This window comes from Anaerococcus tetradius (assembly GCF_947087635.1).
Taxonomy (GTDB): Bacteria; Bacillota; Clostridia; order Tissierellales; family Peptoniphilaceae; genus Anaerococcus; species Anaerococcus tetradius.
The window spans coordinates 57,672-115,220 of sequence record NZ_CAMUDP010000002.1 but is presented as its reverse complement, the minus strand read 5'-3'; the positions used below and the strand labels follow the sequence as shown (position 1 = coordinate 115,220).

The 57,549-nt window shown below is 31.6% G+C and carries 68 protein-coding genes and 1 other RNA gene (2 of these 69 running past the window's edge); 67 read left to right on the top strand and 2 right to left on the bottom strand.

Going from position 1 to position 57,549, the window contains the following annotated elements; genetic code table 11:
- From P6936_RS01300 to P6936_RS01285, 4 genes are all read left to right on the top strand, one after another.
- Positions 1-1,535, top strand: the 3' portion of a protein-coding gene (locus P6936_RS01300; RefSeq protein ID WP_276880611.1) for a phospho-sugar mutase. 160 nt of this gene lie to the left of the window's left edge; the window shows 1,535 of its 1,695 coding nt (coding positions 161-1,695); the start codon falls outside the window, past its left edge; its stop codon occupies positions 1,533-1,535.
- Between the two features lie 112 nt (positions 1,536-1,647).
- Complete coding sequence (locus tag P6936_RS01295) at positions 1,648-2,151, top strand: FHA domain-containing protein (protein WP_004836049.1); 504 nt, start codon at positions 1,648-1,650, stop codon at positions 2,149-2,151.
- Positions 2,144-3,403, top strand: coding sequence for an FtsW/RodA/SpoVE family cell cycle protein (locus tag P6936_RS01290; RefSeq protein WP_276880610.1), 1,260 nt, complete (start codon positions 2,144-2,146; stop codon positions 3,401-3,403). The genes P6936_RS01295 and P6936_RS01290 overlap by 8 nt, the downstream gene beginning before the upstream one ends.
- Positions 3,396-4,919 carry a peptidoglycan D,D-transpeptidase FtsI family protein gene (locus P6936_RS01285; RefSeq protein ID WP_276880609.1) on the top strand — a complete coding sequence of 508 codons (1,524 nt, stop codon included), beginning with the start codon at positions 3,396-3,398 and terminating at the stop codon, positions 4,917-4,919. Before P6936_RS01290 ends, P6936_RS01285 begins: the two co-directional genes overlap by 8 nt.
- Here P6936_RS01285 and P6936_RS01280 read toward each other — a convergent pair whose 3' ends face one another.
- Positions 4,920-5,705, bottom strand: a complete 786-nt coding sequence (locus P6936_RS01280) for an NAD(+)/NADH kinase (RefSeq protein ID WP_060929604.1) — start codon at positions 5,703-5,705, stop codon at positions 4,920-4,922.
- 49 nt (positions 5,706-5,754) lie between these two features.
- On the opposite strand from P6936_RS01280, the gene P6936_RS01275 reads away from it, so the two are divergent.
- From P6936_RS01275 to P6936_RS01055, 45 genes are all read left to right on the top strand, one after another.
- The gene (locus P6936_RS01275) at positions 5,755-6,597 is read left to right on the top strand and encodes an RluA family pseudouridine synthase (RefSeq protein ID WP_060929603.1); all 843 of its coding nucleotides are present in this window, start codon (positions 5,755-5,757) and stop codon (positions 6,595-6,597) included.
- Positions 6,598-6,641: 44 nt separating this feature from the next.
- A non-coding RNA gene (ssrS, locus tag P6936_RS01270) (6S RNA) lies at positions 6,642-6,809 on the top strand.
- A 65-nt stretch (positions 6,810-6,874) separates the two neighbouring features.
- Positions 6,875-7,456 carry a YtxH domain-containing protein gene (locus tag P6936_RS01265; protein WP_276880608.1) on the top strand — a complete coding sequence of 194 codons (582 nt, stop codon included), beginning with the start codon at positions 6,875-6,877 and terminating at the stop codon, positions 7,454-7,456.
- A gap of 10 nt (positions 7,457-7,466) precedes the next feature.
- Positions 7,467-7,910, top strand: coding sequence for a hypothetical protein (locus tag P6936_RS01260; RefSeq protein ID WP_060929602.1), 444 nt, complete (start codon positions 7,467-7,469; stop codon positions 7,908-7,910).
- Positions 7,911-7,962: 52 nt separating this feature from the next.
- A complete protein-coding gene (locus P6936_RS01255; RefSeq protein ID WP_004836042.1) occupies positions 7,963-8,973 on the top strand; it encodes a LacI family DNA-binding transcriptional regulator in 1,011 nt (336 codons plus the stop codon).
- 77 nt (positions 8,974-9,050) lie between these two features.
- The gene (locus P6936_RS01250; RefSeq protein WP_004836041.1) at positions 9,051-9,311 is read left to right on the top strand and encodes an HPr family phosphocarrier protein; all 261 of its coding nucleotides are present in this window, start codon (positions 9,051-9,053) and stop codon (positions 9,309-9,311) included.
- Positions 9,312-9,371: 60 nt separating this feature from the next.
- Positions 9,372-11,075: a phosphoenolpyruvate--protein phosphotransferase gene (gene ptsP, locus P6936_RS01245; RefSeq protein ID WP_004836040.1), complete on the top strand. Its 1,704-nt coding sequence runs from the start codon at positions 9,372-9,374 to the stop codon at positions 11,073-11,075.
- Between the two features lie 3 nt (positions 11,076-11,078).
- Positions 11,079-11,972, top strand: a complete 894-nt coding sequence (locus P6936_RS01240) for a kanamycin kinase (RefSeq protein ID WP_276880607.1) — start codon at positions 11,079-11,081, stop codon at positions 11,970-11,972.
- A 119-nt stretch (positions 11,973-12,091) separates the two neighbouring features.
- The gene (locus P6936_RS01235) at positions 12,092-12,925 is read left to right on the top strand and encodes a YitT family protein (RefSeq protein ID WP_060929600.1); all 834 of its coding nucleotides are present in this window, start codon (positions 12,092-12,094) and stop codon (positions 12,923-12,925) included.
- A 17-nt stretch (positions 12,926-12,942) separates the two neighbouring features.
- Positions 12,943-13,770 (top strand): S1-like domain-containing RNA-binding protein, encoded by an 828-nt coding sequence (locus P6936_RS01230; RefSeq protein ID WP_331711375.1) that lies wholly within the window; start codon positions 12,943-12,945, stop codon positions 13,768-13,770.
- The gene (locus tag P6936_RS01225; RefSeq protein WP_004836036.1) at positions 13,754-14,503 is read left to right on the top strand and encodes a peptidylprolyl isomerase; all 750 of its coding nucleotides are present in this window, start codon (positions 13,754-13,756) and stop codon (positions 14,501-14,503) included. Before P6936_RS01230 ends, P6936_RS01225 begins: the two co-directional genes overlap by 17 nt.
- 9 nt (positions 14,504-14,512) lie before the next feature.
- Positions 14,513-15,880 (top strand): hypothetical protein, encoded by a 1,368-nt coding sequence (locus P6936_RS01220; protein ID WP_276862203.1) that lies wholly within the window; start codon positions 14,513-14,515, stop codon positions 15,878-15,880.
- 18 nt (positions 15,881-15,898) lie between these two features.
- Entirely contained in the window at positions 15,899-16,255 is a 357-nt protein-coding gene (locus tag P6936_RS01215) for a DUF1292 domain-containing protein (protein WP_276862205.1), read from the top strand.
- The gene (locus P6936_RS01210) at positions 16,248-17,219 is read left to right on the top strand and encodes a TIGR01212 family radical SAM protein (RefSeq protein ID WP_276880606.1); all 972 of its coding nucleotides are present in this window, start codon (positions 16,248-16,250) and stop codon (positions 17,217-17,219) included. The genes P6936_RS01215 and P6936_RS01210 overlap by 8 nt, the downstream gene beginning before the upstream one ends.
- On the top strand, positions 17,197-17,625 hold the full coding sequence (locus P6936_RS01205; RefSeq protein ID WP_004836032.1) for a hypothetical protein: 429 nt from the start codon (positions 17,197-17,199) through the stop codon (positions 17,623-17,625). The genes P6936_RS01210 and P6936_RS01205 overlap by 23 nt, the downstream gene beginning before the upstream one ends.
- Positions 17,626-17,658: 33 nt before the next feature.
- Positions 17,659-18,204, top strand: a complete 546-nt coding sequence (locus P6936_RS01200) for a DUF6648 family protein (protein ID WP_004836031.1) — start codon at positions 17,659-17,661, stop codon at positions 18,202-18,204.
- A 1-nt stretch (position 18,205) separates the two neighbouring features.
- Entirely contained in the window at positions 18,206-19,162 is a 957-nt protein-coding gene (locus P6936_RS01195) for an RluA family pseudouridine synthase (protein WP_276862209.1), read from the top strand.
- Positions 19,162-20,064 carry an ROK family protein gene (locus tag P6936_RS01190; RefSeq protein WP_276880605.1) on the top strand — a complete coding sequence of 301 codons (903 nt, stop codon included), beginning with the start codon at positions 19,162-19,164 and terminating at the stop codon, positions 20,062-20,064. The genes P6936_RS01195 and P6936_RS01190 overlap by 1 nt, the downstream gene beginning before the upstream one ends.
- Positions 20,054-20,752: a response regulator transcription factor gene (locus P6936_RS01185; protein ID WP_040349217.1), complete on the top strand. Its 699-nt coding sequence runs from the start codon at positions 20,054-20,056 to the stop codon at positions 20,750-20,752. Before P6936_RS01190 ends, P6936_RS01185 begins: the two co-directional genes overlap by 11 nt.
- Positions 20,743-22,218, top strand: coding sequence for a sensor histidine kinase (locus P6936_RS01180; protein ID WP_060929595.1), 1,476 nt, complete (start codon positions 20,743-20,745; stop codon positions 22,216-22,218). Before P6936_RS01185 ends, P6936_RS01180 begins: the two co-directional genes overlap by 10 nt.
- On the top strand, positions 22,199-23,698 hold the full coding sequence (locus P6936_RS01175; protein ID WP_276880604.1) for a hypothetical protein: 1,500 nt from the start codon (positions 22,199-22,201) through the stop codon (positions 23,696-23,698). Before P6936_RS01180 ends, P6936_RS01175 begins: the two co-directional genes overlap by 20 nt.
- A gap of 50 nt (positions 23,699-23,748) precedes the next feature.
- A complete protein-coding gene (gene rdgB / locus P6936_RS01170; RefSeq protein WP_060929594.1) occupies positions 23,749-24,324 on the top strand; it encodes an RdgB/HAM1 family non-canonical purine NTP pyrophosphatase in 576 nt (191 codons plus the stop codon).
- Entirely contained in the window at positions 24,321-24,794 is a 474-nt protein-coding gene (locus P6936_RS01165) for a metallophosphoesterase (protein WP_276880603.1), read from the top strand. The genes rdgB and P6936_RS01165 overlap by 4 nt, the downstream gene beginning before the upstream one ends.
- Positions 24,795-24,804: 10 nt before the next feature.
- Positions 24,805-25,212: a hypothetical protein gene (locus P6936_RS01160; protein WP_004836023.1), complete on the top strand. Its 408-nt coding sequence runs from the start codon at positions 24,805-24,807 to the stop codon at positions 25,210-25,212.
- A 1-nt stretch (position 25,213) separates the two neighbouring features.
- A complete protein-coding gene (locus tag P6936_RS01155; protein ID WP_040349216.1) occupies positions 25,214-25,957 on the top strand; it encodes an HAD family hydrolase in 744 nt (247 codons plus the stop codon).
- A gap of 182 nt (positions 25,958-26,139) precedes the next feature.
- Positions 26,140-26,853 carry a hypothetical protein gene (locus tag P6936_RS01150; protein WP_004836021.1) on the top strand — a complete coding sequence of 238 codons (714 nt, stop codon included), beginning with the start codon at positions 26,140-26,142 and terminating at the stop codon, positions 26,851-26,853.
- A 29-nt stretch (positions 26,854-26,882) separates the two neighbouring features.
- The gene (gene ruvC / locus P6936_RS01145; protein WP_004836020.1) at positions 26,883-27,377 is read left to right on the top strand and encodes a crossover junction endodeoxyribonuclease RuvC; all 495 of its coding nucleotides are present in this window, start codon (positions 26,883-26,885) and stop codon (positions 27,375-27,377) included.
- Complete coding sequence (ruvA, locus tag P6936_RS01140) at positions 27,377-27,964, top strand: Holliday junction branch migration protein RuvA (RefSeq protein ID WP_004836019.1); 588 nt, start codon at positions 27,377-27,379, stop codon at positions 27,962-27,964. The genes ruvC and ruvA overlap by 1 nt, the downstream gene beginning before the upstream one ends.
- A gap of 8 nt (positions 27,965-27,972) precedes the next feature.
- Positions 27,973-28,980 carry a Holliday junction branch migration DNA helicase RuvB gene (ruvB, locus tag P6936_RS01135; RefSeq protein ID WP_004836018.1) on the top strand — a complete coding sequence of 336 codons (1,008 nt, stop codon included), beginning with the start codon at positions 27,973-27,975 and terminating at the stop codon, positions 28,978-28,980.
- Between the two features lies 1 nt (position 28,981).
- Positions 28,982-30,004, top strand: a complete 1,023-nt coding sequence (gene queA / locus P6936_RS01130; protein WP_004836017.1) for a tRNA preQ1(34) S-adenosylmethionine ribosyltransferase-isomerase QueA — start codon at positions 28,982-28,984, stop codon at positions 30,002-30,004.
- A gap of 8 nt (positions 30,005-30,012) precedes the next feature.
- Positions 30,013-31,131, top strand: a complete 1,119-nt coding sequence (gene tgt, locus P6936_RS01125; protein WP_004836016.1) for a tRNA guanosine(34) transglycosylase Tgt — start codon at positions 30,013-30,015, stop codon at positions 31,129-31,131.
- Positions 31,131-31,394, top strand: a complete 264-nt coding sequence (locus P6936_RS01120) for a preprotein translocase subunit YajC (protein WP_004836015.1) — start codon at positions 31,131-31,133, stop codon at positions 31,392-31,394. Before tgt ends, P6936_RS01120 begins: the two co-directional genes overlap by 1 nt.
- Positions 31,395-31,469: 75 nt before the next feature.
- Positions 31,470-33,200: a single-stranded-DNA-specific exonuclease RecJ gene (gene recJ / locus P6936_RS01115; RefSeq protein ID WP_276880602.1), complete on the top strand. Its 1,731-nt coding sequence runs from the start codon at positions 31,470-31,472 to the stop codon at positions 33,198-33,200.
- A gap of 4 nt (positions 33,201-33,204) precedes the next feature.
- Positions 33,205-35,385 (top strand): RelA/SpoT family protein, encoded by a 2,181-nt coding sequence (locus tag P6936_RS01110; RefSeq protein WP_004836013.1) that lies wholly within the window; start codon positions 33,205-33,207, stop codon positions 35,383-35,385.
- Positions 35,385-35,834: a D-aminoacyl-tRNA deacylase gene (gene dtd / locus P6936_RS01105; RefSeq protein ID WP_004836012.1), complete on the top strand. Its 450-nt coding sequence runs from the start codon at positions 35,385-35,387 to the stop codon at positions 35,832-35,834. The genes P6936_RS01110 and dtd overlap by 1 nt, the downstream gene beginning before the upstream one ends.
- A complete protein-coding gene (locus P6936_RS01100) occupies positions 35,834-36,436 on the top strand; it encodes an MBL fold metallo-hydrolase (RefSeq protein ID WP_004836011.1) in 603 nt (200 codons plus the stop codon). Before dtd ends, P6936_RS01100 begins: the two co-directional genes overlap by 1 nt.
- A gap of 8 nt (positions 36,437-36,444) precedes the next feature.
- Positions 36,445-38,193 (top strand): aspartate--tRNA ligase, encoded by a 1,749-nt coding sequence (gene aspS / locus P6936_RS01095; RefSeq protein ID WP_060929590.1) that lies wholly within the window; start codon positions 36,445-36,447, stop codon positions 38,191-38,193.
- Positions 38,194-38,198: 5 nt separating this feature from the next.
- Positions 38,199-38,615 (top strand): SoxR reducing system RseC family protein, encoded by a 417-nt coding sequence (locus tag P6936_RS01090; RefSeq protein ID WP_276880601.1) that lies wholly within the window; start codon positions 38,199-38,201, stop codon positions 38,613-38,615.
- Positions 38,616-38,760: 145 nt separating this feature from the next.
- On the top strand, positions 38,761-40,074 hold the full coding sequence (gene der, locus P6936_RS01085; RefSeq protein WP_004836008.1) for a ribosome biogenesis GTPase Der: 1,314 nt from the start codon (positions 38,761-38,763) through the stop codon (positions 40,072-40,074).
- Position 40,075: 1 nt separating this feature from the next.
- Positions 40,076-40,651 carry a glycerol-3-phosphate 1-O-acyltransferase PlsY gene (plsY, locus tag P6936_RS01080; protein ID WP_040349214.1) on the top strand — a complete coding sequence of 192 codons (576 nt, stop codon included), beginning with the start codon at positions 40,076-40,078 and terminating at the stop codon, positions 40,649-40,651.
- A 7-nt stretch (positions 40,652-40,658) separates the two neighbouring features.
- Positions 40,659-41,642, top strand: a complete 984-nt coding sequence (locus tag P6936_RS01075; RefSeq protein ID WP_276880600.1) for an NAD(P)H-dependent glycerol-3-phosphate dehydrogenase — start codon at positions 40,659-40,661, stop codon at positions 41,640-41,642.
- A gap of 68 nt (positions 41,643-41,710) precedes the next feature.
- Positions 41,711-42,310, top strand: coding sequence for a cell division protein SepF (locus P6936_RS01070; protein WP_004836005.1), 600 nt, complete (start codon positions 41,711-41,713; stop codon positions 42,308-42,310).
- Positions 42,311-42,340: 30 nt separating this feature from the next.
- Positions 42,341-43,108 carry a YlmH/Sll1252 family protein gene (locus P6936_RS01065; RefSeq protein ID WP_276880599.1) on the top strand — a complete coding sequence of 256 codons (768 nt, stop codon included), beginning with the start codon at positions 42,341-42,343 and terminating at the stop codon, positions 43,106-43,108.
- Positions 43,105-43,563 (top strand): signal peptidase II, encoded by a 459-nt coding sequence (gene lspA, locus P6936_RS01060; protein ID WP_004836003.1) that lies wholly within the window; start codon positions 43,105-43,107, stop codon positions 43,561-43,563. Before P6936_RS01065 ends, lspA begins: the two co-directional genes overlap by 4 nt.
- Positions 43,544-44,224 (top strand): uracil-DNA glycosylase, encoded by a 681-nt coding sequence (locus tag P6936_RS01055; protein WP_276880598.1) that lies wholly within the window; start codon positions 43,544-43,546, stop codon positions 44,222-44,224. Before lspA ends, P6936_RS01055 begins: the two co-directional genes overlap by 20 nt.
- Here P6936_RS01055 and P6936_RS01050 read toward each other — a convergent pair.
- Positions 44,215-45,069 carry a ribonuclease H-like domain-containing protein gene (locus tag P6936_RS01050; RefSeq protein WP_276880597.1) on the bottom strand — a complete coding sequence of 285 codons (855 nt, stop codon included), beginning with the start codon at positions 45,067-45,069 and terminating at the stop codon, positions 44,215-44,217. The genes P6936_RS01055 and P6936_RS01050 overlap by 10 nt on opposite strands.
- A 119-nt stretch (positions 45,070-45,188) precedes the next feature.
- Here P6936_RS01050 and P6936_RS01045 point away from each other — a divergent pair, with 119 nt between their 5' ends.
- The 18 genes from P6936_RS01045 to P6936_RS00960 all read left to right on the top strand — a co-directional run.
- On the top strand, positions 45,189-46,307 hold the full coding sequence (locus P6936_RS01045; protein ID WP_276880596.1) for a cysteine desulfurase family protein: 1,119 nt from the start codon (positions 45,189-45,191) through the stop codon (positions 46,305-46,307).
- Positions 46,307-47,470 carry a tRNA uracil 4-sulfurtransferase ThiI gene (gene thiI / locus P6936_RS01040; RefSeq protein ID WP_060929582.1) on the top strand — a complete coding sequence of 388 codons (1,164 nt, stop codon included), beginning with the start codon at positions 46,307-46,309 and terminating at the stop codon, positions 47,468-47,470. The genes P6936_RS01045 and thiI overlap by 1 nt, the downstream gene beginning before the upstream one ends.
- A gap of 96 nt (positions 47,471-47,566) precedes the next feature.
- Positions 47,567-47,875 carry a 50S ribosomal protein L21 gene (gene rplU, locus P6936_RS01035; protein WP_004835998.1) on the top strand — a complete coding sequence of 103 codons (309 nt, stop codon included), beginning with the start codon at positions 47,567-47,569 and terminating at the stop codon, positions 47,873-47,875.
- Positions 47,875-48,186: a ribosomal-processing cysteine protease Prp gene (locus tag P6936_RS01030; RefSeq protein ID WP_276880595.1), complete on the top strand. Its 312-nt coding sequence runs from the start codon at positions 47,875-47,877 to the stop codon at positions 48,184-48,186. The genes rplU and P6936_RS01030 overlap by 1 nt, the downstream gene beginning before the upstream one ends.
- Before the next feature lies 1 nt (position 48,187).
- Positions 48,188-48,481: a 50S ribosomal protein L27 gene (rpmA, locus tag P6936_RS01025; protein ID WP_004835996.1), complete on the top strand. Its 294-nt coding sequence runs from the start codon at positions 48,188-48,190 to the stop codon at positions 48,479-48,481.
- A gap of 50 nt (positions 48,482-48,531) precedes the next feature.
- Entirely contained in the window at positions 48,532-49,812 is a 1,281-nt protein-coding gene (obgE, locus tag P6936_RS01020) for a GTPase ObgE (RefSeq protein ID WP_004835995.1), read from the top strand.
- 8 nt (positions 49,813-49,820) lie between these two features.
- Positions 49,821-50,105: a ribosome assembly RNA-binding protein YhbY gene (yhbY, locus tag P6936_RS01015; protein ID WP_276880594.1), complete on the top strand. Its 285-nt coding sequence runs from the start codon at positions 49,821-49,823 to the stop codon at positions 50,103-50,105.
- Positions 50,105-50,701: a nicotinate (nicotinamide) nucleotide adenylyltransferase gene (nadD, locus tag P6936_RS01010; RefSeq protein ID WP_276880593.1), complete on the top strand. Its 597-nt coding sequence runs from the start codon at positions 50,105-50,107 to the stop codon at positions 50,699-50,701. The genes yhbY and nadD overlap by 1 nt, the downstream gene beginning before the upstream one ends.
- On the top strand, positions 50,694-51,260 hold the full coding sequence (yqeK, locus tag P6936_RS01005; RefSeq protein WP_276880592.1) for a bis(5'-nucleosyl)-tetraphosphatase (symmetrical) YqeK: 567 nt from the start codon (positions 50,694-50,696) through the stop codon (positions 51,258-51,260). The genes nadD and yqeK overlap by 8 nt, the downstream gene beginning before the upstream one ends.
- Positions 51,253-51,561, top strand: coding sequence for a ribosome silencing factor (gene rsfS, locus P6936_RS01000; RefSeq protein WP_060929578.1), 309 nt, complete (start codon positions 51,253-51,255; stop codon positions 51,559-51,561). Before yqeK ends, rsfS begins: the two co-directional genes overlap by 8 nt.
- 27 nt (positions 51,562-51,588) lie before the next feature.
- Positions 51,589-52,233, top strand: coding sequence for a DUF655 domain-containing protein (locus P6936_RS00995; RefSeq protein WP_276880591.1), 645 nt, complete (start codon positions 51,589-51,591; stop codon positions 52,231-52,233).
- Between the two features lie 10 nt (positions 52,234-52,243).
- A complete protein-coding gene (locus tag P6936_RS00990) occupies positions 52,244-52,645 on the top strand; it encodes an RrF2 family transcriptional regulator (RefSeq protein ID WP_004835989.1) in 402 nt (133 codons plus the stop codon).
- Positions 52,646-52,654: 9 nt separating this feature from the next.
- Positions 52,655-55,267, top strand: coding sequence for an alanine--tRNA ligase (alaS, locus tag P6936_RS00985; protein ID WP_276880590.1), 2,613 nt, complete (start codon positions 52,655-52,657; stop codon positions 55,265-55,267).
- Positions 55,268-55,277: 10 nt separating this feature from the next.
- Entirely contained in the window at positions 55,278-55,538 is a 261-nt protein-coding gene (locus tag P6936_RS00980) for an IreB family regulatory phosphoprotein (RefSeq protein WP_004835987.1), read from the top strand.
- Entirely contained in the window at positions 55,531-55,950 is a 420-nt protein-coding gene (gene ruvX / locus P6936_RS00975; RefSeq protein WP_004835986.1) for a Holliday junction resolvase RuvX, read from the top strand. The genes P6936_RS00980 and ruvX overlap by 8 nt, the downstream gene beginning before the upstream one ends.
- Positions 55,943-56,185 (top strand): DUF1292 domain-containing protein, encoded by a 243-nt coding sequence (locus P6936_RS00970; RefSeq protein WP_060929576.1) that lies wholly within the window; start codon positions 55,943-55,945, stop codon positions 56,183-56,185. The genes ruvX and P6936_RS00970 overlap by 8 nt, the downstream gene beginning before the upstream one ends.
- Entirely contained in the window at positions 56,175-56,612 is a 438-nt protein-coding gene (locus tag P6936_RS00965; protein WP_060929575.1) for a Fur family transcriptional regulator, read from the top strand. The genes P6936_RS00970 and P6936_RS00965 overlap by 11 nt, the downstream gene beginning before the upstream one ends.
- 2 nt (positions 56,613-56,614) lie before the next feature.
- Positions 56,615-57,549, top strand: the 5' portion of a protein-coding gene (locus tag P6936_RS00960; protein ID WP_060929574.1) for a ribonuclease J. Its footprint extends 748 nt past the window's final position; only the first 935 of its 1,683 coding nucleotides appear in the window; its start codon is at positions 56,615-56,617; the stop codon falls past the right edge of the window.

The following is a 57,549-nucleotide window of genomic DNA, read 5'->3' as shown; positions in this document are numbered from 1 at the left end:
GTGCTGGTACAAACAGGATGAATGTTTATAATGTTGCTCAAGCTACTCAAGGCTTTGCTGATACCATAGCCGAAGCTGGCGATGAAGCTAAGAAAAAGGGCGTGGCAATTGCCTATGATGTGAGACATAAATCTGAAGAATTCGCAAAAGTTACCGCCGAAGTTTTCGCTGCAAATGGCATCAAGGTATATATCCACAAGGAAATTCAACCTACACCAGTTTGTTCATATACAATTAGGAAATTAGGAAATGTTGCTGGAGTTATGGTAACAGCCAGCCACAATCCAAGGGAATACAACGGCTATAAGGCTTATAACCATGAAGGTAGTCAAATTCTTGATGAAACTGCTGATAAAATTTTAGGTCATATAGCTGAACATCCAGACTTTTTCGAGATTCCAAGAATGGATTTTGATAAAGCCTTAGAGGAAGGCATAGTTGAATATGTTGATGACCAATTAATCGAAGATTACATCAAGGAAGTAAAGGCATGCACAATTAATGATGAAGCTATAGATAAAAATATCAATGTAGTATATACACCTCTTAACGGATGTGGAAACAAATTGGTAAGAAGGATTCTTGATGAAAGAAGATTTAAGAATGTCCATATTGTTAAAGAACAAGAAAATCCAGATCCTGACTTTACTACAGTAGGCTATCCAAATCCAGAAGACCCAAAAGCTTTCAAATATTCAGAAACTTTAGGAAAAGAAGTTGGGGCTGACTTACTATTAGCAACTGATCCTGATTCAGATAGATGTGCTGTTGAAATTAGGGATAAAGATGGCGAATATAAATTCCTAACTGGTAACTTAATCGGTTCTTTGTTGGCAAATTATATTCTAGAAGCCCTAGCAGCCAAGGGTCAACTACCAGAAAATGGTGCAGTTGTAAAATCACTAGTATCAACTGATCTAGTTAAGCCAATAGCTAACAAATATGGCGTAAGGGTATATGACGTTCTAACAGGCTTTAAAAATATTTATGCCGTTGCAAATGAATTGGATGAAAATGAAAGTGGTAAATTCATCTTTGGCTTTGAAGAAAGTATTGGTTACAACTATAAGGACTTTGTAAGGGATAAGGATGCAGTAAATTCAGCAATGATGATAACAGAGATGGCTGCATATTACAAAGAAAGAAATAAGAGCTTACTTGATGTAATAGAAGATTTGTTTAAAGAATTTGGATATTATTCTAATGATGTTATATCTATAGTTCTTGAAGGTCTTGACGGTCAAGAGAGAATATCTAGAATTATGAGCAAAGTTAGGAATAATCCAATAAAAGAACTTTGCGGACTTAAAGTTAAAACAATAATCGACTATCAAAAGGATGAAACAGGTCTACCAAAATCTAATGTTTTGAAATATTATCTAGAAGATAATTCATGGTTTGCCCTAAGACCTTCTGGAACAGAGCCTAAAATCAAGCTATACATTAATGCAATAGGAGAAAGTTCAAGTAAATCTCAAGAAAAATTAAAGGGAATTAATGACTTCATGCAAGAGGTAATTAATTCAATCGAATAAGTTAAAGTAGCTACCCTTAGCTAGGTCTAACTAGCTTAGGGTTGCTTTTTATTTTACAAAATACTTGAACTTTCCGTCAAACTGAAATATTATATATCAAAAGGAGATAAAAATGGAAAGTTTTTTTAATGTAATAGATAAAATATTTTCAGTAAATGTTTTTGGAAGTTTAACATTATACCAATTAATATCAACTATATTGAAATACATTTTTGTATTTATAGTTTTTTATTTTATATATTCTATTATCAGGATTATATATTACGATGTAAGGACCACCCTAAAAAAGGAATCAAAATCAGATACATATTTAAAACTTTTAAACTTAAATGAAAAATTTTCTTTTACAGTTCAAGAATTTTATTTTCTGGCATCTGATAATACTATAGGTCGAGATGATAGAAATAGTATTTGTATAAAGGATAAGTTTCTATCAAAGTTTCATGCTAGGATTGTTGAGGACGATGGAATTTACTTTATAGAAGACCTAAAATCAGCTAATGGAACTTATCTAAATAGCGAGAAAATCACGGATGCTATTGAATTAAAGTCCAATGATTTGATTAATATTGGTAAATTACAATTTTTGTTTGTCCAAGGTGATGGAAATGAATAGAATTAAAAATCTCACCCTCAATAAAGAAAGGGCTCAGAGGAAGGCAGTATTCTTGCTTATGGTTTTTGAGTTCTTATCTTTATCAATGTCATTAATTTATAATATTGAGCACATCAAAAACGTGGATTTTATAACATACCTAGCCATTCTTTTGGCGACTTTTTTATCTACGTTTTTGATAAATAAAGTCATTAAATCGGACGGCATACTTCTTATGATAGTAAACATGCTTTTTTCTATAGGTGTAGCAGTTATATACAGGCTAGACCCATCACTTGGAAGAAAGCAGTTACAATATTATCTAGTCGGTTTGTTTATGTTCTTTGTAACATATAGAATCATGAAATCTTATAACGCTTGGCACAATTTGTCGAAATTTTATGTAGCTATATCAATAGTCCTATTTATTTTCACTTTGATTTTCGGCTCTAATATTAGCGGAGCTAAAAACTGGATATATTTAGGACCAATAACTATACAACCTTCAGAATTTATCAAGGTACCATTGGCATTTTTTATAGCAAGTTTTTATACTCATTATAATGAGATATGCAAGAAGCCTTTTGGAAAGTATTATATGAACTTGATAATATTTGTCTTTATAGGATTTTTATTTTTACAAAAAGACCTAGGAACAGCACTAATATTCTTTTCAACGATGATTCTTAGTCAATTTGTATATGATAGAGACAGAAAGCTAATTATCGCTAATCTATTAGCTATGATTTTAGGCTCAATAGTTGCCTATCATTTGTTTAGTCACGTACAAATAAGAGTTGCCACATGGAAAGATCCTTGGTCTGATATTGATGCTACAGGCTACCAAATTACCCAGGCCCTATTTGCTATGGCAAGTGGAGGATTATTTGGAAGCGGTATTGGCTTAGGAAGACCTGACTTCATACCGGTTGCAGAGTCAGATTTTATTTTTTCTGCTATCTGCGAAGAAATGGGTATTTTCATGGGCATAGCTGTAGTATTATTGTTTATGATTCTTGTATATAGGGCTATAAAGATTTCTTTGATACAAAAAGATAAGTTTTATTCTATATTAGCCTTCTGTATAGGGGCACTTTTTGCCTTCCAGACTTTTATTATACTAGGTGGAGTTTTAAAGCTTATACCCCTAACAGGTGTAACACTTCCCTTCATCAGTCAGGGAGGTTCTTCCATGATTGCTGGCTTCATTTTGTTAGCCTGCCTTCAATATTGCGGAGAAGAAATTAAATATGGTGATGAAATAAATGAATAAGGATAATTATTTAGATAAAAAAAGGAATAATTTTCAATCTTTGATAGATAAAATTCTAAAGTTTGAAGAAGAAAAAAGATTAGAAGATAATGAGAAGCTAAATATTTTATCAAAAACAACTTTGAATAAGAGGCTTGTTTATGTAATGATATTTTTTATAGCCTTGTTTTTGACTCTAGCTTTATATTTGGTCTATTTTCAACTTTTTAAGAGAAGCGAAATTGAAAACAACTCTCATAATAGAAGACTATGGGTAAATGAAGATAACATAAAAAGAGGCGATATTTATGATCGCAATGGAAATGTCCTAGCCCATAGCGAAGAAAATAGCGATGGTAGTCAATATAGGGTTTACAATTACGGAGCAAGTGCATCTTCAATAACTGGATACTCATCAAAAACTTATGGCAAATCTGGTATTGAAAAAACATACAACAAAGAACTTTTAGCCATAAGTGATGAAAATCTATCTAATTTTAGAAAGATGGTTATAAAAAACGAAGTAGGTAATGATGTTCATTTAACAATGGATCAGAATATTCAAAATATAGTTTATGAGAATATGAAGGGGATTGTAGGAGCTTGTGTTGTCATGAATCCTACTACTGGAGAAATTTTAGCCCTAGTATCAAATCCTACTTATGATCCTAATAATGTAGATGATAATTGGGATGAATTAATCCAAAACACCTATGGACCTTTTGTAAATAGGGCAACTTCTGGATTATACAGACCAGGATCAACCTTTAAGATTGTAACTGCTACGGGTATTTTAGATTATAACATAGATACAAGTTACTTTGATGATGGGGTAGAGAAAGTTCAAGGATATGACATCAAAAACTTATCTGACCAAATCTTTGGTCAACTTAATTTAAGGTCTGCCTTCGTAAATTCAGTTAATACTTATTTTGCAGCAAAAACTAATTTGATTGGTCATGAAAAATATGAAAAATTAGCCGGAAAATTTATGATAAATAAGGATTATGATTTTGATTTGGAAAAAAATAAATCTATAATACCTTTTAAAAATTTAAATGATGTCGACTTAGCTATGACTGGTTTTGGTTATGGTAAGAGTCAAATTACTCCCCTACACATGGCTATGATAACCTCAGCCATTGCTAATAATGGAAAGATGATGCAACCAAGGCTTGTAAAGAAGATTGTCGATAAGGATGGAAAGGTTGTTTCTGAAAGAAAAGCAAAAGTCCTATCTGAAGTGACAAGTCCTGATACTGCAAATATTATAAGAGATATGATGGTGGCAGTTGTAAACTATGGAACAGGAACTAGTGCTTATCTAGATTCTGTTCAAATTGCAGGAAAAACTGGAACAGCTGATAAAGAAAATGGATTACTTGATGCTTGGTTTGTTGGTTTTGCTCCAGCCTATGATCCTAATTTGGCAATTGCCCTAGTAGTCGAAGACAGCGAGGATACTGGAGGAGTAGCCGCTGCTCCTATAGCGAGGGACATTATAAGAGAAATCTATCAAAATGTAAATATTAACTAATCACATTAACTTATTCTTGATATTATTCCAGTAATGGTTTCTATTGAGAATAAGTTTTTTTATTTTAGTATCAGAAACATTGATTCTAATTTTATAATCCTTAGCAGAATATTCTCTGCCATCAAAAATGAAGACTGTATGAAAATTGTCTCTTTTAGAAATAGAAATATCAATTGTGGCATCATTCGGAAGCACGACAGGAGACCTTAAGGCCTTATTCATGTTAGAATAAATTGGTGCGATGGGTGTTAATTGAAAACCATTTAAAGATTGATGAAGAATGGAACCTCCTGCAGATAAGTTGTAAGCAGTAGATCCATGAGGTGTAGAAATAATAAGGCCATCTCCTGAATAATACTCAATAAAATTACCGTCGATAAAAACTTTTAATCTAACAATTTGATTTCGATTACTTTTTATTACTACTTCATTTATAGAATTAATCTTTTTTCCTGCAAGGTGTGACTCTAGGACTGATAAATTTTCTACCCTATAATCTTTTTGGTCGAAGGATCTTATAAAACTTTCTATCATATTTGTTTCAACTTCTTGATAAAAGCCTAGATGACCTGTATTTATACCGATAAAGGGTATATCAGAAAATTCTGATTGATGAACAGCGTTAAGGAAGGTGCCATCGCCACCGATAACTAGATTTAATATAGCATCATGTTCATAACTACTAGTTAAAATATAGCCATAATTGTTGAAAATATTCTTGCACTTTTGATATATTGATTTTGAAAATTTTGATTTATTCTTAAATACATTAACCTTGTTTGTCATTTCCTTCACCTCTCATATAGTATAATATATTATATCATAAGGATGGCATATGAAATACATAAAATATAAAATTAATAATAATATTACTGTCCGAAAGTTTTTGGAAGCTAAAGATTATTCTAAGAGAAGTATAGATGAAATTTTGAATTCTGCTTATCTTCTAAATGGAAAGCTTAAAAATAAAAGTCTTGATTTAAAAGAAGGCGACGAGTTTAAAATTATTATTGAGGATGAAGATTTAGACTATGAGCCAATAGAAGGAAAATTAAAAATACTTTTTGAGGATGCTAATAGCCTTGTAGTAAGTAAAACTTCAAATTTAACAGTCAATTCCAAAAATCAGGTAAATTTATCCAACTATCTGGCCTATTATTTTAAAGAAAATGATATAAGGAATAAGATTAGATTAGTAAATAGACTTGACATGAATACTTCAGGCTTAATGCTTGTCGCAAAAAATAAATATGCTCATGCTTATTACCAAAGGCAAGTAGAAAATAATTTGATTAAGAAAAAATATTTGGCAGTTGTTGATCCTAACACTGACTTAGATTTCCTCTATGAAGCAAGAATCTCTTATGATGAGGAGAATAAAAAGTATATAGCCAGTAATAATGGGAAATTAGCTAGGACTTATTTCAAAACAATTGATAAGAATGATAGTTATTCCCTCATAGAATGTGAAATTTTTACAGGAAAAACTCATCAAATTAGAGTGAGTCTACAAAGTCTAGGTCACCCAATTTACGGAGATAAGTTGTACGGCTCAGATAAGGATTTAGATAGATTTTTACTACATTCATACAAGTTAGAATTCAAAACTTTTATAGATGAGGAAAACATCAAATTAGAAGATTGGCCGAATTTCATGACATTTCTTTGTAAAAAGTGAAAACAATTTGATTTGCAAAAATCCTTTTCATATTATATAATTAATATATCCTAAGGTGTTTGGTCCAAATTTAAACCTACAACTTTTATAAGGGATTGCGGAGTTCTAACTTTGATGGCAAGCCTCCTTCGAGAGGACGTCAGAGATTTTAGACAGCTTGCCCACCTTCACTTACGCGAAGGTCTTAAAGATAGGGCCCCCTTGGGATTTAATTAAATTGGTTATAATTTGACCTATAAGGGTATGAATATAGTAGAATTAAATAAAAGGAGATAATATGTCAATATCAGATTATATCGAACAAAAAGCACTAGCTAAAAAGAGAGAATTAAAATACGAAATTTGGAAAGCCAAAAATCATGATAGCAGAATGAGAGCACAAGGAGCTATTTTGGGAACATTACTTGGGGCTGCTGCAGGTTTACTATTGGCTCCAAAATCTGGAAGAGAAACTAGGGCAGATATAGTTGATGCCTTTAATGATACTGTTGATACAGTAAGAGATAGCGCTAAGACAGCAGTAGATAATGCTAAAGATGGTTATGAAGATTTAAGATTCAGAGCTTATACTGATTTGAAGCCAATCAAAGATGGTTTTGAACATGGAAGTGAAATTGTAAAAGAATCAGGTAGCAAAATCAAAGAAGCTTCAATAGATGCACTTGAAAATATCAAAGACGGAGCTAGAGAAGTTAAGGATATAGTAAAAGAAGGTGCCAAAGAGGCAAAGGATGTTGCTAAAGAAACTGGAAAAGAAGTTAAGAAAGATGCTGAAAAAGCAAAAGATCAAGCAAAAGATGCTGCTAAAGATGTGAAAAAAGAAGATAAGAAGGCAAAGAAAGAAACCAGTAAAAACTAAGGAGAATTAGATGCTAACAATTAATGTAAATCTTCTTGGTAACATAATACTAACAGTCTTGGGAATTATTGCCTTGGTGTTTTTGATATTGTTATTAAAAAATATCAATTCATTAATCCAAAAAATCCAAGGAGTTCTTGACAAGAATTCTGATAATCTTGATCAAGTGATAGATAAATTACCTAGATTAGCTGATGAAGCTAATACTCTTGTAGAAAATGTTAATTCAATCGTAGCTGATCCTAATCTAAAGATGGCAATAGCTAAAGCTAATGATACTATGACAAATGTAAATAGCATCACCGACGACATAAGAGATACTGTAAGTTATGTAGGAGTTACTGCTGTTGACAGTGTTGATACATTAGGTGCTGGAGTTGCCTCTATTACAGACTATTCGACATTAATTATGGATGTAATTGATATAGCGAGAAATGTAATATCAGGTAGATAAAGTTAAGGTCATCGACGATGGCCTTTATTATTTCATAATTTAAGGAGGGAAAATGGGTCAACCAACAATTAAAGATGTAGCTAAACTTGCTGGCGTATCAATCTCTACTGTATCCAGAGTGATGAATAATTCTAAGCCTGTAAGTCCTGAAGCAAGAAAAAAAGTTCTTGATGCTATAAATAAACTTGATTTTAAACCAAATGAGCTTGCTAGATCATTAGTTATGAGAAAGTCAAATTTGGTTGGTGTCATAGTTGAAGATATTGGCATTGAATATATGGCTCAACTTATTAGAGGCATAGAGGAAATAGGTAGGGTATATAAATACGATATTTTACTTTCAAGTTCTTATGGTGATGAGGAAGCCTTAGAAAACTCAATAGATTTTTTGGCTACCAAACAAGTAGAAGGTCTTGTTATTATAACAGAAAACATATCACCAGAAGTTTTGGTAAAATTAAGAGATAGAAGGATACCTTTTGTACTATTAGATAAGTATCATACTTATAAAAATGTTAAGTCAGTAAAGATTGACTACGCCCAAGAGGAAAAGAAACTTGTGGAAAATCTTATAAAAGCTGGTCATGATAATATTTTATATATCAATCATGATGATAATAATATACTTAATGAAAATATGCTAAGAGGTTATAAAGAAGCAGTTGAATCTTGTGGCAAGAAAGCATATGTTTATGATACAAAAGGTATAAAATCAGACGATGGCTACAATATCGGAGAAGATGTAATTAAATTAGTCAAAGAAAAAAATATTACAGCGGTTTCTTGTGTAAATGATGAGGTAGCTATAGGTTTTATAAACTATTGCGTTGATAACAATATATCTGTTCCTGATGATTTATCTGTAACCGGTTTTGGCGATTCAAATATAGCAAGTATCTATAGACCAAAGGTAAGTACAGTAGCTATTCCATATTATGATATTGGAGCTATATCTATACGTGCTTTGATTAAAAGAATCAAGGAAGAAGAAGATATTCTAGAAGAAGATTGGATTATAGATGGTCAAATCATAAAGAGAGAATCTACCAAGGCTATAAATTAATGATAAATGGATTTATTGTTAAATCCAAAAAATATAGTAAAATAATAATGTAATATAAATTTAGGAGGCATGCAATTATGGCAGAAAGAAAAGTCGTAGTAGCTAATGAAACTGGCCTACACGCTAGACCAGCAGCATCATTAGTTCAATTTGTTAAAAATTACCCAGGTGAAGTTAAGATAATTAAAGAAAACAAAGAAGCAAATGCTAAATCAATCTTCAACGTTATGAGCCTTGGAATTGCTAAAGGAACAGAAATTACCTTAGTAGTAGAAGGTGAAGATGAAGAAAAATTTGCAGATGAATTAGTTGAATTTATCAATAACTTATCTGAATAATACTAATGTATAGAAGGATACTGTTAAGTATCCTTTTTTTAAAATAAGGAGAAATTAATAATGGCCGAAAGATATAAAGGTTTAAAAGCTAGCGGTGGTTTAGCCATTGGAGAATTATACCTATTCACCAGAGACGAAATTGTAGTTGATGATAGAAAAATTAGCGAAGCAGAAACCAAGGCTGAATTTGCTAAGGTAAAGAATGCTATTGATGAATATGTGAAAGAATTATCAAATCTTGATGGAGCAAGCGAAGCACAAGCTAATATTGCAGCTGCCCACACTGAGTTGTTATCTGATCCATATTTTACTGATACAATTGAGTCTAAGATCACAAACGAACTTAAAAATGCAGAGCTTGCCTTAGATGAGACCATTAAAGAAATGGTTGAAATAATGAGTCAACTTGATGATGATTATCTAAGAGAGCGCGCAAGTGACTATAAAGACATAGGTTTTCAAGTTATGTATAAATTGAAGGGAATAAAAGCAAAGGATTTATCAAATCTTGCTAAGGGAAGTATTGTAATTTCTAAGGAGCTTACCCCTTCAGACACATCAAATATGAATAAGGAAGCTGTAGTTGGTTTCGCTACAGATCTTGGTGGTAAGACTAGCCATACTTCAATCATTGCCCAAACTCTTGATATGCCAGCCCTAGTGGGTATGGGAGATATTTCAACTAAGATTAAGGGTGGAGAAAAAGCTATACTTGATGGCAATGAGGGATTATTAATTGTTAATCCATCAGAAGAAGAAATAGCTAAGTATGAAGTTCTAATTAAAGAGCAAAAAGAAAAGAAGATAAGACTTAGAGAAATTAAAGATAAAGTTGCAATAAGCAAAGATGGCAAGAAAGTTGAAGTTTCAGCAAATATTGGAAATCTTGATGATTTAAGGTTAGCTATAGAAAACGGATGCGATGGTGTTGGTCTATTTAGAACAGAGTTTTTATATATGCAAAGCTCTGATTTTCCAACAGAAGAAAGTCAATTTGAAGTTTATAAAGAAGCTACACAAATGCTTGGAGATAAGCCACTTATTATAAGAACACTCGATATTGGCGGGGACAAGGGTTTAGATTATTATGATTTCCCTAAAGAAGAAAACCCATTCTTAGGTTATAGAGCAATAAGGTTATGTTTAGATAAAAAGGATATGTTTAAAAAGCAATTGAGGGCCTTGGTAAGAGCTTCAGCTTTTGGAAATCTTAAAATAATGATACCTTTTGTAGTAAATATTGATGAGCTAAAAGAAGCAAGAAGAATGGTAGATGAAATAAAAGTTGAACTAGATAAAGAAGGAATTGCTTATAACAAAGACCTTGATGTTGGAATCATGGTAGAAACATCTTCATCAGTAATTATGGCAGATAAATTTATTAAATATGCTGATTTCTTCTCTATAGGAACCAATGATTTAACCCAATATACCTTAGCTGTAGATAGAGGAAATGAAAATATAGCCAACCTTTACTCAAACTACAATCCAGCTGTCTTAAGAGCTATTAAACATGTAATAGATGTTTCTCACGAAGCTGGAAAATGGACAGGAATGTGCGGGGCTTTCGCTTCTGATACAGATGCAGTAAAACTTTTGTTAGGTTTGGGTCTTGATGAATTTTCAGGTTCATCTGCAAAAATAGCTGAAATTAAGGATACAATTATTAATTCAAGCCAACAAGAAGAAGCAATATTTGCAGAAAAAATTCTGGATTGCGAACTAACAGAGGAAGTAGAAAAATTAGTAAAAGAGCACAAATAAAAAATGACTAATAATTATGATTTTTTGAAACGTAGCAAACTTTTTGAAAATAAAAAAAAGATACAATCAGTTGTTAAAATTTCTGAAAACAAATTTAAAATTAATGCCGATGACAAGTCATATGTTTTTGCCTTGTATGATATGGATTATCATGAATCAATAGCTAATGAAGGATATTTACAAGATATTCTTAAAAATATTGGTTTGGAGCCACTTGAGATTTATGAAGAAGGCATTATGCCAGACAAAAATAAAGCCTATAAAATTTTCGAATATAGGAAAGAAAAATCTCTAAAGGAATTTTTGGCAAAAAGTGATGAAGAAAAGCAGTTTTCTATTGGTAAAAAATTTGGTTTTCTTTTGGAAAAGTTTCACAAAAGCAAAATAACAGAAAATATTGATTGGGAGAAAAAATTCTTAACTAAATCTAATTATCTATTCTATATTCATGGATTATCTGAAGACATAGGAGATAGGGACTATATATTGATTGATTATATTCAAGGCAATATTCACCTGACAAAGAATACTCCTATCAATCTCTTGCATGGAAAAATTAATGATAAAAACATTAGGGTCTACGATGGTGACAAACTAGACTTTAGGGGATTGAAAGAAATAGAATATGGCGATGGAGTTTTTGACTTCGTTGATATAAATAAAATTGCAATAGATTATCCAAAATTTGCTCAGGGAGTTTTGGATGGATATTTTAATGGCAAGAGACCTTCTAGAAAGTTTTTTAGGCTATTAAGCTTATACCAAGCTTATGTGATTTTATATAACAAGGTCGATAAGAACATTGATAAAGATCATAATTTAGACGAAAATCAAATTGATGATTTGATGAAAATGTACGATGATTTTAATCGTTTACTCCCAAGCTGGGCAAAGTGAAATGGAGGATGTTGTATATAATCTTAATACAGCATCCTTTTTAAATAATAAAATTTAATTAAGATTGAATATATGATGATTTTATGATAACATTTTATTATACATAACGGAGGAAGCATATGAAAAAATATATGTGGATATTTTTTGGGACCTTTTTAATTTCATTTGGCCTCTATTTTTTCTTAATACAACATGATATTGCAGCTGGCGGTATATCTGGATTTTCACTAGTATTATCAACAATTTTTCCAGCTTTAAGTGTCGGAATATATACCCTGGTTTTAAATATATTTGTTTTAGGACTAGGAATTTGGATTATGGGTTATGATTTTGCAAAAAAATCTTTGCTTGCATCCTTTGCTCTATCAGGCTTTATTATTATATTTGAAAGGTTATTTCCGCATCTTATATTAAGTCATGATAAGATTATAAATATTATATTTGGCGCTATAACAATGAGTCTTGGACTTGCTATAGTTTTTTACCATGGGGCTTCTACTGGTGGAACTGATTTGATTGCATCAATTGTAAACAAATTAACAAATCTACCTATACATATTTGCATGTTTTTAGCAGATTTTGTAGTAGTTAGTCTTTCTGTTTTTGTATTCGGAATAGAGCTTTCCCTATATGCAGTTTTAACTATAATGATTCAATCAATTGGTATTGATTATTTTATCCAAGGTTTTGGAAGGAAGATTGCTATTTTGATCATATCGGATAAGTATAAAGAGGTAAATACAGCTATATTAGAAAAGCATAAGAGGGGAGTTACCTTGCTTAAGGCTGAAGGAGGCTACTCTCAAAAAGAAAAGAATGTAGTAATGACGGTAACTACAATTAGAAATTACCCAAGAATTAGACAAGAAGTTATGAAAATTGATGATAAGGCCTTTATTTTCACATATCAAGTTTCAGAAGTATTAGGTGAAGGCTTTACATTTAGTAACTAACTTATTATTAGGAGAATATTATTAACAAATTTACAATTAAAAGATTTAGCAAAAACAAGGCTTACCTTAAAAGTAAATTGGGTGAAGCTGTAATAGACAAAAAAGAACTAAAAGGGACAAAGCTTGGTGATCAAGTTGATGCAATTATTTTTCATGACATAAATCAAGTACTTAGGGCATCGGTATCTTTCCCTTTCCATATAGGAAAGATTTATTCGCTCAAGGCTAAGGATGTTGATAAAAAGGGTGTATATTTTGAAATTAATGATAGGCAAAATATTTTCATGCCCTTTGCTGAAAGAACCTATAAAGTCTTAGTGGACATGACCTATCCTGTTGCATTCAAAGAAGATAGGTATGGATATGTATATCTTACTTCTAAGATTCGAGATTTATTGACTAATGACCATCCTTATGGAGAAAATGATGAAGTATCAGGAAGGATTTATTCTATTAATAAGTCTATAGGTGCATTTATAGCAGTTGACAACAAGTATGATTCTCTTTTAAGGATTAATGAGCTAAGGGGAGTGCATACAGAAGGTGAACTTATAAATGCTAGAGTAAAAGAAGTAAAGGATGATGGTAAGATTGAGCTATCTTTAAGACAGAGAGCATACTTACAGATGGATAGTGATAGCGATAGGATACTTGATTATCTATATGAAAATGATGGAAGGGTAAATTTATCAGACAAATCTTCACCAGATAAGATTTATAGAATATTTAATATGAGTAAATCTGCTTTCAAAAGAGCCATAGGCAGACTCTATAAGAATAATGACATAGCAATCTATAATGATAGAATTGAACTAAAGGAAGGTAAGAATGAAAGAAGATACTAATAAACTTTTAGCTGAAGTAAATGGCAAAAAGATTTATCAAGAAGATGTTTATCAATTAATGCAAAATATAGAGGATAATCAGAGATTCAATAGCGAAGAAGGACTTCATATTCTTGCAGATGAAATGATTAATCAAGAAATTTTATTAGCAGATGCCTACAATGAGGGCTATGATAAGGATAAGGAATTTGTTGACGAACTAGAGCTTGTAAAAAATAATATGCTAAAAAATTATGCTATGCATAAGATTTTTGAGCAGGTAAAACTTGATGAAGCTGAAGTTAAACAATATTATGAAGCCAACAAAGAAACTTTAAATCCACCTGTTTTGTATGAAGCTTCTCATATTCTGGTTAATGATTTGGCAGAAGCTCAAAAAATCAAGGAAGAAATAGATAAGGGATTAGAATTTGCTGTAGCTGCAAAAAAATATTCTATTGACCCATCTAAAGCTAATGGTGGCTCTTTGGGAAAATTTCCCAAGGGTGTAATGGTAAAAGAATTTCAAGATGGATTAGATTCTATAAATATTGGCGAAGTATCAAAACCAATTAAATCTCAATTTGGCTATCATTTAATAAAACTGGAAAACAAAGAAAATGTCGATACACCAAGTTTTGACAAAATAAAGGATCAAGTTTATCAAAGATTATTGATGGTGAAAAGACAAGAAGCTTACTTGGATAAACTATCAAAAATAAAAAAGGACTTGGATATAAAGAAATATTACTAGGAAATAAATATGGATTGTAGGTCAGTCAAAGAGAATCTCGATAATTATATAAATAGCCTAAAAGGAGACGATAATCAGCTCCTTTTGGGTCCTTTAGAAGAGTTTATTATAAAAAAAGCAAAAGAAAAAAATCTTGAAATTATTGGGTTTTCTAACTTTTGGTATATTAAAAAGGGTCAAAGTCCCAAAATTTTACTTCATCTAAATATTGACGATAGAAAAGAAAAAAGCTCTGTTTTTTTTGATAACATCGAAAACGTTGACCTAATAAGATCGAATAATAACATAAATCTTATTACATCAGCCTTACTAATCAACTATCTAATCGAATATAGTGATGAAAGCTTTGATATACTATTAACTAATAATAATATACATATAGAAAATGATAATTTTATCAATCTTAAAAATATTATTAGATGCGATAATGTAGTAAACTTGAATTTAAGACAGGCTGATTGCATAGCAGATGAATTTTCAGCTCTTAAATTGTTTTTGAATCAAGTAAAAGTCAGAAGGTTTCAACCAGAATTTCCCTTCAAAACATATAGAGTTTCCTTAAATGGTCTAAGTGGAGGCCATGCTGGTGAAGAGGCTGATAAGGTAAAACTAAATTCAATCAAACTTATTATTGGCATTATAAGAAAGATAAAAGCCAAGGTAGACATTGATATAATCTCTTTAACAGCTGGTGAGAGATATGATTATATACCATCACAAGCCCAAGTAGATTTTATAGTTAAGGACGATTTTGAAGGTGAACTTTTAAATATATTTGATATTGTAAAAAGCGAAAGTATAGAAAAAAATCTAAAATATGAACCAGACATGAACCTAGAATTGGCTAAGCTTGAGGAAAGAAAATACTTACCAATAGATAATGAATCTTTTAACCATCTAGCTTCATTCATTGAACTTACTCCCACGGGAAGTTATTTTGTAAACTCGGTTGATGAGCAAATCGTAAGTTCAACTAATCTTGCAACTGCAAGAAGCCTTAAGAATTATATAAATATGATAATCGTCTTAAGATCTCTTTCAGATGAAAGTATGACGACTATGGTTGATAAGATAAAACTTTCTTCAAAAATATCTTCTTCGGTCATTACCGAAAGATTCAACATTTATAAGTGGAAAAATGATGATAATTTAATGACCGACGTTTTCATAAAGTCTTATATAGAATTATTCAATAGAGATTTAAAGTCGATTAAAACACAATTTTCCCTAGATTCTAGTATTATATTTAAAGATATAAATGTGAAAATCTTATCACTTGGGGTAAAATATAAACAAGGTGATAATATATACTATTCGAGTATTGGATGGCTAGTTGAGCTAATTGCCTTGCTTGAATATGTACTTAAAAAAATTTAGTAAAAGATAGGAGAGACTATGGCTGAGAAATTTAATCTACATGGTCATGAGGTAGAATTCGGAAAAAATGAAGGCAAGGCTATTATTGAGATAGGCTTTGATGATAACACTGACCAATGTTACCTTATTGATATTTTCACTGTTGATGAGACTGATTATGTAGCCTTATTATCAAGTGAAAGCTCACAGGTTTACTTATTCTACTATAACGATTCATTTGACAATGACGAAATTAATTTAGAGATTATAGAAGACGAAGAAGAAATGGACGAAGTTTTTCATCTATTCTCCCATTATTGGGATGAGGAAGCTTTAGATAATCTAGTTGAGGATTATGAAAGCGATATGGATGATGAAGATATGATTGATGAATAATGGAGTTTATTATTCAGTAAGTGAGTATTACAAAGATACTTACAAAACTAAAGTATATAAATTACCTATAAAGCTTTCCCTTACATGTCCCAACAGAGATGGGGCTTGTTCGAGGGGTGGTTGTATATTTTGTTCAGATGCTGGTGGATCATTTGAGAATTTGCCGAGTTTTATGACAGTAGAAGAGCAACTAGAAAAAAACAGAGCCTATATAGGTAGTAGATATAAAGCGAACAAATTCATAGCATATTTTCAAAATTTCTCAAACACTTACATGTCACTAAAAAAATTCAAAGAAGTAATTAGAGCTTGTAATAAAGACTATATAGTAGCAATTTCTATTTCTACTAGAAGTGATTGCCTTAGCAGGGATAAACTTGATTTTTTGAAAGAATTCAGACAAAAAACTGGAATTGATATTACAATCGAGTTGGGTCTGCAAACAGCTAATTATAAAACACTAGACGTCTTAAATAGGGGAGAGTCCTTAGCTGACTTTATAGCTGCTTGTATTCTTCTAAAGGAGTATAAGATTAGGATTTGTACCCATGTTATTTTATCCCTTCCGTGGGATAATTTGAGAGATGTCATTGAAACTGCAAGGATAATTGCTGCATTAGGAGTTAATGAAATTAAGATTCATTCTTTATTCGTGGTGAAAAATACAAAACTTTCTAAGATGTATGAAAATGGCGAAGTGAGTATGATTTCAAAAGAAGAATATCAAAGAAATGTGATTGAATTTCTAAGGTATATAGGCGAAAATATAGCTGTTTCGAGACTTGTAGGAAGGGCTCCTCAAGAAGATACAATTTTTTGTAATTGGGATACATCTTGGTGGCTTATTAGAGATGAAATAGTTGAATATATGAAGAAAAATGGAATTGTTCAAGGCGACAAAAGCAAAAAAATAATTTTTGACAAAATTAAGGGGGAAGAAAATGATTTATTTAGTATTAGGTGAACAAGGTGTTGGCAAAACAAAATATTTAGTAGAGCAAGCTAACAAAGAAAAGGAAAAAGGTAATAACAATATAGTTTTTGTCGATACTGACGATAGTCAAATCAATACCTTAGATCATAAAGTAAGATTGATTAACGCAAAAAGCTACAAAGTTTCAAATATAGACGGACTTTTGGGCTTTGTTGGCGGTATCCTTGCCCGTGATTATGACATTGGAAAAATTTATCTTGATGGAATATATGATATTATTGATATTAACAAAGATAATATAAAAGAAGTTAGTGAAAGACTTAAAAATTTATCTGAGTATTCAAAATCTGACATATACCTAGGATTAGATTGGAAAAAAGAAGACGTTCCTAGCTCTCTAGATGCAGAGATTATTGAATTGAAACTAGAAGATTAGTTATGACCGTCTCAGTTGAGACGGTTTTTTATTATGAACATAGAAGACAAAAAATTAACTATATTTGAAAATTGGAGAAAGGAATCCATTGATTTATTAGAGAAAGCTAAGATTGAGAAAGATGAGTTTTTGGATTTGAATTACAATTTTTTTAGAAAATTAGAACTTAAACCCTTCGCTCAAATAGATACACCCCTTAAAGCGATATATAATTATCAATATTATAATGTCATGGCAAAGAAATCTAACTTCGAGGCTAGTTTATACCAAAATTTGAAAAAAAAGAAAAAGTTATATAATAAACTGATAAATGATAGGGAAAACTACTATTATCTCAAGGACTTGGCTACACAAAGATTACTAGAGATTATTGATTACAAAAATTTAGAGTGCTATTACATAAAATTGCAATCTAAAAGACTAAAGGGTAGTATTTATGAAATTCATATACTGGATAGAGAAAAACTTATCCTTCATTCAAAAAACAAGACGATTTTAGATAACTTAAAAGAAAAAGGTGTTTTCAGCGACTTAGCAAGGCAGTCTCTTATTGACTCTTACGTTAATAAATCTTATTAATATGATAGAAATAGTAATAAATGAAAATGATGGGGGTCAAAGATTTGACAGATTTTTGAGGAAATATTTCGAAAATGCTCCCTTATCATTAATTCAAAAGAATATAAGAAAGAAAAATTTTAAGATAAACGATAAAAGAGCTAAGAAAGATGATTTCGTCTATCCTGGTGATTCAGTAAAAATGTATATAAATGATAGTGATTATGACAAATGGCTCACTAGGACTGACTTTAAAGCTCAAGACTTTAATTTGGATATTGTTTATGAGGATGATAATATTATCATTATGGATAAGAGAGAGGGACTTCTAACCCACAGCTCATCAAGAAAAGATTATGGAAATAATCTTGTCGATAATATGTTAGCTTATCTTTATAAGACAAAGTCAATTGATATGACTGACAAAACATTTAAGCCAGCAGTTGTAAATAGACTAGATAGAAATACTGCAGGTCTTGTTATAGGGGCGAAAAATGCCAAGGCTCTCAGGTCTTTAAATAGGGCAATAAGAAAGAAGTATATAGATAAGTATTATATGACTATTGTTAATGGTCATATAGATAAAGATTTTTCTATAAGAACAACTATAGCTAAAAATGAAAATAAGAATAGGATCCGAAAATCAGAAGATGGCAAGGAGATAATCACTCATTTTAGGCCTTTAGACTCTAACAAGAAATTTACTCTTTTGGAATGTAAATTAGAGACGGGCAAAACTCATCAGATTAGGTTTTCATTAAAGGAAAACGGGACTCCTATTATTGGCGATAGAAAATATGGAAGTGTCAATAGTAATAGAAAGTTAGAAAAATTTGGCATTCATAACCAAGTTTTATTAGCTTATAAGCTTAGCTTTAAAAAATTTGATGGCTTAGAATATTTAGAGAACAAGGAATTTTATTCAAGTAGAAAGAATTCGATTTTAGAATTAAAAGATAGAATTTTTAAGGAGATATGATGGCTAAAGTAATAGGAATAGATATTGGTGGAACTAAAATTAATGCATGTCTTGTTGATGATAGTGGAAATATTTTAGAAAGAAAAGAAGTTCCTACTAATGCAAATAGGGGACGTGATGTTGTTCTTGATAACATCAAAAACGCAATTTACTCACTATCTTATAAGGATGCTAGCGCAATTGGAATTGGAACACCAGGATTTATAGATTCTAAAAATGGAATTGTTACCTTTGCGGGTAATATAAAAGGATGGACAGGCTTAAATCTTAAAGAAGCCGTTGAGGAATTTGTAAATCTACCAGTTTTTGTGGAAAATGATGCTAATATTGCCCTTGTAGCTGAAAAATGGATAGGATCTTGCAAAGATTATGACAATGTTGTAATGATTACTTTGGGCACCGGACTTGGTGGAGCTATCTATACAAAAGAAGGGGGCTTACTAACAGGTTCTCATTTCCAAGGAGCTGAATTAGGTCATATGATTCTTCATGCAGGAGGAGATCCTTGCACATGTGGGCAAAATGGTTGTGCTGAAAGTTATTGTGCAGGCAGTGCTCTAACTAAGGATTATAAGAAATTGACAGGAAAAGAGCTAAGTGGCCAAGCCATTTTTGACCTAGTAGATACAGATGATGCTGCTAGAAAGGCGCTTGAAAACTATCAATCAAATCTAGGATATCTTCTAACATCTTTAAGAAACATTTTTGACCCAGATGTCATAGTAGTTGGTGGTGGAGTAATTCATGCCAAGGATGTATTTTGGGATGGTATGATTTCAAAATATCAAGAGTATTGCAATAAACCTAGTGAAGTGGACATTATTCCTGCAATGTTTTTGAATAATGCCGGAGTTATAGGTGCAGCAAAGATTGCCTTCGAAAGGAATGATAATGGAGAATAAAAAGATTTTAATAGTGGATGATGAAGATCCAATAAGACAGTTTATGAAGATTAATCTTGATTATCAGGGTTATCAAACTGTAGAAGCTGCTAGCGGAGAAGAAGCTATTAAAGTTTTTGAAAAAGAAAGGCCAGCCTTAGCAATTCTTGATATAATGCTTCCTGGTATGAGTGGCTATGAAGTTTGCGAAAAAATAAGGACTGAAGCTCCTATGACTGGAATCATTATGGTTTCAGCAAAATCTCAAGATATTGATAAAATCCTTGGTCTAGAAAAAGGAGCGGATGATTATATAATTAAGCCTTTCAATCCACAAGAGTTAATACTTAGAGTAAGATCTCTTATGAGAAGGGTTAACTTTAGTCAAGACAAGGCAAACAACAAGATTAAAGAAAGTATTAGCGATGGTCCATTTACTCTGGATTTATACGCAAAAAGTTTCTACAAAAATGAAAGAGAAATAGACGTCACACCTACTGAATTTACAATTCTCCAATACTTTATTCAGAATAAAGGAAAGGCCATGACTCGTGATGAAATAATGACTAAGACATGGGGTGAAAATTATAGTAACGATACGAAAATCGTCGATGTGAATATTAGAAGGATAAGAGCTAAGATTGAGGATAACCCTGCAAAACCTGAATATATAGAAACAGTATGGGGTACAGGTTATAGATGGAAATAATAAATAGTGAAGAGTTTATTGATAAGGAAATAAGGTCATATAATAATCAAAATCCAAACGATAGTATTAAATTTACGGTTATAAAGATTATCATGCTTTTTGTAGTAACCATAGTTATAGGTTTTGAGATTTTTGCATATAATAGTATTAGGTCTTACTATGAATCAGCCTTAACTGATTCTATGAGAAATCAAGCAAGAATTAGCCAGCTACAATATAGCAATTATATGAACAGATACGATCTTAATGACATAATCATTGGTGATAAAAATATATTCTATAGGCAAAGCGATACGCAGGTTCAAATTCTTGATAATTCTGGAGTTGTTTTGTTTGATTCGATGGCATCTGATAATGTTGGCACTAATTTAGTAAGTCCTGATGTTAGTGCTGCTATCGAAGGTAAGCAAGATTTTTCTAAAAACAAGATTGAAAGCACAGGAGAAAATGTATTATCTTTGTCTTATCCCTTGTTATCAGCAAATCAGCAAGTAGGGATAATTAGACTTACAAGTTCTATGGATAAGGTAAACAAGAGGGTAAATGATGATGCCTTTTGGTATATTCTTTTTGGTATAATTGTAACGCTTGCTGCCTTAGTTGTTTCATTTTTCGCTGCTTCAAGCTTTATTAAACCAATTAACGGTTTAATAAAGGTATCAGAAAAACTTGCTAGTGGCGATTATTCCGCAAAAGCCGAAGTTAAAGGAAACAATGAGATTACAGAGCTTGCAAATACTCTAAATAATTTAAGCGAAAATATAATCAAAAGGGAAGATATGAAAAATGAGTTTATATCTTCTGTATCCCATGAACTTAGAACACCATTAACATCAATTAAGGGTTGGGCAATTACACTCCAAGCTCCAGAAATTCAAAAAAATGAAGACATGATGAGTCAGGGTTTAAAGATTATAGAAGATGAGGGAGATAGGCTATCAATGATGGTTGAAGACCTTCTAGATTTTTCAAGGTTATCCTCTTCAAGTTTTAAATATGATAAGGAAAAATTAGATATAGTTGCACTTTCCCTACAAGTTTACAGGCAACTTTATCCTAGAACTGAGAATCAGAAAATTGAATTTAATTTTGTTACAGTATATAAGTCAATACCCGTATTTGCTGATAAGAATAGGATTAAAGAGGTTCTGATAAATATAATTGATAATGCTATAAAGTTTACTGATGAAGGGGGACAGATTGATTTAATAATTGATCAAGAAAATGACAAGGTCCTCATAACTATAAAGGATAATGGGGAAGGTATAAAAGAAGATGAAATAGCATTTGTTGCTAGTAAATTCTATAAGGGCTCATCCTCTAAGTCCCAAACTGGTTTAGGTCTTTCTATATGTGAAGAAATAGCAAAAGCCCATGGTGGTAAATTAGTTATAAAGAGCCAGTACGGAAGTGGAACTTCCGTCACTGTTGAAATTCCGAGGTTTAATGATGAAAAAGATAAGTAAATTTTTATTATTTATACTCTCATTTATAATACTTTCATCATGTTCTAATAATAATCCTGAAGAATTAAATAACCTAATTCAAACCCCTAAACAAGGGCAACTATCAATTAATGGAACATGGGAAGTAAAAGAAGTTAGAGGCAAGAAAAACATAGATGAAAAGGACGTTCCACAAAAAGGTGATTTAATATATATTGACAAGAACTTGCTTGCTATTGGCGATAGTTATGCCTTCCCTCCTAGCTTTTCTTCAAAATACGTAAATTTGTCTAAGTATCTGAAAAACAGGGGAATCGAAGAAAATAAAATCGATAAAGATAAAAATGTAGTTGTGATAAATGCCTCCCAGGGACAACTATTCTCGAAGGATTTTATAAAGTTTAGTGATACTGAAATGGCAATAATATCAAATGATAACTTTATTAAACTTGAAAAAATATCTAATAAGGTTGATACGAAAATTTTAAATATCTATTCGAAAAGGGCAAGCAAAGAAAGGACAACTACAGCTGAGGGTCAAGAGATAGCTGAGGATACAGCCTTACTTGTTGGTGTAAGAGAAAGAGTCGATAATAGCCTTGATGATTCGTTAAATAATTATTACACATATCTTATTAGAATAAAAGATGACGGAAATATTTCCTATAAAAAAGCCTATGGAATTTTCTTAAAGAATAAGGAAGAGTATTGGTTGGTAAATACAAAAAACAATAACATAACCAATAACTATGATGAGCTTTTAGCCTATCCTATAAGACTAAAATCTAAAATGTCAGATCCATCTCTAAGAGCAAAATATTCATTTAAAGATATCAATTTGAACATTAGATTGAATTATGTATCTAATGATTTCATATCAATTGATTATACTAGTATTGCCAATGACAATCCTATTAGAAAGTATGCAATCTTAGAGACTAATGCAGTAAATAATGGAGCATTCCTATCACTTCAAGAATTTACAGGCGAGGAAGACTCGGATCTAATCTTTAGAGAAAGAGTTCTAGAAGTAGCAAATATAAACTTTAAGGGTTTCGATGAGAAAAATCTTTTCTTTGATAATACTAATTTCGGAATAATAAGAAATCAAGGTCAATGGATTTTCCAATCTTCTATTTTCACAGGTGATGGAAAGAATTTTGTACAAAACTTTTTCCCTATGGAAATTGCTATCGGCAATCAGATGCTTAACAAAAATTCTGATAAAAATACTATAACTAGAGATCAAGTTAGAAATATTAATGGTCAGTTTAAAGATTACTACATTCTATCAAATGGTAACTATATAGTAATCCAAACACCTGATGAACTACTAGTCCATAGAATAAAAGATAAACTAATAGAGAAAAAACCTATTTATTCAATACCAACAATAAATTCGACAAGCATAGTAAGCCTGGCTGAACAATCTGGAAGCGGTGCGGAGAATCTAGAATCAGCTTTTGACAATAACAATGAAATAGTAGAGCAACAAAATTAATAACTTGACTAAGTCTTTATATTTCTGTTAAAATTTTAAGAGGAGATTTTATGGAACTATTATTTGCAAGTGGCAATAAAGATAAATTAATAGAGGTGAAAAAACTATTATCTAGCGAAGATATAAAAATGCCGCAAGATATTGGTATTACTAATTTTGAAGTTGTAGAAGATGGAGAAACTCTAAAAGATAATGCCTATAAGAAAGCCTACGCTTTGTACAAATTGACCGGAAAGCCGGTATTCTCCGATGATACTGGATTATTTGTCAAAGCTCTTGATAATAGACCGGGTGTTTATTCACATAGGTACGCTGGAGAAAACTGTTCATACCAAGATAATAGGGATAAACTTTTAAGAGAATTAAAAGATAAAGATGATAGAAGTGCATGTTTTAAAACTGTTATTGCCTATATAGATGAAAATGGTCACGATAGTTATTTTGAAGGCATCCTGGAGGGAAGCATTAGCGAAATTGAAAAAGGCAGTGGGGAATTTGGTTACGATAAGATATTTATACCTACTGATACTGACCTAAGTCTTGCTCAGATGACTACCGAAGAAAAAAATCAAATCTCACATAGGGCAAGAGCTATGCAAAAATTCAAAGAGTTTCTTAATTTATGAAAAAAATACTTGTAACAAGCGATACTCATGGCATGTATGATGCTATAAGTGATTATATATTACTTCACAATGATATAGAGTTATTGATACATGCTGGAGATTGCCTGGAAGATGCAAAAAAAATAAATTACGAGACTGGCATAGATTACTATGCGGTTAAGGGAAACAACGATTACTTTGTCAATGATGAATATGATAAAATTATTGATATAGAGGATAAAAAGATTTTTCTTAGCCATGGTCACAGGTATGATGTCGATTTCACCTACGAAAATATATTAGAAAAGGCAAAAGACTCATCTTGTGATATAGTAATATTTGGTCATATACATAGGTTTGTAAATGAATATAGAAATGGAATTCTCTTATTAAATCCTGGATCTCCATCTCTAGCTAGGGATGGTTTATATGGTTTTGTAATTTTAGAGATAGGTGAAGATATCAAGGTTAAAAGGGTAGAAGTAAACTAGTGGAGGACTAATGACTGGCTTAATCAATCTAGTATCCCAATATTCATCAAGCTTGGCAATTTTGCCTATAGTTTCTTTTATAATGGGAGCTATTTCAGTAATAATATATTTAATAAATAAGAAAAGAATAGTTAAATTTATTCCTTCTATAATTACAGGTATAATTTCAATAATTCTTGCTATTATCTCTATTTCTACTTTTACAAGCAAATCAGGCCTAAATATTGCGTGGATAGCAATATTTTTAGGAGCAGCTTCACTAGTAGGAATTATAACTTGCTATATGATAGAATTAGTAGAAGATATTAGAGCTAAAACAGAGTTTTTGAATAATTCTGTGGCTAGAGCTAATGCTAGGAATTCAGAAAGATCAGCAAAAAAAAGAAAAGCCAACAAAGTTAACGATAAGGAAGTTTAGGATGAATAAAAAAAGGGCGGCTTTTTTCGATATAGACGGTACACTTTTTAGAAATTCATTATTAATAGAGCATTTCTTAAAACTATGTGAAGATGGAATCCTATCTAAGGATATATGGACAAATGAAATAGGTCCAATTTATTATAAATACCAAAATAGACTTGGAGCCTATGAAGACTATCTAGATAAGGCAGCTCTAGTTTACCAAAAGAGTATGATAGGATTAGATCGTAAGTTAATAGATGATTATTCCAATTTAGTTATTGAGGAAAATAAAAATAAAGTTTATATGATTACGAGAAAAGCTGTAGAGATGCACATTGAAAATGGTGATCTTATATTCTTTATTTCTGGATCACCTAACTTTCTTGTTGATAATTTTGCAAAATTCTATGGGGCTACAGAATCTATATCTACTGATTATGTTTTTGATGAAAATGATAAATTTACGGGTAAAGTAATACCTATGTGGGATGGCAAGAGTAAGCTTACGGCGATTAGAGAATTAGACGAGAAATATAAGATAGATTTAGATAATTCTTTTGCTTATGGTGATACTAATGGAGACATAACTATGTTTGAAATGGTTGGTAATCCCCATGCTATTAATCCAAGCTTTGAACTCATAGAGAAACTTTTCTCTGATCCTGAATTAAGACAAAAAGCGACAATTAATATCGAGAGAAAAGATGTTAATTATAATTTCAAATTAAGTGACATGCAAGTTGATTTTAAAAAGTTTTAAAAATTTTCTTGTATAATATTTTATTGTAAAATTTATAATAGCTAAATTTAAAGATAAATATTCAAAAATAATTTTTTCTTGAATATTATTTCTTTTGTTTAGCTATTTTTCTTCCGACTTCAAAAAATAATTGATTATTGAAGATTATTTTATGGTAAAATAGTATAAGAGGTAAGAATGTAATGAAGGCAAATTTAAGTGAACAATATCCTATAATTGAAAAACTTGAATATAATTATTTAGTAAATGAAGATATATACTCATTGAACACCCTTATGTCTTTATTGCATGATAAAAATTTCATCTATTTTTCTAAAAATAATTACTATGTTAAAGACTATGTTTTAAAAAATTTAAAAAAATATTTTTGGAATTTGAGAGATATTGATCAAGTTATAGACTCTCTAGATAGATTGATTTCTTCAGCTATTTATAGGTATGAATATATAATATCTATTAAAGCTCAATATAGGGCCTTTAGGGAAAAGAAAATGGTTGACCAGCTAGAATATGTGATTCTAGACCAACTTGGAGTTGACTATCTTATAGAAAGCACAAATTTCAACTACAATAGATTTGATCCTAAAATCATTGAAATATCTAAGAATTTTAAAAACAAAATATACGAAGATAGGTCTTTGGTTAAGGAACTAAACAAAGATATCAGGGTTTATGCTGACAAGATGTTGATGAAGAAAATTTATAATATTGATACAACAACTCATAAACAATTAAGTTTTGATACTGATTCAATTTATACTGAAGATATAACCAGTCAACAATCAAAGAAAATGTATGAAAAAACCCTTACTTATCTTTATAAGTCTATAGTAGATACATATGCGGAGTATTATTTTAGAGGTTTGATTAGAGAGGTGTTTAAAAGATATCAATAGGGCTTAGAGCCCTTTTTATTTTGGAGATTATGATTATATTAGGGATAGATCCTGGAATAGCAATAATGGGCTATGGGATAATTGAATTTAAAGAAAACAAGGTTAAAGTATTAGAAAATGGTGTTGTAACTACTTCCTCTAAAACAAAAACAGGAAGGAGATTGGAACTTTTGTATGATAACTTGCATCAGATAATAAAGGAGTTCAAACCTGATGAGTTTGCTATTGAAGAGTTATTCTTCAATTCTAACGTAAAAACGGCTATAACAGTTGGTCATGCTAGGGGAGTTCAGGTGCTTTGTGCTCAACAAAACATGCTCCCAATTTATGAATATACACCCTTACAGATCAAGCAGGCTATCACTGGTTATGGAAGGGCAAGTAAAAGTCAGATGCAATTAACGGTTACTAGGCTTCTAAATCTTAAAGAAATGCCCAAGCCAGATGATGCAGCAGATGCTTTATCTGTAGCCTTATGCCATGCTTTAAGCCAAAGATTTAAAGAAAGATTTAGGTTAAATTAATGATTTCATATATTATAGGTCATGTAAGAAATATTGATGAAGAAAGTTTTATAATTGAAAATAATAATATTGGATATTTGATTTATTCTTCTTTAGCTACCCTCAGCAATCTAGAAATAAATAGCGAATACAAGATTTATACTTCTATGCAAGTTAGGGAGGATGACATATCCTTGTTTGGATTTTTTACTAAAGATGAGTTGGAGATGTTTAGTCTGCTAACTTCAGTTTCTACAATAGGACCCAAAACAGCTATGGGAATCCTATCATCCATATCTGTAAATGAAATAAAGACTGCGGTTGTTAATAATGATATAGACAAGTTAACCCTAGCTAAGGGGATTGGCAAAAAATCTGCTTCTAGAATAATATTAGAGCTTGTAGATAAAGTTAAGAAGATGAGTTTTGTTCCAGTAGAGAATATAAAACAAGATGATATGCTAAATGAAGATTTTGAAGTTGCCAAAGAAGCTCTTCTTAATCTTGGATATCAGAAAAATGATGTCGACAGGGTTTTATCTGAATTAAAGGATACAGATTTAAGTCTTGAAGGCCTGGTTAAAGAGAGCCTTAAAAGGTTGATTTAGGTGATTAAATGTATGATGAAAATAAAAGAATAGTAGGAAGTAATGAGCAAATAGAAGACCTTCAATCTGAAAATAGCATAAGACCTAAGTGGCTTAAAGATTATATAGGCCAAGACAAGGTTAAAGAAAAGCTCGATATATTTATCAAATCTTCACTTTCAAGAAATGAACCTCTTGATCATGTACTATTGCAAGGGCCACCTGGTTTAGGAAAAACTACCCTATCTACAATTATCGCTAACGAGTTAGGAGTTAATCTTAGAGTTACTAGCGGACCAGCCATAGAAAGGCCATCTGACCTTGCAAGTATCCTAACCAACCTGTCAGATGGTGATGTTTTATTCATAGATGAGATTCATAGGATTAATAGGTCTGTAGAAGAAATCTTATATTCTGCTATGGAAGATTTTGTTTTAGATATAATTGTAGGCAAGGGACCCAATGCACAGTCGATTAGAATTGACCTTGATAGGTTTACCCTTATTGGAGCAACGACTAGGGCAGGAATGTTATCAGCTCCACTTAGAGATAGGTTCGGGGTACTCTTAGCCTTAAATTTATATGATACAAAAGATTTGACTACTATAGTTAAAAGATCTGCCCAAATTTTAGGTATAGCTATTGATGAAAAGGGGGCAGTAGAAATTGCTAGACGTTCTAGAGGGACTCCAAGAATAGCTAATAGACTATTAAAAAGGGTCAGGGATTTTGCTATAGTAAGGGCAAACGATCAAATAGACTACGAAACTAGTAAAAAAGGCCTTGAACTACTTGAAATAGATCCTATGGGCCTTGACACTATGGATAAGAAAATAATTATGACTATGTATGATAATTTTGCAGGAGGCCCAGTTGGAGTTGATACTATTGCGGCCTCAACTGGAATTGAGAATGTTACTATAGAAGATGTATACGAACCATATCTTTTGCAAATAGGTTTTATAAGCAGGACACCTAGGGGAAGAGTTTTGACTAGGAAAGCCTATGAGCACTATGGTCTAAAAATAGAGGAGTAAGATGAAAACAGAAGATTTTGATTATTATTTACCAGAAAAATTGATAGCCCAACATCCATCAGATAAGAGGGATGGGGCAAGAATGATGGTTTTAGATAAAAAAAACGGAGCGATAGAGGATAAATACTTCTATGATATTATTGACTATCTAAATCCAGGCGATGTTTTAGTTATGAATGATACGCGTGTTATACCAGCCAGGCTTTTTGGTCATAGAAAAGACAAGGAAGAATCCATTGAAGTTTTCTTGCTCCACAACATAGAAGGAAAGGTCTGGGAGGTTCTTGTAAGACCAGGCAAGAAGATGAAAATAGGAGCTGAAGTTATATTTTCAGAAGAACTATCTTGCAAGGTAATAGACATCAAAGAGGATGGCAACAGGATAGTTGAGTTTACTTATGATGGAATTTTCAATGAAATATTAGATAAGCTCGGCAATGTTCCCTTGCCACCATATATAAAAGAAAAACTTAAAGACCCTGAAGAATATCAAACAGTTTACTCTAAAAATCCCGGTTCGGTAGCAGCACCAACAGCAGGCCTTCACTTTACAAAAGAATTACTAAAAAGAATAGAAGATAAGGGAGTAAAACTTGCCTTCTTGACTTTAAATGTTGGACTTGGAACCTTTAGACCAGTAAATGAAGAAGATATAACCGATCATAAGATGCACTCAGAGTTTTATACTTTAAGCAAAGAAACAGCATCTATAATAAATGAAGGTAGAAAAAATGGCAATAAAATTATAGCGGTAGGAACAACCAGCATAAGAACACTAGAATCTGTCTTTAAGAAATGTGGTGAGATTAGAGAAGATTCAGGTTGGACGGACATATTTATCTATCCTGGCTTTGAATACAAAGTTGTTGATTCCGTAATAACTAATTTTCATTTACCAAAATCAACCCTTATTATGTTAGTTGCTGCCTTTACATCAAGAGAAATCATTCTCAACGCTTACAACTATGCAGTAAAAGAAGAGTATAGATTCTTTTCTTTTGGTGATTGCATGTTCATTCATTAAGGAGAAATATGGCTTTAAAATACGAATTAATTAAAAAAGATAAATATTCAAATGCTAGAGTAGGGGTTATCCACACAGCTCATGGGGACATACCAACACCGATATTTATGCCAGTTGGCACACTTGGCACAGTAAAGACCATGACACCAGAAGACTTAAAGGAAATGGGAGCAAAAATTATTTTAGGAAATACCTATCACCTCTACCTAAAACCTGGAATGGATATAATGAAAAAAGCAGGTGGTCTTCATAAATTTATGAATTGGGATAGACCAATATTAACTGATTCAGGTGGTTTTCAAGTCTTCTCTCTTTCCGACAATAGAAAAATAACAGAAGAAGGAGTTACTTTTAGATCTCATATTGATGGAAGCAAGCATTTATTTACTCCAGAAAAATCTATAAGCATCCAAAATGACATCCACTCTGATATAATGATGAGCTTTGACGAATGTGTCGATGCTAGGGCCTCTTATGACTATGTCGAAGATTCTATGAAAAGAACCCTTAGATGGGCAAAGAGGGGGTTAGAATATCACAAAACCCACTCCCATCCTGATCAATCCTTGTTTGGTATTGTTCAAGGGGGAATGTTTAAGGATCTAAGAGAAATATCAGCAAAAGAAACTACAGCTATGGACTTTGATGGCTATTCTATTGGTGGACTTTCTGTTGGTGAAACGAAAGAAGAGATGATAGATATATTAAATTTTACAACACCACTTCTACCAGAGGATAAGCCTAGATACAATATGGGAGTTGGAACACCAGATTATCTATTCGAATCTTTCCAGGCTGGAATTGATATGGCAGATTGCGTACTTCCAACAAGAATTGCTAGAAATGGGACAGCTCTTACATCAAGGGGGAGATTAGTTGTAAAAAATGCTCCATATAAGGATGATTTTACAGCATTAGATCATGACTGTGATTGTTATACATGTAGAAATTATTCTAGGGCATACATTAGACATCTTATGAATGTTAATGAAATTTTGGGTGCTAGACTACTTTCATACCATAATTTGTATTTCTTACTAAAGATGTGTGAAAACATAAGAGAAGCAATAATGAATGATCAGTTCTTAGATTACAAGAAAGAGTTCTACGAAAAGTATGGTTACTAATGAAATTAGAATATTTAATCCTAATAATTTTATTAATATATTATTATAAGACAAGCATAAAAGATAAGCTTTCAGATGACAAAAACAAAAAGTTTATCAAGGAGAATCTAAAGCTGGGTTCAAAGATTATTACAAAATCAGGTATAATTGCTGAAGTTATAGAAATAGATAATCCTTATTTGCTTGTAGTTACTGGAAATAATATGAACCAATCATATCTTAAGATAGAAGTAGATTCTGTAAGGGCGATAATAGATATGTGATTAGGGAGGCTTTAGCCTCTCTTCTTTATAAGATAAATTAATGTAGTATAGTTTATATGATAAGTAGGGGGCAAAATGGCTAATTGGTATATATACAATAAGAAAGAAAATTACATAAATAATTTAAAAAATATGGACATAACTAAGTTACAAGCATTAGTATTAGCGAATAGGGATATAGTAGATCCTAAAGTCGTTGATATGTATATAAAACCAAGCCTTGATAAACTCCATGACCCTCTACTTTTACCAGATATGCAAAAGTCCGTTGATTTAATAATAGAAACTATCCAAAATAATGGAGAAATTCGTATTTTTGGTGATTATGACCAAGACGGAATTGCTTCAGTAATGACCCTTTTGGATGGCTTGCTTTTTTATTATGATAATATAAGTTATGACATACCCCATAGGGTAGAAGATGGATATGGCATATCAAATGGTATGAGTGAAAAAGCAATTTCAGATAAGGTTTCTCTAGTAATAACTTGTGATAATGGAATAACAGGATTTGAGCAAATTAAAAAGCTCAAAGAAAACAATATAAAAGTAATAGTTACAGACCACCACCAAATCGAGAAGGAAGATAATGAAGGATGGGTAAATCAAATTTTACCAGATGCCGATTGTGTTATTAATCCCCATAGGCTTGATAGTAGTTATCCCTTTAAAGACCTTTGTGGAGCCGGGGTCGCCTTTAAGCTAATGCAGGCTCTCTACCAAAGGCTTGAGGGTGATAGTGAATACTTAAACTCTCTTCTTGAATATGTAGCAATGGGCACGGTATGTGACATAGTCTCTCTTACAGATGAAAATAGAATATTCGTAATTGAAGGACTAAAGAGAATAAATTGTACCGAAAAGTATGCCTTAAAGGCTCTACTAGAAGAAGCTGGATGGGATAAAGAAGTAACTGAATATACTCTTGGTTTTATTATTGGCCCCTTAATGAATGCGACAGGAAGGCTAGCTACAGCAAAGCTTGCAATAGACTTGCTGATGCAAGAGGATATTGATAAAATTCATGAACTTGCAAAAGAGCTGGTTGATCTTAACAATACAAGAAAAAGCTTAACAGAAGATGGACTAAATAAGTGTGATAAGATAGTTAAAGAAAATTCTTATGACAAAGACCAAGTACTTGTAATATACGAGCCGTCGATTGATGAAAGTATATGTGGAATCGTAGCTGGTAGGATCAAAGAAAAATATTATAGACCAACTATCGTATTTACAGACTCTTCAACTGAAAATATCTTGAAAGGCTCAGCTAGGTCTATAGAAAGTTACGATATGCATGAGTCGATTGTTCCATTTGCTGATAAACTTCAATCCTTTGGTGGCCATCCTATGGCTTGTGGATTATCCATAGAAAAAGATTTACTAGACGACTTTAGAAAATTTCTAAATGATAATGCTAATTTATCTAAGAAGGATTTAGAGGAAATAATTAATATTGATGCTCAGATTAAGATTAGCAATCTATCACTTGAATTTGCTGAAAGTATAGAAAAACTCAGGCCCTTTGGTAAGGATAATCCAAGACCGGTTTTTGCCAATAAGGGGGTAGATATAGCAGATATAGCTATGATTGGTAAAGATAAAAAGACTATGAGGCTAAGCCTTTTTCAAAATGGAAGATATTTTAATGCAATCAAGTTCAATGCTCTTGATGATTATGAGTATTTATCTTTAAAGTTTAATGGAAAAATTAAGGCTAATAAGATTGATATTGTTTATTATCCTGATATCAACGAATATAAAGGAAATAGAAGTCTACAGATTAAATTGATAGACATAAGGTGATAATATGGCAACTGATTTTAATAAAGAATATAAATTATTTGAAAAAGATATTCTAAAGAATAATCCTAAGTCTGATATTAATTTAATAAAAAAGGCCTATGACTTTGCTGAATTACATCATAGGGGACAGAAGAGAAATTCTGGTGAAGATTATTTTATTCATCCTATAGCCGTTGCTAGAAAATTATCAGAGATGAAACTCGATGATGAAACCATATGTGCTGGACTTATGCATGATGTACTAGAAGATACAGATGTAAGTAGAGAACAAATGGCTGAAGTTTTCGGAGAAGAGATAACTTTTCTTGTGGATGGCGTTACTAAACTTAAAAATTTAAATTATACTTCAAGGGAAGAAAAACAAGCTGAAAATATTAGAAAAATGGTAATGGCGATGTCTAATGATGTTAGGGTCGTCCTTATAAAGCTATCTGATAGGCTTCATAATATGAAAACTCTAGAATATATGACTAGGAAAAAGCAGATACAAATAGCCGATGAAACCTTGGAAATATATGTTCCTCTTGCCCATAGACTAGGGATTTATTCTTTGAAATGGGAACTTGAGGACTTGTGTTTTAGATACCAAGAGCCAGAAAAATATTATGAATTAGCAGAGATGGTTAATGTCAAAAGACGAGAAAGAGAAGCCTATATCAATGAAATAATTGATACTCTCAGTAAGTCTTTATCTGGTACAAATATAAATTTTGAAATATCTGGCAGACCTAAATCCTTGTATTCAATAAACAAAAAAATGGAAAGAAATGGCATAGCCTTTGATGAAATATATGATTTAACAGCTATAAGGGTAATTGTAGATACTATAGCAGAATGTTATGCTGTCTTAGGTAAGGTTCATTCACTGTGGAGGCCAATTCCAAATAGGATAAAAGATTATATTGGCCAACCAAAGCCTAATGGATATAGGTCTTTGCACACAACAGTTTTTGGTGAAGATTCGAGGCCTTTTGAAGTTCAAATTAGAACTCGTAAAATGCACAAAGAATGTGAATATGGAGTCGCAGCCCACTGGAGATACAAAGAAAATAATAATACAAAATCTGACTTTGACGATGCTATGAGTTTTCTTAGAAGAATAGTCGAATGGCAACAAGAGGGTGGAAAAGACGAAAATAATCAAGAGTTTATGGAAACACTCAAAAACGACTTTTTCTCTAGAGAAATATATGTCTACTCTCCTGCTGGAGAAGTCTATTCCCTACCTATGGATGCATGTTCTATTGATTTTGCCTACAAGATTCATACAGAAGTCGGTAACAAATGTGTTGGAGCAAAAGTTAATGGCAGGATGGTTCCAATAACATATAAACTTAAAACTGGAGATTTGGTTGAAATCATAACATCTAAAAATTCTCATGGCCCATCAAGGGACTGGCTAAATATTGTAAAAAGCAATCAAGCTAAAAATAAAATCAAACAATTCTTCAAGCGAAACGATAAAGAAGAAAATATAGAAATAGGTAAAAACTCTGTTATTAAGGAAATTAAAAAGAATAGGCAAGCCTATAAATCCTTACTAAAAGATGAGTGGATTAAAAAGATTGCAAATGATTTGGGCTATCCAACAGAAGATGAGATGTATGCATCTGTTGGTTACGGCAAAACAAACGTTGAACAAATAACACAAAAATTATTAAAGTTTGAAGCAGATGAGAAAAAGATAAATGATGAAACAAAAGCAATTGAGTTTACAGATAGGAAAATAAAAAATAGTGGCTCTAGTGAAATTAGGGTAAGCGATTTGGAAGAAAATATCGAGGTTAAACTTGCTAAGTGTTGTACACCAGTTCCTGGGGATCCTATTATAGGCTTTATAACAAAGGGAAATGGAATATCTGTTCATGTCAAGACTTGCCCTAATATAATCAATTTGAAGTCCCCAGAAAGACTAATTGATGTCTACTGGCAAAATACTAGAGAAGATAAATTTCCAGTTAAGATTCAGATTTTAACATCAAATGCACCATCTATTCTTTATGATATTACAAAGATGATGTCTACTGTAAATATAAATATTTTAGCAATAAATGCTAGAACTGATCAAGACGAGGGAATTATAGATTTAATACTTGAAGTGAATAATATGGATCAACTGTCAGACTTGATAACTAAATTGAAGGCTTTAAAGACAGTTGACAATGTATATAGGGTTAAAAATTAATGAGAGCAGTAATACAAAAAGTAAAAAAAGCGAGTGTTAGTGTTGATAATAAGCTTGTATCTGAAATAGGATATGGCTTTATGATACTTTTAGGAGTCAAAGATACTGACAAAGAAGAAGATATAGAATATATAAAAAAGAAAATATCTAAGTTGAGGATATTTGAAGATAATGAAGGGAAAATGAATCTTTCATTGAAAGATGTTGGTGGAGAAATACTAATGGTTTCTCAATTCACCCTCTATGGGGACGCAAGAAAAGGTAACAGACCATCATTTAGTCAATCTGCCAAGGCAGATAAGGCTGAAAAATATTATGAAATACTAATAAATCAGCTTAAAGAAGAAGGATTTGAAGTAAAGACTGGAATTTTTCAAACCCACATGGAAGTTAGCCTAGTTAATGATGGACCTGTAACCATTATTTTGGATAGCGAAAGGATTGTTTGATGAAAATTAGAAAATTTGTAGAAGGTCCTGTTATGACTAATATGTATGTTGTAAGCGATGATGATAATGATGGATTTCTTGTCGATTGTGCATATCCAAGTAAGAGGGTAGAAGAGTATATTAAGGAAAATAAGATTAATATCAAATTTATAATTCAAACCCATACTCATTTTGATCACGTATTAGGTCTTGAATATTTTAAAAATCTTTATAAGGTGGATGTCTATGCATCAGAAGATGCTAAGGAAATAGCGAATGATAAAGACTATAATTTGGCATATTCTTTTGACTTGCATGTTCCGATTGATAAATATTTAAAAGATGGAGAAATATTTAGTGAGTATAATATAATGGCAATAAAAACTCCGGGCCATACCCTTGACTCGATGTCTTATAAAATTGGTGATATAATATTTTCCGGGGATACCCTATTTAGGCTTTCAATTGGAAGGACTGACTTTCCAGGAGGAAGTTATCCTCAAATAATTGATTCGATAAAAAACAAGTTAGCTGGCTTTAAACCGGATACAAAAATTTATCCTGGCCATGGTGAAGAAACAAGTCTAGCTTTTGAACTAGATAATAATCCGTTTTTAGTATAGGAGGTAGTATGGAATTTAGAAGAACAAATATGTGTGGAGATCTTAGAGTAGAAAATGTTGGTGATTCTGTTGTATTAATGGGTTGGGTTGCCAAAAAAAGGAATCTAGGATCTCTTGTATTTATAGATTTAAGGGATAAGACAGGTATTACTCAAATTGTAGTAAGAGATGAAGATAAGGACAATTACGAAAAGGCACGTTCCCTAGCACAAGAATATGTACTTGAAGTAAAGGGAACAGTACATGAAAGGGAGTCTAAGAATCCAGATATAGCAACTGGAGAAATAGAAATAATAGCTGATAAGATTAATATCTTAGATAGGGCTAAAACACCACCAATCTATATCAAAGACGATGATGATGTTAGCGAGAATTTAAGATTAAAGTATAGATATCTTGATCTTAGAAAAGCTTCAGTACAAAGAAACTTAAAGTTAAGAAGTGATATAGTAAGAACTATAAGAGAGTATATGTACAATAATGAGTTTACAGAGGTTGAGACTCCATTTTTGACAAAGCCAACTCCTGAGGGAGCTAGAGATTATCTTGTACCTTCAAGAATTAACGAAGGAAAGTTCTATGCCCTTCCTCAATCTCCTCAATTACTAAAACAAATACTAATGATAGGATCTTTAGATAGATATTTCCAAGTTGTTAAATGTTTTAGGGATGAAGACTTGAGAGCAAATAGACAACCAGAATTTACCCAACTAGATATGGAAATGAGCTTTTCAGACCAAGATGATGTTATAGCTATGAATGAAGGTTTACTAAAAGAATTATTCGATAAGTACACTGATTATGACCTAAAATTACCTATTGATAGGATGGATTACTCAGAAGCTATTAATTCATATGGATCAGATAAACCTGATTTAAGATATGGATATAAAATCCAAGATGTAAGCGAGATTTTCAAAGATTCTGATTTTAAGGTCTTTGCCGATAATACAAGCGATGGTAAGTCTGTAAGAGCTATTAATTTTAAGGCTATTGCCGATAACTATTCAAGAAAACAACTTGACAAGTTAACAGATTTTGTCAAGGATTATGGTTTGAAGGGTTTATCATATATTAAGTATTCAGATGAAGTTCAATCATCTATTAAAAAATTCTTAACTGATGAAGTGTTAGCAAATCTTAAAGAAAAACTTGCTATCGAAGATGGAGATTTAATTCTTTTGGCAGCTGATAAAAACAAAGTAGTATTAGATGCCATGGGAGCACTAAGACGTAAAGTTGCAAAAGACAATAACTTAATAGAAAAAGAATTTGCCCTTTGTTGGGTAGTAAATTTCCCAATGTTTGAATATAGCGAAGAGGAAGACAGGTATGTTGCTCAACACCATCCATTCACTATGCCTAACGAAGAAGATATAGATCTATTGTTGACAGAGCCTGAAAAGGTTAGAACTCAAGCCTACGATATAGTAATAAATGGTGATGAAATGGGTGGCGGTTCTGTAAGAATCAACAACTCAGATCTCCAGGAAAAAGTTTTTGAAGCTTTAAAGCTATCTGAAGAAGATATAAAGAATAAATTTGGATTCTTTATTGAAGCCCTTCAATATGGAACACCACCACATGCTGGACTAGCTTATGGACTAGATAGACTTGTAATGCTTTTTGCTAAGACAGAAAATATTAAAGATATAATAGCTTTCCCAAAGACACAATCTGCTACTTGTCCTTTAACAGAAGCACCAAGTATTGTTGACGAGAAAGCCCTAAAAGAACTTAATATAAAATTAAGGTAATTCATATGGATACAGTTCGAAAAGAAGGAATCGTTCTAGAAAATGATAATGGAAATTTGACTGTACAAATATTTAGGAATGGTGCCTGCGGTGCATGTGCTGCGAGAGGGACATGTGCCGAGAAGAAAACTACGGAGATACAAGTATTTTCTTATGAAGATATCAAAAAAGGGGATAAAGTTATAATCGAAGGTTCCTCAAGCGAGGTTACAAAATTAACAGCCTTTGTTTATATATTTCCTGTTGTCATGATGTTAGTAGGAGCTATTATTCCAAATGTTTTTCTTAAAAATACAAGAATGGATTCTAACTTGTTGACTTTAATATTTGTATTGATATTTTTAACAATATCTGTGTTCTTCATAAAGAAATTAGACAAAAAAGTTAAAGATAAAAAGCTAATGAGAGTTAGAAAAATCTAATTCTTAATTCTAAAGGATTTAAAAAGCTAAGACACATCTACTATTAATATGTAGATACAAGCTAAAATTAAATTTACTGGGATTTTGTTTTTACTAGGAAAAAACTTTAATTTAACTAGTAGTTTCCAGTTTATGGAGGTTAATTATGGCTATGCCGATTGTAACCCTGGTTGGTAGGACTAACGTAGGGAAAAGTACTCTCTTCAACAGATTAGTTGGAAAGAGAAAGTCCATCACTGAAGACATTTCAGGAGTGACTAGAGATAGAATAGTAGATAAAGTTGAATGGCAAAACAAGGAGTTTCTTTTAGTAGATACTGGTGGCCTTGATATTTCTAATAAGGAAATAATGAATGCTGAAGTCAAGTCACAAGTTGAAAAAGCCTTGCTAGAAACTGATTTAGTTTTATTTGTAGTTGACGGAAGAGAAGGTCCAAACCCTCATGATGTTGATATAGCAAATGAAGTTAGAAAGTACAACAAGCCTGTAATTATAGTTGCAAACAAAATAGATTCTTTCAAAATGCCAGATGAGATATATGATTTTTATCAATTTGGTTTTGATGATTTGCTTATGATTTCAGCTGAACAAAGTAAGGGCTTGGGAGATTTGCTTGATAAAATAGTTTCATATATAGATTTTGAAGCCTATGAAAAAATCGAAGATGAAACAAGAATTGCAATAATTGGGAAACCAAATGCAGGAAAATCATCTTTGGTGAATTTGCTTTTGAATGAAGAAAGAATGATAGTTACTGATATTGCTGGGACGACCAGGGATGCTGTTGATAGCTACTGGACCTATAATGGAAATAATTATGTACTTATAGATACTGCAGGCCTAAGAAGAAAGTCCAAGGTTAAAGAAAGCGTAGAGTATTATGCCAACCAGAGGACCTTCGATGCAGTTGATAGTGCAGAAATTTGTTTATTCTTAATTGATGCAAATGTCGGAGTAACTGAACAAGACGCAAAGATTGCCGGTTATGCTCACAACAACAAAAAGGCGATAATTATAGCAGTAAATAAGTGGGATTTGGTTGACAAAGACACTAATACGATGAAAAACATGGAAAAAGATATAAGAGAAAAACTATCTTTTGCTCCATATGCACCGATTGTCTTTATATCAGTTTTAGAAAATAACAGGATTGATAGGCTTCTAGAATTGTTTGAGATTGTTTCAAATAATTACCATACTAGAATAAAAACAGGAGTTTTAAATAACATTCTTCAAGATGCAATTTTACTAAATCCACCACCACAAGATAAGGGCAAGAGACTTAAAATTTACTATATATCACAAGTATCAACAGCTCCACCAAAGTTTATGCTTTCAATTAACGATAGAGAACTAGTTCATTTTTCATACAATAGATATTTGGAGAATCAAATCAGACAAAACTACAGCCTTGTAGGTGTTCCATTTAGTTTTGTATTTAAACAAAAAGGTGAGTGATATGATTATTATAATAGCTATAATTTCGTACTTGCTAGGCTCCTTGCCATTTGGTTATATTGTAGGGAAAATATTCTTTAAGACTGATATTAGAAAACTTGGATCAGGTAATGTAGGAGCAACAAATGCCTTGAGGAATTTTGGTAGAAGAGCAGGATTTCTAACATTTTTGTTTGATTTCTTGAAGGGAACCATAGCCTGTATAATAGGAAAAAAATTAGGTGCTGACTTAGGTCAAGCAGTTAGCTTATTTTTTGTTGTTATAGGTCATATGTATAGCATATTCCTTCATTTTAAATCTGGTAAGGGTGTTGCAACATCCTTTGGTGCCATACTTGCTATAGATTTTAAACTAGCCTTAATGCTATTGGTCATTTTCATAGCCATAGTTTTGGTATTTAGGATAGTTTCTTTAGCATCTATAATTACAGCTATAATTGCAGCGATCCTTGTATTGTTTAATTATAGGTATGCTTATTTATCTCTTGCTGTATCACTGATTGCAATGTTGGTTGTTTACAAACACAAAGATAATATTAAAAGACTTAAACTTGGTGAAGAGAAAAAGATATTTTAGGAGTGATATGGAAATTTCTATAGTAGGTGGAGGATCTTGGGCAACAGCTATTGCAAACTTATTAAGCGATAAAGAAGATGTCTTAATTTTTGCAAGGAATAGAGATGTAGTCGAATCTATTAATCATAATCATTGTAACTTTAAGTATTTTCCAGAGGTACAATTAAATAAAAATGTAAAAGCGAGCAATAATATTAAAGATGTATTTAGGAATAAGTATATAATCAATGCTATACCAACTCAAAACATTAGATCAGTATATGAAAGATTAAGTGATTTGATAACTGATGAGAAAGTTATCATTAATCTTTCAAAAGGACTAGAGATGGATAGTCATTTGAGGATTTCAGAAATATTTAAAGAAATTTTTGGAGACCTTGCTTATGCGATTGTTAGCGGGCCATCTCATGCAGAAGAAGTGATTAAGAAGATGCCTACTACAGTGGTTTGTGCATCTAATGATATTAATTTAGCTAAAGATATACAAGAAATATTTAATAGGGATTACTTCAGGGTTTATACTTCAACAGACCTTATCGGTGTTGAGATTGCTTCTAGTATAAAAAACATATTAGCTTTTGGTATAGGAATGGCTGATGGCTTGTCCTATGGGGATAATGCTAAGGCTGCTTTAATAACCAGGGGTATCCACGAGATGGAAAGATTTGCTAAGTATTTTGGAGCTAAAGATAAAACTGTTAACGGCCTTTCTGGAATAGGAGATCTTATTGTTACAGCTACAAGCAAGCATTCTAGAAATAATAGGGCTGGAAGGTTAATCGGTGAGGGATATAGCCTAGAGGATGTAGCTTGTCAGATAAAAATGGTTGTGGAAGGAATTCCTACTACTAAAGTAGTATATGAAATTTCTAAAAAACATAATATTGATATGCCAATAACCAAAGAAATCTATGAAGTTCTATTTAATGGAAAATATCCTAATGAATCAGTCAAAGATTTAATGGGTAGAGATTTAAAAAATGAATATTAAATTCGAAAAATTTTCTAATATAAGTTATAATATAAGTAGAAATATGAAAAAACGCAAAGGAAGTAATTATGCTAGAAAGGTTTAAGGAATTTATAGGTATTGATGATAAGTATGATGATTATGATGAAGATCAATTATACTACGATGATTTAGAGGAATCTAAGCAAGATAGCGGAAAATCTGAGAAGGAAGAAAAATCCGAAAAGAAAGAAACTTATGGTTCATTCTTCTCAGACAGTGATTACAAAGCTGATGATAATATAAGTACCTACAAGCCATCATTTACAGATAGTTTTAAGAGTACTACATCATCATTTAGAAATACAAGATCATCAAGAAGAGGAGATAATATAGTTAATATGACAGATAAGAATTTTCAAGCAACAGGCTCTGTTAGGATTTCAATTCAAGAACCACTAGATTATGAAACAGATGCCCCAAAAGTTATTGATGATATCTTAAACAAAAAAGTTGTGGTTTTAAACCTAGAGATGGTTGAAGCAGACATGAGAAGACAAATATTTGATTTTGTTAGCGGTGCTATTTATGCATTAAATGGAACTGTTGAAAAAGTTACAAAAGGAATATTTGTTATCAGTCCTAATGGTGTAGAAATAGATCCAGCTGTGACTGATCAAATATCTGAAGGAAACTATAATCAACTATAGATCGATCTAAAAAATCGATCTTTCTTTTTTATGAGTTTAGAATATAACTTAAATTTTATTAAAGATAAGTCAAAAAAATCTACAATTAAAAAAGCTATCTCTATACTAGAAAGAGCTTTTTATAGTAGAAACGAGCTTTCAAGCTTTTTCTTAGATCCTTACGAAAGGGAAGTGATTGAAAGTATTGCTAAAAAAAACAATATCGACCTTACTTTTATTGGGGGACACTCAGAAGCAGAGCGAAAGATATTTGTGGCGAATTATTACTATCTGCCACTAAATCTTCATGATTATATAGAAATTTTAAGCTTTAATTGCAAAGATATAAATCATCCAGATGTTTTAGGAGCTCTTATTAGTCTGGGTCTGGATAGAGAAAGTATTGGAGATATTTCTGTTTTAGATGGAAAAGTAGAGTTTGCCCTCCTTGCTAGCGAAGCTAATTTTGTTAAATATAATCTATCGAAAATCAAAAATGAAGATATTGATATACATATTAAGGAAGATGGACGATTGCTCCTAAAAGAATCCGAATTTTCATCTTCAAGTGGATTCGTGTCTTCATTAAGGTTGGATAATATTATTTCGCAAATTCTTAATTGCTCAAGATCTAGGGCTAAAGTCTTAATAACTGGTAGGATGGTTAAAGTCGACCATCAAATTATTGTTGACCCTTCTTATCAGGTTAGTGAAGCTTGCCTTATATCTGTAAGAAAAGAAGGTCGTTTTATTTTTGATGAGGTTACTGGCCTAAGTAAGAAGGGTAACTATCACATAGTGTATAGGAAATTATTATGATATATTTTTTAATTATTGTTGTGGGTATAGTGCTTGACCGACTCACGAAAATTTATGCAGTCAAGAATTTAATGGTTAATCCAATAGAAAGTAAATTGATAAATCTCACATACTTAGAAAATAGGGGGGCAGCTTTTGGTATATTACAAGATAAAAGAATCTTGTTTGTAATCTTAACCATAAGCATTGTTCTTTATTTGATTTATTATTTCGTAAAGAATATTAAAAAAAATCCACCTATCTTAAATATAGCCATGGCTATGATTATTTCTGGAGCAATTGGGAATTTTTATGATAGACTTTTCCAAGCTTACGTTGTTGATTTTATAGAATTTTCTTTTGTGAATTTCCCAGTTTTTAATGTAGCAGATATATTTGTAACTGTCGGATGTGGACTTATGATCATTTATATTATGCTTCATGGAGAAAAATCAAATGACCGTAAAGATAGGTAATGATTGGGATAAGCTTCTAAAATATGAATGGGATAAGCCTTATTATCAAGATCTAAGAAAATTTTTGATTAGAGAGTATAGAAATTATAATATCTATCCAGATATGTATGATATATTTAATGCTCTAAAATATGTGGCTTATGAAGATGTAAAGGTTGTAATCCTAGGCCAGGACCCTTACCACGGAAGGGGTCAAGCTCATGGTTTTTCTTTTTCGGTAAAGGAGGATGTCCCAATACCACCATCACTTTTAAATATATACAAGGAATTGCGTGATGACTTGGGTCTTTTCATACCAGATAATGGTAATCTTACAAAATGGGCTAAGCAAGGTGTTCTACTTTTAAATACTGTCCTTACGGTTAGAGAAAAATCACCCAATTCTCATAAGGATAGGGGGTGGGAAAAACTTACGGACAGGATTATAGCCCTTCTAAATCAAAGAGAAAAACCAATAGTATTTATCCTTTGGGGAGCGAATGCACGATCAAAGACAAAACTTATAAATAATCGAAGGCATTTAATTCTAACTTCAGCCCATCCCTCTCCGCTTTCAGCTTATAGGGGATTCTTTGGATCTAAGGTGTTTTCTAAGACAAATAAATTCTTGAGAGATAATAATATGAAAGAAATTGATTGGCAAATTGAGAATCATAAGTGATTCTCAATTATTTTTTTAGCTAATTTTAGCATGTTTAAATAAGTGTAAGTATATTTTTCTTTAATGATAAGGAAATGTTCATCGACCTTTGTCATCGAAGAATTTACAATATTAAAATTATTGATAGAAACATAACCTGTCGATTTACTATCAAAACGTCCGTATAAAACTTGAAGATCAATTATAATTTCTTGCCCGTCTATAACAAGTTCGTAATTATCACCATAAAAGTAAGCCGAATCCATGGTCTTGTCGCTTTTAAATTTGAGATTTGCTATGTCATTATTAATATAGGAATCCAGCAAGGATATTGTTGAGTATTTTGTTTTTATACTTAATTTTTCGATAAAGTAGGATTCAATATTTCTTATAAGCTCTGTAGCTATTAAATCATTTTCATTGTGTTTCATAATTGGATATGGTCTATCTCTCTTATCTGTATCATTAATTAACTTACTTATACTCTTGTATCTTGAAGGGTCGTCTCTATGAAAATTTACGAGTTTTTCTATATCTGTTAATTTTAAAGAATCAAAGTCGAAAAATTTCCTATATTTTTTTACAACTTTCAATAGGTCTACACAATCTACTAAGACTGGGAATAACTTATGATCTATAAGTCTATTGTTTAAGAAAGCAAGGTCAAAAGTATCTCCATTATAGGTAACTAGTGTCTTATTTTTGATTTTTTTAAGATATATTTTAAGAAGCCTTTCTTCTTCGTCGTCATTTTGGGCAAAGTATTGGACTATATAGGTCTTATCATCATTTTTTTCTATAAGACCGAGAAGGACTAATTTATCTAATCTAGAATCTAGACCAGTCGTTTCAATATCTAAAATCATTTCGTTTTCTTTTAAATTTTTACTATAATATCTTTTCTTAAAGGTAATCATGTTATTATTATACTATTATTTGTAATTGTCAGGGGTTATAATATAATATAGAAGTTAAGGAGTAAGTCATGATATACTTAGATAATGCAGCAACAACTAAAATATACAAAGAGGCTATAGAAGCGGAAATAGATGTGGCAGAGAATTTCTATGCTAATTCATCTTCTATTCATTCTTTCGGAATGGAATCCGAAAATTTAATAAAAGAGACTAAGAAAATATTCGCTAAAGTTATTAATGCTAAGGAAAATGAGATATATTTTACCAAAGGTGCTAGCGAATCAAATAATATAGTAATCTCTTCTTTTGCTTCTTTAGAAAATACGGCTATAACAACTAGTATCGAACATTCCTCAGTTTTTGATGCTTTCAATAATTATAAATATAAAAAAGTTATCTATTTAAAAAATGATAAGTATGGCTTTATAGACCTAGAAGATTTAAAGAATAAGTTAAATGATAATATAAAACTAGTTTCAATAATTTATGTTAATAATGAAATAGGAACAATACAGGATATTGAAAAAATTAGTAAAATCATTAAAGACTATGACGAAAATATTTGCCTACATATAGATGCGACCCAAGCTCTTGGCAAAATTGATTGCAATGTCGCTAAATTATCTTGTGACATAATGAGTTTTAGTGCCCATAAGTTCCATGGGCCAAAGGGAGTTGGTGGTCTTTATATTAGTAACAAATTCATAGCAAAAATTAAACCTATTATCTATGGCGGAAGACAACAAGTTATCTCTTCCGGAACTGATAATCACCAGGCTATATATGCGGCTGGAGTTGCCCTTAAAAAACAGATAGATGATAAGGAATACGCTTATATCCAAAAACTTAATTCCTATCTTAGAGAAAAGATTAATAGTCATATAAGCGATTATTATATTATAAGTCCAGAAAATGATAGCTCGCCATATATTCTAGATGTTGCTTTTAAAAATATAAAGGCAGAAGTCCTAGTTCATTATATGGAGGATTCTGAGATTTATGTATCATCTGGCTCGGCATGCTCTAAGGGAGAAGATAATAGAATTTTAAGGGCTATTGATCTTGATAAGACATATATTGATGGAGCTATCAGGTTTTCTTTTTCTTCATACATAAGTTTTGAAGACTTGGATAAAACAGCAGATGTTCTAAAAAGTGGAATTGAAATGATAAGGGAGTTTATGTGATGGAGCACTTATTAGCGATAAGTTTTGGAGAAATATTTCTAAAGGGTAAGAATAGGAATGTTTTTTACAAGACAGCTACAAATAATATTAAAAGAAATATAAGAGAGATTGGCTATTATGACATGTATACAGAATCTTCAAAGCTATATATTAAGGCAGATAAAGATAAGTTTGATAGTCTAATAAAAGAGATTAAAAAAGTATTTGGAATAGCATATATTTCAGAAGTTGTCAAATGCGAGAAGACAATTGAAGATATTAGCAGAACAAGCATACAATTAATCAAATACTATAAGATGGATCAGGGTTTAACTTTTAAGGTAGAAAGCAAAAGAACAGATAAATCCTTTAGTCTAACTTCTCCTAAACTTAGTGCAGAAATAGGTGGAGATATCTTGGCAGAGTTTAAAGATTTGAAAGTTGATATTCATAAGCCGGATTTTACAGTTTTTATTGATATAAAATCATCTGCCTACATTTATATTAAAAGAATTAAGGGACTTGGAGGCCTACCATTAGGCTCTAGTGGTGAAGGTTTACTACTCTTATCAGGAGGAATTGATTCACCAGTAGCGGGATACTTGATGGCAAAAAGAGGTATGAATATAAATGCTATACATTTTCACTCCTATCCTTTTACATCAAAAAGAGCTCATCAGAAGGCAATGGATCTTGCAAAAATCTTATCAGCTTATACAGGAAAGATGACAGTTTATTCTGTAAATCTTGCAGAAATCTATAAGGCTATAAGTAAAAATTGCCAAAGAAGAGAAACCACTATCTTATCTCGTAGGTTTATGATGAGAATAGCCAACAAGATATCAGAAAAATATGAATATCAAGCTTTAATTACAGGTGAGAGTCTTGGCCAAGTAGCAAGTCAAACTATAGAATCAGTTTCAGTTATTAATGAATCAAGCAGCCTACCAATACTAAGGCCATTGATTGCTATGGATAAGAAAGACATAATTGAAATTTGTGAAAAAATTGAAGCATATGAAAAAGCTATTGAGCCTTTCGACGATTGTTGTTCAATTTTCGCTCCAGATTTACCAGTTACAAAACCAAAGCTAAAATATATACAAAAATCAGAAGAAAATCTTGATATAGAAAAATTAGAAAATGAAGCCATAGATAGTATGGAAATTATAGAAATAGCTTGACAAAAACAGCTTTTAATAGTACTATGAATCAGTAAACTGCTCAGTCCGGGTACTGATCCCCAACACTGGCGAGAATTTTAGTAATAGGAGGTTTCCATGTACGCAATAATTAAAACAGGTGGAAAACAATACAAAGTATCAGAAGGTGACTTAGTAAGAGTTGAAAAACTCCCATACGAAGTTGGCGACACCGTTGAATTTGACCAAGTACTTTTAGTTTCAGGAGACGAAGTTAAAGTAGGTTCTCCAGTAATTGAAAACGCAAAGGTTACAGCAACAGTTGAAGATCAAAATAAAGATAAGAAGATTGTTGTATTCAAATACAAACCTAAAAAACAATACAGAAAAAAACACGGTCACAGACAACCTTATACTTTAGTAAAAATTGATAGCATAAATCTTTAATGATTAATGTTAGTTTGTTAGTCGATAAAGAAAGAAAAATAGGATTTGAAATACGAGGCCATGCTGATTTTGCTGAGCATGGCAGCGATATAGTTTGCTCAGCAGTTACGATATTAGCTTATGCTTGCGTCAATACACTTGATAAGTATGCTACAGAGGTTGAATTTGTAGATGATGGTGACTTATTAAGACTTTTTAGTCCAGATAAGAATGATGAAATTGATGTGGTTTTTGACTATTTCGCAACGGGTGTGGAGACTTTGCTAGGTAATTATAGCGATTACGTAAAATTAAATTATAAGGAGACATGAAATGATATTAAATATAAATTTACAAAGATTGTCAAGCAAAAAGGGAGTTTCTTCTTCAAAGAACGGTAGAGATTCTAATGCTAAAAGACTAGGTGTTAAAAGAAGTGATGGACAATTTGTTAACGCTGGAACAATCATAGTTAGACAAAGAGGAACAAAAATCCACCCAGGTAACAATGTTAAAAAGGGTGCTGATGATACTCTTTATGCTTCATGTGAAGGTGTTGTTAAATTCGAAAGAAAAGGAAGAAACAGAAAACAAGTTTCTGTTTACGACAAAGCAGATATCGCTTAGAAGTCACAGCTTGCCAATTGGCAAGCCTTTTTTTATGAGAGGATATAAATATGATTGACTACGCAAGAGTAAGTCTTAAAGCAGGTGATGGCGGAAACGGAGCCGTTGCTTGGAGACGAGAAAAGTATGAACCAAATGGCGGACCAGCTGGTGGCGATGGTGGCGATGGTGGTTCAATAATAATAAAAGCTACTAGAAATCTATCTACCCTTGATGAGTTTAGATATAAAACTAAATATAAGGCTCAGAATGGTGAAGCTGGTGGTAAAAGCAAAAAATTTGGTAAAAAAGGCGAAGATTTAATAATAAAAGTTCCTGTAGGGACTTTAGTAAGAGAAGCTGAAAGCAAGGTAATAATAAAAGACTTGAATGAAGATGGTGAGGAATTTATTATAGCTAAAGGAGGCAGAGGTGGTAGAGGTAATGTTCATTTTAAAAACTCTATCAGACAAGCTCCAAGATTTGCTGAAAAAGGAAGGGCTGGCCAAGAAATTGAACTAATATTTGAGCTAAAGATTTTAGCAGACGTTGGTTTAGTAGGACTTCCAAATGTTGGTAAGTCTACCTTGATCTCCGTAATTAGCAAGGCGAAACCTAAAATTGCTAACTATCACTTTACAACTATAGATCCAAATCTAGGTGTTGTTAATATAGATAGCGAAAGGTCTTTTATAGTAGCAGACATTCCAGGTCTTATTGAGGGAGCTAATGAAGGAAATGGCTTAGGTCATGATTTTTTAAAGCACATCGAAAGATGTCGAGTTTTGGTTCATCTTGTAGATATTTCTGGAATTGAGGGTAGAAATCCTATAGATGATTTTAATATGATTAATGAGGAGCTAAAACTATATAATGAAAAATTGGCCGAAAAACCAATGCTTATAGCTTTAAATAAGTCTGATTTGGACTTTAATGATAATGCTTCATCATTTATAAAGGAGTTTTCTGATAAATATGATATCTACAAAATATCGGCAGCGACAACAACAGGTATAAAAGAGTTGATAGATGCTGTATCAGAACTATTGGCTAATAGTAAAATAAAAGAGTTTGATCCGATGGAAGAGGTAGATAATGATTTCTTGAACCAATATTACGACAAAGAAATTGAATTTGATTTGAACTTTAGAAAAGAAAATGATATTTACGTTGTAGATGGCAAGAGAGTTGATAAACTTCTAGAAAAAGTAGATTTAGACGATTATGATGGAAAGATGTACTTTGAAAAAACTCTTAGAGAGATGGAAGTCTTTGATAAATTGAAAGAAATGGGTATCCAAGAGGGCGACAGTGTTGCTTTTGGAGACTTGGTATTTGAATACTACGAATAGGAGGCAAGATGTTAACAGGTAAACAAAGAGCTTTTCTTAAACAAGAAGCCCACGATTTTAAACCGATTATAAATATAGGTAAATTTTCAGTAACTGATGATTTAATTAAAGCTATTGATGAAGCACTTCAAGCAAGAGAGCTTATTAAAATCAAAATCCTAAATAATAATATGGATGATCAAGGTGAAATTATAGATACTATAATTGATAAGACCTCTTCTGAATTTATATCACATTTAGGTTCGATTTTTACCTTATATAGAAAAAACGAAGACAATAAGTACGGACTATAATGAGAATTGGACTATATGGAGGGACTTTCGATCCCATTCATACAGGACACCTAATTGTAATAGAAAATGCAATTAACTTTATGAAGCTTGACAAAGTTATTATTCTTCCAAGTTCTAATCCTCCACACAAGAAAAACAAGAAAAAGACCGATACTAATATTAGAGTAGAAATGGTTAGTGAAGCTATAAAGGACAATGATAAAATTGTCCTTTCTACTTTTGAGTCAACAGATGATACTATAAGATATACCCATGAAACAATTAGATACTTTAAGGAAAAATTTAACAAAGATGATGTTTTCTATATCATGGGTGAAGATTCTTTCCTAACTATTGATACCTGGAAGAATTACACGGATATTTTAGGTGAAAAAATAATAGTTTTTACTAGAAGCAATATAGATGAAGATAGTGAATTGGTTAGAAAAGTAGATGAAATCAGAAAAGACAATCCAAATATTTTCCTAATTAATAATTTGAATATTAATATTTCATCAACTCTTATAAGACAATTGGTCAAGGATAGGCTAAGCATAAAGTATCTAGTTAGTGATAATGTTAAATATATTATCGAAAAAAGAGGTTTATATGTTTGATTATGATAAATACAAAGCAAAATTAATTAATGATATTGGAGAAAAACGATATAAACATAGCTTAAGAGTAATAGCATGTGCCTTAGAATTATCCAAAAATATGAAAATTGATAAGGAAAAAGTTAAACTAGCTTGCTTTCTACATGATTGTGCGAAATATAACGAAGAAAAGTATCTGAAAGAACTTGATGTTGATTTGCCAAAAGAAGTGGATATCAGGAATTCTATGCCAGTAGTTCATTCTTTTTTAGGAGCAGAAGTTGCAAAAAAAGTGTATAATGTAAAAGATAAGGATGTACTTGAAGCTATCAAATATCATACGACTGGTAAAGAAAATATGACCGATTTAGAAAAAATTGTATTTATAGCAGATGCGATAGAAGAGGCTCGATCTTATCCTGGCGTAGAAGATATTAGAAAGAAAGCTTTTGAAAATTTAGATGATGGTATTTTAGCGTGCTTGAATCATAATATAAAGTACTTAATTGATATTGATAGTTTTATTAATCCTTTAACTATCAGTGCAAGAAATTATTTAATAAGGGAGAAAAATGGATAAGCTAGATATAATATTAAAAACATTAGACGATAAATTAGCTGAAGATGTAAAGGTTATAAATCTTGAAGGCTCTTCAATCGCTGATACATTTGTATTAGCAAGTGGCGCTAGTATTAATCAAACAAGGGCCTTGGCGGATTATATTGAAGATGATTTAGAAAAAGAAGGCTACTCTTTAATTTCTAAAGAAGGTTTGAGAGAAGGTGAATGGATTCTCCTTGATGTTGGAGATATTATTGTTCACATCTTCACGATGAAAAATAGACAATTCTATGATTTAGATAATTTGTGGGAGAAATAATCTCCCAAATCCTTCTAGGAGTATTTTATGTCTGAGGATAAAAAAGATAAGATTATATATGGATTAATAATTGCAGTTTTTTTATTGCTTGCAAATTTTTTATATTCTAAAGATGTTACTGGGCTTTTTAATAAGTCTGAACAAATAAACATAGAAGATCAAAATGACCTAGAACAAATAGATGATAAAAGTCAAAAGCACGAAGCTGTTGAGAAAGTCCCTAAAGAAAAACTCGATAAGAAAGTTTATATTTCAGGTGAAATTAAAAATCCTGGAGTTTATGAGATTGAAGATGGAGAAAGACTTGAGGATTTGATTAAAAAAGCAGGTGGTATGACTGATCAGGCGAATGATAAAACACTAAATCTTGCTGAAAGATTAGAAGATCAGATGAAAATTTACATACCTAACAAGAATGAAGACAATTCAGAGGAAAACAATGATTCTAATCAAGTCAAAAGTGGACAAACTAGTGTAAAATCTGCCTTAATTAATATTAATACTGCTAGTAAGGAAGAATTGATGACTCTGCCAAATATTGGTGACAAAAGAGCTGAATCTATTATTGAGTATAGAAAGAAAAATAGATTTGAAAAAATTGAAGATATTAAAAATATTAGAGGTATAGGCGATAAGTATTTTGAAGCCTTAAAAGATTTGATTACAGTATAGGTGAAATATAATGAAATTATCTACAAGAGGCAGGTATGGTTTAAGGGCTATGTGTTATTTAGCTAGTAACAGTTCTAGGGGATATATTTCTGTATCAGAAATTAGTGATAAATTAAATTTATCCGAAAATTACTTGGAACAATTAATAAGACTCTTAAAAAAAGAAGGATTAATTTCATCGGCTAGAGGACCTAAGGGTGGCTATAAGATAACTAGAGACCTTGATGAGCTAACAGTTGGTGATATTCTTAGAGTGCTAGAAGGCAATATAACAATAAGTGATTGTGTTAGCGGAGATGTTAATTGCGATGATAAGTGCGATGCTTATTATGTCTTCGATAAAATTGATAAAGTATTAAATGAAGCAATCGATTCAATAAGTTTAAAAAATATAATTAATCAGGAAGTTTGAGGTAAAAAGATGAAAAACTTAGGTATGAACGAATTAAGAAGCAAATATTTGAATTTTTTTGGAAATAAAAAGGGACACACTCTCTTAAAGTCGTTTCCATTAATTCCTATAGATGATGATTCATTGTTGTTAATTAATGCAGGAATGGCTCCTCTAAAGAAATACTTTACTGGTGAGAAGAAAATGAAGAATAATAGAGCTACATCTTCTCAAAAGTGTGTTAGAACTGCAGATATAGAAAGAGTTGGTAAGACTGAGCGTCATGGAACTTTCTTTGAAATGTTGGGTAACTTTTCTTTTGGAGATTATTTTAAAAAGGAAGCAATTTCTTGGGCTTACGAATTTTTGACAAAAGAACTTGAGATTTCTAAGGATGATTTGTGGGTTACTGTATTTAAGGAAGATGATGAAGCCTATAATATTTGGCATGAGCATATAGGTATTGCTAGTGAAAGAATTCTTAGAGAAGGCAAAGAAGATAACTTTTGGGAACTAGAGGTTGGACCTTGCGGACCTTGTTCAGAAATATTTGTTGACAGGGGAGCTGATAGAGCTATAGATGAGAATGATAATAAACCAGGTAATGATAATTCAGATAGGTTTATGGAGGTTTGGAACTTAGTATTCACACAATTCAATAAGGATGCTCAAGGAAACTACACACCACTTTCTCATCCTAATATTGATACTGGAATGGGCCTTGAAAGAATTGCCATGGTACTTCAAAATAAAGATAATATTTTTGAAGTAGACGTAATGGCAGCAATTATCTCAGAAATTGAAAAACTAGCTAATAAGAAATACAAAGAAAATAAGAAAGACGATGTATCAATAAGAGTAATTGCCGATCATTCAAAGGCTATGACATTTCTAGTATGCGATGGGGTCATTCCATCTAACGAAAAAAGAGGCTACGTTCTAAGAAGATTAATTAGAAGAGCTTATAGGCACGGCAAGCTACTAGGAATAGATGGAGAGTTTTTAACAAAGATTGTAGATAAGGTAATAGATACTTACAAAGTCGAATATGATGAACTAGAAACTAATAGAGATAAGATTAAAGATATAATTAGAGATGAAGAAGAAAGATTCCAAAAGACTATTGAGCAAGGACTTGAAAGACTCAATTCATTAATTGATACTATAGAAAGAGTGCATGGAAAACTATTAGACGGAAAAGAAGCTTTCAAACTATATGATACTTATGGTTTTCCATTGGATTTGACAAAAGAAATCTTGGAAGAAAAAGATTTAGATGTTGATGAAAAAACCTTTAATGATCAAATGCAAATTCAAAAGCAAACAGCAAGGGATGCTAGGAAAAAAGATGCTGGTTGGTCATTAGATAATATTAACACAGATGGATTGGCTAAAACTGAATTTATTGGATATGATAAGCTTGCTATCGAGGCAGAAATATTAGATATATTTGAAGAAAATAGTGAAGCTTCTTCGATAAGTGAAGGAAATAATGGTATAATAATAAGTGATAAGACTTCATTTTATGCTGAAGCTGGTGGTGAAGTCGCTGATACAGGAATAATTTTTAACAATTCTTTCAGAGCTAAGGTTATAGATGTTCAAAAACAAAAAGACATATATTTCCATTATGTAGAAGTTTTAAGTGGCGAAATCACTAAGGGCCAAATCGCAACATTTGAAGTGGATAGGGATAGGAGATTTGATATTCAAAGAAACCACTCAGCTACCCACTTACTTGACCAAGCTTTAAGGGATGTTTTGGGAGAAGGTATAAAACAAGCAGGATCTCTAGTAGATGAATATAAATTAAGATTTGACTTCTCTTATAACAAAGCTATGACCAAGGAAGAAATCAAAGAAGTTGAAGATATAGTCAACAGACAAATAGCTAAACAAGAATTAGTTACCAAAGAAATTGTTGATTATAAACAATCTCAACAAATGGGTGCTATTGGTTTATTTGAAGATAAATATAAGGATAAGGTTAGGGTAGTTTCTATGGGAGATTATTCTAAAGAATTATGTGGTGGTTGCCATGTAAATTATACAAGTGATATTCTAATGTTTAAGATTAACCAAGAAACATCAGTTTCTGCCGGAGTTAGAAGAATTGAAGCTGTTACTGGTAGAAAAGCTTATGAACTATTAACAAAATCTAAAAATAGCTTAAAAGTAATTGCAAGTAAGCTAAATACAAATGTTTCTACAATAATTAATAGGATAGAAAGCCTTGAAAATGAAATAGAAAATTATAAGAAAGATATCAGCAGACTAAAATCTAACAACAGTTCGGATATTGTTAACGAATTGAAAGCAGATGTAAAAGAAATAAAGGGTATAAATTTATTAGTCAAGAAGTTTGATAATGTTCCTATGGATGAATTACGTGATTATGAAAATAGGATCAAAAATTCATTCGACAATCTAATTATAGTATTTGCGTCAGTAAGCGATAAAATAGTATTTACAGTTTCAGTAGATGATAATTTAACTAATAAGTATAATGCTGGCAAAATTGTAAGGGAAATCGCACAAATTACTGGTGGTAACGGCGGTGGCAAAAAGAACTTTGCTCAAGCTGGAGGAAAAGATATTTCTAAGCTTGATGAAGCTTTGAAAAAAGTCAGTGAAATAATTTAAAGGAGATATTATGACTGATAAGAATAACTTCAATGAGACCATGCTATTTAAAGCAGATAAAGATCAAGAAAAAGATATTAGAGAGATATTGACAACAGTATATAAAGCACTAGAAGATAAGGGCTATAAGCCAACAGGTCAAATAGTAGGCTATTTATTATCAGGCGATCCAACTTACATTACAGCCCATGGTGGTGCTAGAAAGTTAATAAGAACAGTAGACCGTGACAGAATACTTGAAGAATTACTAGAGAAATATATTAATGAGTAGAATAATGGGTCTAGATGTTGGTAATAAAACAATTGGGGTTGCTCTTAGTGACCCTATGTTTTTGCTAGCTAATGGTCTAGAAACGATTAAAAGAAAAAATGCCAGTTCAGATATAGAAAGACTAAGAGAAATAATCAATGATAATGATGTTGAATTAATTGTAGTTGGTCTGCCTAAGAATATGAACAATACCATTGGCCCTCAAGCAATGAGAGTCATGAGCTTTGTTGATCTTATAAAAAAACAAGTAGACATAGAAATTGTTTATCAAGATGAGAGAATGACTACTATTCAATCAGAAGCAGTGCTAATTGACATGGATGTAAGACGTGAGAATCGTAAAAAATACATCGACAAAATAGCTGCAACTTTCATACTACAAACATATTTGGATAGGAGAAAAAATGGATAAAATTATTTTACTTGATGAAGAAAATAATGAAGTCGAATTCGAAATATTAGATACATTCGGAGTTGATGAGGCAAATTATGCTGCCTTAAAACAAAAAGGTGATGATTTAATACTTATAGTTGAAGTGATTGAAAATAACGGAGATGTTGAATTTAGAACTATAGAAGACGAAGATTTACTGGATGAAATCATCGGAATTTACGAAGAAATGAAAGAAGATCTAGATGAATACTAATCAAATAAGAAAGATTTTTGAAGAGAATAATCAAAAATTCACTAAACAAAGGGAAATTATCTTTAATGCAATGAAAAATTCTGAGGCAAAACACATAACACCTGAAGAACTTTTTTCAATTGTTCACCTTGAACATAAACAAGTTGGTATTGCTACTATATATAGAACTTTAAATATATTTGAAGAGTTAGGTATAGTAAACAAGCAAGAATTTACAGATCAGGCTTATACTTATGAGCTTATAGATCCTAAAAATGATCACCATGATCATATAATATGTACAAGTTGTGGAAAAATAATTGAAGAAGAATTTTTGTCAAAAGATGAAATGAAAGAATCTTTAAAAAAGGAATTTAATTTTGATTTAGATTATTATTCATTGAGGATTTTTGGAACATGCTCCGATTGTCAAAAAAAGAAGGAGTAAAAATGCAAAATGACAAAAAATTAAGGATAATCCCACTAGGTGGATTACAAGAAGTGGGAAAAAACTGTACATTGGTAGAATATGGCAATGATATGATTATGATCGACTGCGGGCTTACTTTTCCTGATGCGGAAATGCTTGGTGTCGATATAGTTATACCAGATTTTACCTATGTAGAGGAAAATAAAAATAAATTAAGGGGGATTTTTGTAACTCATGGTCATGAAGACCACATAGGTGCAATCCCATATTTTCTAAAAAATGTAGATACCAATGTGTATTGTTCTAAGCTAACAAAGGGTCTACTAGAAAATAAATTTAAAGAACATGGCCTAAATCCTAATAAGATAAAGATGGTTAATGTAAATAATACTGTCAAGGCTGGATCATTAAGTGCAGAGTTCATTAGAGTAAGTCACTCTATACCAGATTCTTGTGCTATTGCTGTAAGGTCACCTATTGGAACAGTAATATTTACTGGTGATTTTAAGATGGATTTTACCCCAATAGACAATGACCCAACAGATATACAAAGGTTAGCTGAATTAGGTAAAAAGGGTGTATTAGCTCTATTTGCAGACAGCACTAATGTTGAAAGAGAAGGTTATTCATTAAGTGAAAAAACAGTAGGTGACACCTTTATTCAAATATTTGGAAGGGCTAAATCAAGGATAATAGTTGCTACATTTGCGTCAAATTTGCATAGGGTACAACAAATTATATATGCAGCAGAAAGATACAACAAGAAAGTTGCTCTTTCTGGTAGATCTATGCTAAATAACGTAAGAATTGCTAGTGAATTAGGATATTTAAAAATCAAAAGCAACACAATCATAGATATGAAGAATATCAAAAATTATGCTGACGATGAGATAGTAGTTCTATCAACTGGAACTCAAGGTGAACCCCTATCCGCCCTAACTAGGATGGCCAATAA

Coding starts and splice junctions, on each gene's coding strand:
- P6936_RS01265 (WP_276880608.1), top strand. CDS start 6,875: ATGTCAATATCAGATTATATCGAACAAAAAGCACTAGCTAAAAAGAGA.
- P6936_RS01210 (WP_276880606.1), top strand. CDS start 16,248: ATGAATAATGGAGTTTATTATTCAGTAAGTGAGTATTACAAAGATACT.
- P6936_RS01075 (WP_276880600.1), top strand. CDS start 40,659: ATGGAAATTTCTATAGTAGGTGGAGGATCTTGGGCAACAGCTATTGCA.
- P6936_RS00965 (WP_060929575.1), top strand. CDS start 56,175: ATGAATACTAATCAAATAAGAAAGATTTTTGAAGAGAATAATCAAAAA.
- der (WP_004836008.1), top strand. CDS start 38,761: ATGGCTATGCCGATTGTAACCCTGGTTGGTAGGACTAACGTAGGGAAA.
- P6936_RS01155 (WP_040349216.1), top strand. CDS start 25,214: ATGAATAAAAAAAGGGCGGCTTTTTTCGATATAGACGGTACACTTTTT.
- P6936_RS01190 (WP_276880605.1), top strand. CDS start 19,162: ATGGCTAAAGTAATAGGAATAGATATTGGTGGAACTAAAATTAATGCA.
- P6936_RS01090 (WP_276880601.1), top strand. CDS start 38,199: ATGGATACAGTTCGAAAAGAAGGAATCGTTCTAGAAAATGATAATGGA.
- P6936_RS00995 (WP_276880591.1), top strand. CDS start 51,589: ATGTCTGAGGATAAAAAAGATAAGATTATATATGGATTAATAATTGCA.
- P6936_RS01065 (WP_276880599.1), top strand. CDS start 42,341: ATGAGTTTAGAATATAACTTAAATTTTATTAAAGATAAGTCAAAAAAA.
- P6936_RS01250 (WP_004836041.1), top strand. CDS start 9,051: ATGGCAGAAAGAAAAGTCGTAGTAGCTAATGAAACTGGCCTACACGCT.
- P6936_RS01235 (WP_060929600.1), top strand. CDS start 12,092: ATGAAAAAATATATGTGGATATTTTTTGGGACCTTTTTAATTTCATTT.
- ruvB (WP_004836018.1), top strand. CDS start 27,973: ATGTATGATGAAAATAAAAGAATAGTAGGAAGTAATGAGCAAATAGAA.
- P6936_RS00970 (WP_060929576.1), top strand. CDS start 55,943: ATGGATAAAATTATTTTACTTGATGAAGAAAATAATGAAGTCGAATTC.
- P6936_RS01150 (WP_004836021.1), top strand. CDS start 26,140: ATGAAGGCAAATTTAAGTGAACAATATCCTATAATTGAAAAACTTGAA.
- ruvC (WP_004836020.1), top strand. CDS start 26,883: ATGATTATATTAGGGATAGATCCTGGAATAGCAATAATGGGCTATGGG.
- P6936_RS01050 (WP_276880597.1), bottom strand. CDS start 45,069: ATGATTTTAGATATTGAAACGACTGGTCTAGATTCTAGATTAGATAAA.
- P6936_RS01220 (WP_276862203.1), top strand. CDS start 14,513: ATGGATTGTAGGTCAGTCAAAGAGAATCTCGATAATTATATAAATAGC.
- P6936_RS00980 (WP_004835987.1), top strand. CDS start 55,278: ATGACTGATAAGAATAACTTCAATGAGACCATGCTATTTAAAGCAGAT.
- P6936_RS01110 (WP_004836013.1), top strand. CDS start 33,205: ATGGCAACTGATTTTAATAAAGAATATAAATTATTTGAAAAAGATATT.
- thiI (WP_060929582.1), top strand. CDS start 46,307: ATGGAGCACTTATTAGCGATAAGTTTTGGAGAAATATTTCTAAAGGGT.
- P6936_RS00990 (WP_004835989.1), top strand. CDS start 52,244: ATGAAATTATCTACAAGAGGCAGGTATGGTTTAAGGGCTATGTGTTAT.
- P6936_RS01180 (WP_060929595.1), top strand. CDS start 20,743: ATGGAAATAATAAATAGTGAAGAGTTTATTGATAAGGAAATAAGGTCA.
- yqeK (WP_276880592.1), top strand. CDS start 50,694: ATGTTTGATTATGATAAATACAAAGCAAAATTAATTAATGATATTGGA.
- P6936_RS01055 (WP_276880598.1), top strand. CDS start 43,544: ATGACCGTAAAGATAGGTAATGATTGGGATAAGCTTCTAAAATATGAA.
- P6936_RS01030 (WP_276880595.1), top strand. CDS start 47,875: ATGATTAATGTTAGTTTGTTAGTCGATAAAGAAAGAAAAATAGGATTT.
- ruvA (WP_004836019.1), top strand. CDS start 27,377: ATGATTTCATATATTATAGGTCATGTAAGAAATATTGATGAAGAAAGT.
- rdgB (WP_060929594.1), top strand. CDS start 23,749: ATGGAACTATTATTTGCAAGTGGCAATAAAGATAAATTAATAGAGGTG.
- P6936_RS01045 (WP_276880596.1), top strand. CDS start 45,189: ATGATATACTTAGATAATGCAGCAACAACTAAAATATACAAAGAGGCT.
- ptsP (WP_004836040.1), top strand. CDS start 9,372: ATGGCCGAAAGATATAAAGGTTTAAAAGCTAGCGGTGGTTTAGCCATT.
- nadD (WP_276880593.1), top strand. CDS start 50,105: ATGAGAATTGGACTATATGGAGGGACTTTCGATCCCATTCATACAGGA.
- P6936_RS01205 (WP_004836032.1), top strand. CDS start 17,197: ATGATTTATTTAGTATTAGGTGAACAAGGTGTTGGCAAAACAAAATAT.
- P6936_RS01290 (WP_276880610.1), top strand. CDS start 2,144: ATGAATAGAATTAAAAATCTCACCCTCAATAAAGAAAGGGCTCAGAGG.
- P6936_RS01120 (WP_004836015.1), top strand. CDS start 31,131: ATGAAATTAGAATATTTAATCCTAATAATTTTATTAATATATTATTAT.
- P6936_RS01100 (WP_004836011.1), top strand. CDS start 35,834: ATGAAAATTAGAAAATTTGTAGAAGGTCCTGTTATGACTAATATGTAT.
- P6936_RS01200 (WP_004836031.1), top strand. CDS start 17,659: ATGAACATAGAAGACAAAAAATTAACTATATTTGAAAATTGGAGAAAG.
- P6936_RS01285 (WP_276880609.1), top strand. CDS start 3,396: ATGAATAAGGATAATTATTTAGATAAAAAAAGGAATAATTTTCAATCT.
- dtd (WP_004836012.1), top strand. CDS start 35,385: ATGAGAGCAGTAATACAAAAAGTAAAAAAAGCGAGTGTTAGTGTTGAT.
- P6936_RS01215 (WP_276862205.1), top strand. CDS start 15,899: ATGGCTGAGAAATTTAATCTACATGGTCATGAGGTAGAATTCGGAAAA.
- recJ (WP_276880602.1), top strand. CDS start 31,470: ATGGCTAATTGGTATATATACAATAAGAAAGAAAATTACATAAATAAT.
- P6936_RS01260 (WP_060929602.1), top strand. CDS start 7,467: ATGCTAACAATTAATGTAAATCTTCTTGGTAACATAATACTAACAGTC.
- ruvX (WP_004835986.1), top strand. CDS start 55,531: ATGAGTAGAATAATGGGTCTAGATGTTGGTAATAAAACAATTGGGGTT.
- P6936_RS01165 (WP_276880603.1), top strand. CDS start 24,321: ATGAAAAAAATACTTGTAACAAGCGATACTCATGGCATGTATGATGCT.
- rplU (WP_004835998.1), top strand. CDS start 47,567: ATGTACGCAATAATTAAAACAGGTGGAAAACAATACAAAGTATCAGAA.
- P6936_RS01070 (WP_004836005.1), top strand. CDS start 41,711: ATGCTAGAAAGGTTTAAGGAATTTATAGGTATTGATGATAAGTATGAT.
- plsY (WP_040349214.1), top strand. CDS start 40,076: ATGATTATTATAATAGCTATAATTTCGTACTTGCTAGGCTCCTTGCCA.
- aspS (WP_060929590.1), top strand. CDS start 36,445: ATGGAATTTAGAAGAACAAATATGTGTGGAGATCTTAGAGTAGAAAAT.
- P6936_RS01160 (WP_004836023.1), top strand. CDS start 24,805: ATGACTGGCTTAATCAATCTAGTATCCCAATATTCATCAAGCTTGGCA.
- P6936_RS01195 (WP_276862209.1), top strand. CDS start 18,206: ATGATAGAAATAGTAATAAATGAAAATGATGGGGGTCAAAGATTTGAC.
- lspA (WP_004836003.1), top strand. CDS start 43,105: ATGATATATTTTTTAATTATTGTTGTGGGTATAGTGCTTGACCGACTC.
- yhbY (WP_276880594.1), top strand. CDS start 49,821: ATGTTAACAGGTAAACAAAGAGCTTTTCTTAAACAAGAAGCCCACGAT.
- P6936_RS01255 (WP_004836042.1), top strand. CDS start 7,963: ATGGGTCAACCAACAATTAAAGATGTAGCTAAACTTGCTGGCGTATCA.
- queA (WP_004836017.1), top strand. CDS start 28,982: ATGAAAACAGAAGATTTTGATTATTATTTACCAGAAAAATTGATAGCC.
- P6936_RS01175 (WP_276880604.1), top strand. CDS start 22,199: ATGATGAAAAAGATAAGTAAATTTTTATTATTTATACTCTCATTTATA.
- P6936_RS01240 (WP_276880607.1), top strand. CDS start 11,079: ATGACTAATAATTATGATTTTTTGAAACGTAGCAAACTTTTTGAAAAT.
- P6936_RS01280 (WP_060929604.1), bottom strand. CDS start 5,705: ATGACAAACAAGGTTAATGTATTTAAGAATAAATCAAAATTTTCAAAA.
- rpmA (WP_004835996.1), top strand. CDS start 48,188: ATGATATTAAATATAAATTTACAAAGATTGTCAAGCAAAAAGGGAGTT.
- obgE (WP_004835995.1), top strand. CDS start 48,532: ATGATTGACTACGCAAGAGTAAGTCTTAAAGCAGGTGATGGCGGAAAC.
- P6936_RS01225 (WP_004836036.1), top strand. CDS start 13,754: ATGAAAGAAGATACTAATAAACTTTTAGCTGAAGTAAATGGCAAAAAG.
- tgt (WP_004836016.1), top strand. CDS start 30,013: ATGGCTTTAAAATACGAATTAATTAAAAAAGATAAATATTCAAATGCT.
- P6936_RS01295 (WP_004836049.1), top strand. CDS start 1,648: ATGGAAAGTTTTTTTAATGTAATAGATAAAATATTTTCAGTAAATGTT.
- P6936_RS01185 (WP_040349217.1), top strand. CDS start 20,054: ATGGAGAATAAAAAGATTTTAATAGTGGATGATGAAGATCCAATAAGA.
- P6936_RS01275 (WP_060929603.1), top strand. CDS start 5,755: ATGAAATACATAAAATATAAAATTAATAATAATATTACTGTCCGAAAG.
- rsfS (WP_060929578.1), top strand. CDS start 51,253: ATGGATAAGCTAGATATAATATTAAAAACATTAGACGATAAATTAGCT.
- alaS (WP_276880590.1), top strand. CDS start 52,655: ATGAAAAACTTAGGTATGAACGAATTAAGAAGCAAATATTTGAATTTT.